Origin of the sequence: uncultured Umboniibacter sp., from assembly GCF_947497555.1 — a bacterium.
In the GTDB taxonomy this organism is placed as follows: domain Bacteria; phylum Pseudomonadota; class Gammaproteobacteria; order Pseudomonadales; family DSM-25080; genus Umboniibacter.
Genome location: NZ_CANMGY010000002.1, coordinates 1 through 57,671 on the forward strand (window position 1 = coordinate 1; position 57,671 = coordinate 57,671).

Genomic DNA, 57,671 nt, shown 5'->3' on the forward strand with positions numbered 1-57,671 from the left:
TGGAGAGACTCGAACTCTCACGCCTCGCGGCACCAGAACCTAAATCTGGCGTGTATACCAATTTCACCACATCCCCAGCGCAAAATGTTCCACTACGCTTTCGATGTTAACGAGGCGGAATTATAAGGATAAATTCGCTTTTGCCAAGCAATTTTTTCATTATTTTCAATGGCTTGTTCAATTGCTATGTTTTCAAGCACCTAATAAAAAAAACCGGGACTTAGTCCCGGTAAAGCAGCATAAAAACTAGAATGGTACTAAACGCGTTCGATCACCGTCGCAATACCTTGGCCAAGACCAATACACATGGTGGAAACACCAATGGTTGCATCCTTCTGTTCCATTACATTCAGCAAGGTTCCCGTAATACGAGCGCCTGAACAGCCAAACGGGTGACCCAGCGCAATAGCACCACCATTCAAATTGACCTTCTCATCCATTTTATCAAGCAAGTTCAGGTCTTTGAGGACAGGTAGAGCCTGGGCCGCGAACGCTTCATTAAGTTCAACCACGTCTACATCATCAATAGTTAAACCAGCGCGCTTAAGCGCCTTCTGAGTTGCTGGTACTGGACCGTAACCCATAATTGAAGGGTCAACACCAGCAAGTCCTAGCTGACGTACCTTAGCCCGAATCGGCAACCCAAGCGCTTTAGCCTTAGCAGCAGACATGACTAACATCGCCGATGCGCCATCAGTGATCTGTGACGAGGTACCCGCCGTGACGGTTCCGCCGCGTGGATTAAACGCTGGCTTTAAACCGGCTAATGATTCAGCAGTAGTGTCAGGGCGAATAGTCTCATCATGCTTCATCATGTAAAGACCGCCGTTAGCATCGTGCGCTTCCATTGCCAAGATTTCATTATCGAAACGCCCAGCGAGGGTGGCTTCATGAGCCAAGCGATGTGAACGAGCGCCAAACTCATCCTGCTGCTCACGGCCAATACCATGCATCAGAGCGAGATACTCAGCCGTCATCCCCATCATGCCCGCGGCCTTTGCCGCTTTAATTGACACCGATGGGTTTGGATCAACACCATGATCCATAGGTAGGTGACCCATATGCTCAACCCCACCGATGAGGTAGACATCGCCTACATCCGCCTGAATATTCGCTACCGCGGTATGCAATGCCGACATTGACGAACCACACAGACGACTTACAGTCTGTGCTGGCACCGTAAACGGAACTGAACTCAACAACTGAGCGAAGCGAGCTACGTTCCAGCCCTGCTCTTTCGTCTGGTTAACACAACCCCAGATGATGTCATCAATTAGAGCCGGATCCATTGCCGCGTTGCGGGCAACAATACCGTCCATTAGTCGAGCAGATAACGTATCCGCTCGAAGGTTGCGAAAGGATCCGTTCTTTGAACGCCCCATTGGGGTACGGATAAAATCAACAATTACTGCATCTCTTGCATTTAAACTCATTTTTTAACGCTCCCAATTATCCGTAGTACGACTCGCCATTGGCGGCCATTTCGCGCATTTTATCTGTGACTTCGTACGGTACACCCAAGTGTTTAAGCGAATCCGCCATCGTTACGAAGTTTGCCATTCCCATCTCATCAACGTAGCGGAATACGCCGCCGCGGAAAGGAGGGAAACCAACGCCGTAGACCAACGCCATATCAGCTTCAGCGGCGGAGGCAATAATACCCTCCTCGAGGCAACGCTGAACTTCGATGACCATTGGCACCATCATACGAGCGATGACCTCATCGGCTTCGAACTCAGTACGCTCGGCACAGTGAGGTGCGATGAGCTCGTAACTCTCGGTGGTAGCAACCTTTTGGACTTTACCGCGCTTGTCAGCTTCATAGTTGTAGAAGCCCTTGCCATTCTTCTGACCATAACGCTCTGCTTTGAATAGCACGTTAGTTGCCAAGCCTTCAAACTGAGCCATACGGTCAGGGAATCCGGCTTCAAGCACATCAGCGGCGTGCGCCGCCGTATCGAGACCAACCACATCACTCAAGTAGGCGGGACCCATTGGCCACCCCCAACGCTCCATCACCTTATCTACCGCTGCGAAATCTGCACCGTCACGGAGTAACAACGCAAACCCGCCGAAGTACGGGAAAAGGACACGGTTGACGAAGAAGCCAGGGCAATCGTTAACCACAATTGCCTTTTTACCTAACGCGTTGGCGTAAGCTACTGTCTTAGCGACTGCCGTATCTGAGGTTTTAGCGCCGCGAATAACTTCCACTAGCGGCATCAACGGAACCGGATTAAAGAAGTGCATGCCACAGAAGTTTTCTGGACGCTCTAGCGCTTCGGCTAGGTAATCAATAGAGATAGTTGAAGTATTTGACGTAATAATGGTATCCGCTGCGACTTTTGTCTCAACTTCCTTGAGGACCGCATGCTTAACCTTAGGATTCTCGACCACTGCCTCAACGATCATGTCCACATCACTCAGCTCTTCATAGCTAAGCGCCGGATTGATACGGCTGAGTACTTCAGCCATTTTATCGGCCGTCATTCTGCCGCGCTTAACGCGCTTAGACAGTAGTTTACTTGCCTCAGAAAGACCAAGATCGATACCCGCTTGATTAATATCCTTCATCACAATCGGCGTACCTTTTAACGCCGACTGATAAGCGATACCGCCGCCCATGATGCCCGCGCCCAGCACTGCAGCTTTCTGAACATCTGCTGCACCCTTCGCAATCGTCTTGGCTTTCTTACTAACTAGCTGATCATTGAGGAAGATACCAATTAACGCTTTAGACTGAAAAGTTCGCGCCATACGGATGAAGTGCTGAGTCTCAATCTTCAAGGCATCGTCACGACCAAGCTTAGCACTTTGCTCCATGGCTTCAATCGCTGCAACGGGTGACGGGTAATTACGACCTGCCTGTTGCTGGACCATTGCTTTGCAGGTGAAGAACGACATCAACATCTCGATATCATTAAGCTGCAGTGGAGCTTTCTTCTGCTCACGGCGGGCCTTGTAAGCGATCTCTCCTGAGACGAGCTGTTTCAGCAAATTCAAACTTGATTCACGGAGGTTTTCTGGTGCCACAACGGCATCTACCACACCCGTAGCGAGTGCTGCATCGGCGCGATATTCCTTACCGCCAGCAATCCACTCAATAGCGTTATCTGCGCCAACCAGGCGTGGCATACGAACCGTACCACCGAAACCTGGAAAAATACCCAGCTTAGTTTCGGGTAAGCCCACTTTCGCGGCGGTACTCATGACACGGAAGTCACAGGCGAGAGTCACTTCGAGACCACCGCCTAACGCAAAGCCATTAATGGCACATACGGTAGGCATTGGTAAGTCTTCAAGTTGGTTGAAACAGGCGTTTGCGCCGCCAATATTGGCCGTAAACGCCGCATCATCGAGGGCGAAATTCCCTTTGAATTCAGTGATATCTGCACCCACTACGAAGACGGGTTTCCCACTGGTTACAATGAGTCCCTTTGCGTCGGAGTCTTTGAGTAGAGCACCAGCTTCAGCTAGCTCGGTGATCGTTGCAGCGTCGAATTTATTGACGGAGTCGGATTGATTATCGAAACAAAGCTCGTAGAGGCCCGGTTCAATAGCGCTTACGGTTAGCGTATTACCTTTATACATACCTACTTATCCCTCATTATTATCGCTAGAGAATCGCATTCCTAGCGGTGATTGTCGCATCAGTCTATATAATTCAAACACCTGTTTGAATTACTTTATGCTATTTTTTGTGACCCTCTGGTCACTGAACGATTTTCTTAACCCTAAAATAAGTTCGTAGCAAAACATAAACGGATGTTGTGTATCGCACAAACAGTGTTTTAAATATTGAACAGTCTGGTCATCTCAGTTAATGTACAGGCCTTAAAACACTGAAACTTAGTAGGCGATAGCTCATCATGCAATTGTTACCTGAATTAAATGCCTTTCTAGAGGCTAATCCTGATGTTAATCAGTTTGATGTTATTCTAGTTGACCTTAATGGTATTCTCCGCGGCAAACGCCTAGACCGCAATGCCATCACCAAACTCTATAAGTCTGGCATTCTAATGCCCCGCTCTACCTTTGCGAGCGATATCGAAGGGGATACCACTGATGGAACTGATCTCGGTATTCGCACGGGAGATATTGACTGCCCTTGCCTTCCCGTGGCGGGCTCTCTGAAGATAGTACCTTGGGCAGACGAACCTGCAGCACAAGTACTTGCCTACATGGTAGACGAAGAAGGCTGTGCCCTGAGCTACACTTCGCATGGTGTTCTGCAAAAGGTTATTGACCAATTCAAAGAATTAAAGTTAACGCCAATTATCGCACCTGAACTTGAATTCTTCTTACTGGATCGAAAGCGCGATGAGGACGGCCGTCCGTTGCCACCTATCTCCCCTGTTACAGGCGCTCGTGATAAAAACACTCAAGTGTACGGCATTGCCGAACTTGATGACTATGCGGCGTTCTTACGAGATGTGAAGGTTGCGGCGGTCGCACAGAATATTCCTGCCGATACAGCCATTGCAGAGTATGCACCCGGTCAATTCGAGATTAATCTTCATCACAGTGACGATCTAATTCAAGCCTGTAATCACGCAATAGAATTAAAGCGTCTCATCAAGGCCGTAGCACTTCAGCATGATTTCGATGCGACGTTCATGCCAAAACCTTTCGCGGACCTCTCCGGTAACGGTTTCCACATGCACATCAGTCTTTATGACGAAGCTGGGAACAATGTATTCGCCAACGGCCAGGATCTAGGTAACGAAATGCTTCGCCACGCCATCGGTGGCCTATCGGCTACGATGGAGGAAGGAATGCTTCTTGCTGCGCCTGGCGCAAACAGTTACCGCAGATTTAGCCCGGAATGCTACACACCTCTGCATCCAAGCTGGGGATTCAACAACCGGACGGTCGCCATGCGCATCCCTGCTGGGCCAGATTCAGCCAAGCGTGTAGAGTGCCGAGTAGCGGGCGCTGATGCGAATCCTTATATTTACCTAGCCAGCCTATTATCGGGTATTTATCTTGGTATCACTCAGCAACTCGAACCCGGTCCCGTTACCCAGGTAAATGCCTATAAAGAATTCGAGCCGACTCTACCACTTACCTGGGATGCTGCCATTCAGCGCTTCGAGGAAGCGGAGTTATTACCCAAGATACTGGGAAGCGAATTCTGTCATGTATTCTTGCAGATTAAACTTGCTGAACGTCAAAAGTTCCACGAGTTCATCACCATGCAAGAATATGACTGGTATCTTCGTCACGCCTAATTAGCGCTGTCGTAAACCGCTACAAAAATGGCCAACCGATTAATCGATTGGCCATTTTTTTGTGTTTGACTAGGGACCACCTATTAAACCGCGGAAAGGCCTTTAGAAACTCGGCGGATTGTTAGCAGAAACCACTTTACAGGGTTTATCACTCGGGTTGCGAAAGCGATGCGGAAGGCGGCTATCAAAGTAATAACCGTCACCGGGTTTCAGTACTCTCGTGTTGCCATCTACCGTCAGCTCCATTTCACCTTCAACCACAATGCCACCCTCTTCACCGTTGTGTGAGATCATCTCATCACCCGTATCAGCCTCGGGTGGGTAAGTTTCGAACATCACCTGCATAGACCGACCTTCAATGGAGGCACCCAGCAGCCGGTAGCTAATATCACCAGAGCCTACTTCAGTCATTTCATCGGCAGCAAAGAACACTTTATCGCCATCATTTGACTCAACTGAGAAGAACTCGGCGAGCGACATTGGCAAGCCATCGAGCACCTTCTTCAAAGAGGCGATTGACGGACTAACTCGTCCCTGCTCGATTAAAGAAATGGTACTATTCGTTACTTTTGCGCGTTTAGCGAGCTCTCTTTGGGACCAACCTCGCTGCTGGCGAATTAATCGTAATCGTTTACCAACTTCTTCAGACACTTCACGCTCCATGTTTTATTATTTGGAATAATAATCTAACAAGTGTTCGATATTTTTTACAGTATTTATTTTAAATGAGCGAGAAATCGCCCAAAAGAACGGAAGAGGTAGCGTTTAGCTCGATGAGATCGAGCTAAACTGTGTAGAAAATAATCATCAAAGGATGACTTAGTAGGGATTTTCTATCTCCAGCGAAACAGCTGAAGCATAGGAATCAATCGAGAGGCTCAACGACGAAATCTCGACCGCTTCATCCATTACAACATGCTCTCCAAATGAATATTGCGTGACGTCTTCGCCGGCAAGAATCTGCTGTTTATACGCTTCACTCTTCGCGGCGACAGCTTGGTTCTTCGATCGCCACTGCGACAACTTCTCGGCACCGTAACGCGACTCGAGCAACGCCATCGTTTTAGCGGGAGACACCACAACTCCACTCGCATTGTTGCCACCAAACCCCTTGGCATTTAGGAAGGCAACGTCAATGCCTTCCACGCCAACATTTCGATGAGCAATAACGTAGTCAAGATTCTCCTGATATACGTCGTCAGCGATCTCGCTGACATTGTTAATTCGCGGAATAATACCATCAGCCCAAACGCCAAGCGTGGCCATCAGCTGATCACCTGAAGCAACACCTAAAGAGTGGCCTAGATACGACTTCATGGCCGTGATCGGCCAGTTAGCTATGCCAAAGGCCTTTGCAACGCGTTCGAAGATAATTGATTCGGTTACGCGGTTGGCAGGCGTGCTAGAGCCATGAGCTTGAACAAAGGAACGTTGTTCAACGGATTCCTGCCCCAATAGCGAACGCGCAAATGCAACGGACTTAGCTAATGTCAGGTAGTTACCAATGCCTGGAGCGGAAATAGATTTTTTAAAACCATCAGCATTCACATACACCGCTGGCGTTGAAGCATGAATATTCGCCCCGAGTTCAAGCGCGAGGGAATCAGCCATTAACACGGCGTACTGTGCTCCTTCAGCAATCGTAAAACCACAGTTATCGGCAAACGGACGAGAAGCTCGGCGGTGATTAGGCTCTGATGAGCTGTCTAGCTTACAGAGATTATCATCAGTTGCCAGCGCACTCATGGCCGCATAGCCTTCAATAACCTCTGGATTAACGGGCGCCTCGGCATTGCCAACGAAAGCGACTTTAGCCCGGCCTTCTTTAATATCTTCAATTGCCAAGTTTAGGTTGTAGAGAAAACTCGCACAGGCGCCGACAGCTGCACCGGTTGAGCCAACCGATCCTAAGAGATAGGCATTAACGAAGTCCGCAGGCATTTCTATTAAACCCAATGGACACTGCTTAGAGGAGGCTCTGTCGCCCTGCCAACGCGACTTAAGCAGCCCCCCGGCACCCGCATCATCTAGCTGCGCCATTGCTGATCCGGAATAGACCGAGACTTGATCGGGATTGATATGGCTCATGATCTCAGACCAGGCGATACCTACCGACTGTAACGCATCCGATGCTGCAAACATGTTGAGCTGTAAACCGCGAGGATGGTGGCGAGAACTGTATCGCGTCGCCGGATCAAAGCCACTAGGCACCGTTCCCGCTGTTGAAACTGCCATCTTGCGTGAAGTGGGTAGGAGCGCATTGAGGTCACTGGCACTCAGGCGAACACCCTCTTTGTCCTCACCTATTACCGTCCAACTTGCGGGAAGCTGAGCCGGAAGATCGCGCTTTTTCATGGTGAATTCAATAGCTTGCTTAGCAGTACAAAGCTTTACGCGCTTCATGCCCGGCGCGCTATCGACATCGAAATGTTCCGCACCAATTTTTCGAATCAGCGAGTTTTCAAGCACGGCTGATTCAAACGCTTCGGCTGACGGGTAAGCGTCAGACGACATACCACTAAGTGCCGCCAGCGCGGTAATCATCTCACTGCGCTTATCAGCTGGCAGCGCCTCTTCCACCAATCGACGATAACCTAAATGAAAAGTCGATCTACCTGCGGCATTCACACCTCCGAATCCCACAACAACTGGCATCGCTTTCATATTATTCTCCAGAACTAATCAGTCATAAAATATATGCTGCTAGTTTAGAAAAATTTACGATACAATAATATGGCATTACAGACACCGATAGGGGCAAAAAGGTCAAAATGAACGACATTGTGCTATTAGCAACTCAGAATGCCCTAAGTTCTTCTATTAGCCTTCCCAGTGAAATGCTGACGGCCGCTAACGATTTCGCCAAAGCCCATGGTCGGAAGCAACTCAAAGTGACGACAGCCACCCCATTGGGACGACCAGTAACCAGTCAAGCCGGGTTCATGATCGACGGCCCAGCACTAGAAACTTTAGACCGACCACAACTCGTGTATGTCCCGTCTACTTGGCGCAGCCCCTTACCAATGCTGAAGGAGCTAGCCCCGTTGCGCGAGTGTATTACCCAATGGTATTTAGCGGGCACACGCTTTTGCTCGGTCTCAACGGGAACCTATTTACTCGCTGAATTCGGTTTGTTGGATCACCAACCTGCTACCACCCACTGGCACTACTTCGATCACTTCGCTAGTCGCTACCCCCATGTTGATCTCAAGCGTGATTATTTCGTCACGGTTGCTAAGCAGAGCTATTGCGCGGGCTCCGTAAATTCACTAGCAGATCTAACTGTCCACTTGATATCTGAACTCTATGATGCCGAGACAGCACATTGGGTGCAACGTAATTTCAGCCACGAAATTCGCCGCCCCTTTCAGGAGATCGCCTTCATTCAGGGGGACTCAGCCCATAAAGACGAAGAGGTTGCATTAGCACAGCATTGGATTAGGGAAAATTTACAGCATCCAGAAATTTTGACCGCTATCGTGCAACGATTAGAGATGAGTCCACGAACGTTTTCACGTCGGTTTAGGAATGCGGTACAGATGACGCCCAACCAGTTTGTACAAAAGTGCCGTATTGAACAGGCTAAGCAATTGCTGAGACACTCCAACCTAGCTATCGGTGACGTCTCATTTAACGTTGGCTATCAGGATGTGAGCTTCTTTGCTCAGTTGTTTCGGAGACAGCTTGGACTGTCCCCGAGTGAATACCGGCGTACTGTTCGAGCAAAGCTCTTCGTAGCACGCTAGCTAAGCGGCTAGTCGCAGGCCCTAAAATTCGGTGCTCGACGCTCAAAGAAAGCCGTAAACGCTTCCTTTCCTGCCGCAGAATTCAATCCTACAGAGAAGTGAGCGGACTCTTCAGCCATCGTCTTTAAAAGTGCTTCTGGGGCTGGGCGCAATAGCTTCCTTGACGCTCTTAGCGCAGTTTTTGGCTTATCCGCTACGCGCTGAGCTAACTTCATAGCCTCGGCAGAAAGTTCAGAGTCGGCGACAACCTCATGCGCTAAGCCGAAGGCTAGCGCCTGCTGAGCATCCAGAATATCACCCAATAGAGCAATTTTAGCGGCGCGCTGATAACCCACGATCAAAGGTAAAAGTAACGAAGATCCAGCTTCGGGAACCAAGCCTAGATCCGTAAACGGCATCTTTAGACGAGCGCTCTCACCGAGCATATTGAAATCGCAGTGAAGAAGTAGCGTTGAACCAATCCCCACTGCTAGCCCAGGAACTGCGCTAACCATCGGCACCGTACCCTCTGCCAACGAGCGGAGAAACACACTCACGGGCGCCTGCTCATCCATACTTGGATTGGCAATGAAATCTGCCAGATCATTACCAGAACTAAAGTTGTCACTTGTGGAAGACCAAAGAATCACACGGACTTGAGGATCCGCTTCGGCTCGGTGCATGGCGTCGGACATCGCGCGATACATGTCAGCGGTAATTGCATTCTTCTTTTCAGCTCGATTGAAGTTAATGGTTAGAACACCGTCTTCAAGCGCAGTGGTAATATGACTCGTCATTCCCTACCCCAGTTATTGTTAGGTGAGCTCACGCTCAATACTTATTATCACTTAGTAAGTTTAGTCGTATTACACCCATCACAACAATGACGTGTCCTACCTAGACAAAAAAAGGGCATCTAAATACTTAGATGCCCTGCTTAAACCTAACCAACAATGTTGAGCTGTTAGTCGTGGCTAACTTCCCACTTTCGAGTCTTATAACCAATCAACAGGATCACGACACCAAAGACCAAGCTAATCTGCGCTACGTTCATAAACAATGCTGGCAGCTCCTGAACGTTTTCAGGATCAAAACCACCGGCTAGCAAGCCTGCAATGATGTTACCAATTGAATAGGTCAGTACAAATACACCCATCATTTGACCCGCGAAACGCTTCGGCGATAAACGTGATACCGCTGCAAGGGCAATAGGGCTCAAGCAAAGCTCACCAACCGTGTGCAAGAAGTAGGTAGCAACCAGCCAATATGGCGCAACACGGAGTTCTGCCGCCGCAAGTTGCGCCGCGAAGTACATCACGATGAAACCAGAGGCCATGATCAAGATGCCGGCACCGGTCTTTAGACCAAACCCAGGCGTTGTCATCCGCTTACCGAGATTAATCCAAAGTGCTGCAAAAAATGGACTCAAGATAATAATAAAGAACGGGTTAACAAACTGGAACCAAGCGGTTGGAATTTCAAATGACCCAAGCTGACGATCAACAATCTGCTGCGCAAAGAGGTTGAGCGACGAACCCGCTTGCTCAAACCCAGACCAAAAACAGGCTGAGGCAACACAGACTAACAGAAGCGCAAGCATGCTTTTCTTTTCCAGCGCGTTCAACTTACCGAAAAAGAACACCTTCCCGAAGAAGCCGATGAACAGCAGGGTAAAAATAATTGCTGAGGCTTGAGCAATGGGCGTAGGATCAAGGGTAATCATACCAGTGAGCGCAAGAACCGTTACCACCGCAATCGTTAATAACAAAAGGCTAATAACCGTCCACGCGGTTTGACGTCCTTTCTCGGTCAACGGAGAAATTGGCTTTAAACCTACTTCACCCAAATTAGTGCGAGTGAACTTGAACTGTAATAGGCCTATTGCCATCCCGATAGCCGCGGCGCCAAATGCCCAGTGAGGACCAAAGGAATCAGCTTCGTACAACCAGCCACAAATTATATACCCACCAATGGAACCTAGGTTGATGCCCATGTAGTAAAGCGCATAACCGCTTTCCATACGCGGATCATTTGACTTGTAAAGCTGGCCAACTGCGGCGGTGATATTTGGCTTCAATAGCCCAGTACCTAGCACCACAAGAATTAGACCGAGAAAGAAAGTCGTATCACCCGGAATCGCCAAACTGATGTGGCCGAACATAATAATAATGCCGCCATACCAGATTGCATTCTGGCCGCCGATTAGACGATCGGCAATCCACCCACCGGGTAAACCGGCCAAATAGACAAAACCGGTATATAGACCGTAAATGGCAGTAGCCATTGCGACAGTGATACCCAGACCACCCTCCTGGAGAGAAAGGGTCATAAAGAGAACGAGGAGCGCGCGCATACCGTAGTAACTCATGCGCTCCCACATCTCAGTGAAGAATAATGTTTTTAGCCCCTTGGGATGGCCAAAGAAAGCGTCATTAGACGAATCTGTTGAATTCATGAAGACTCCGTTAAGTCAGTTCCAAAATATTTGGATTGGGCAGTGCCCTTATTATGGTTTTTTGAAGTAGCAGCTTACTGATCAAGCAAACTCAGCTACCGTTTTCGCTATGATTTCTATTCCAGCTAGTACCTTATCGCTATTTTGCGAATAAGTCACACGGATACAACGATCAGAATGCGGTCCTGGTTCATTTGTTCCAAAGAAAAAGTAGTGTCCGCTCACTACTAACACTTCCCGTTCACGGAGTATTTCATAGAGTGCCTGTGAACTAATTCGTAACGAAGGAAAGTGGATCCAGAGGAACATGGCGCCATCTGCTTCGTGTATTTCATAGTCAACATCGTGCACCTGAAAATACTTATCTGCCGCTGCGAGTAGCGCATTTCGCTTGGCGAGGTAGTGTGGCCGAACATGCTTATCGCATAACTCGTCGAGCTTTCCGTCCTGGAGCAGTGGGCTAACCAGAGTTTGACCCAGACTAGCTGGCGCGAGACTCATAATTGCATTCATTGTAGCAAGTCGCTTGGCTATAGCCTTGGGAGCTACCACAATTCCCGTACGGACTGCTGGAAGTCCCAACTTAGACAGACTGAGCGTTAGAATCGTATTCTCGCTAAAATATACCTTGCTCTCGCGGTAGATTAAGTTTGGAAACGGAAGCCCGTAAGCACCATCGATAATAAGAGGAACGCCCCAAGATTTAGCATAATCATCAAGTTGTTCTAGATCTGGCGTCGAAATAATATTCCCCGTGGGGTTACCTGGCCGAGAAACGCAGACGGCGCCAATGTCGTCCAAAATCGAGAGTTCATCAAAGTCGGGACGATAACGAAACCGGTGTGCCCCAGCGGACTCAACCTTCGGTGCCAGTGCGTGGAATAGCGCTGACTCAATCCCGGTATCCGCGTAACCAATGTATTCGGGCAACATCGGTAAAAGTACCTTACGATTAACGTTGTCCTCTCCAGGACCTGCAAACAGATTAAATAACATGAACAACGAAGTCTGAGTGCCATTGGTGACTACAATTTGGTCACTCTCAATCACCGTCCCCAATTTATTCGACAAATAGGTCGCGAGCTTCTCACGAAATGCGTGATCACCCGCTGGTTGATCATAAACTCCTACTGTTGCGTGAGTTAACGCGGCATCGTTGGCAACGTTTTGAAGAAGCTGTTGGATACAATCACTGACCTCAGGAATATGACCGGGGTTACCCCCACCCATCATAATCATCTCAGGTTTATTCGCTAACGCATCACCCAAATCATTCATTAGATCGCTGATACCCGATTGACCGGTAATACGTGCGCCAAAGCGTGACAATTTCATAAACTCTATGCTCGCCAAAAAGTAAGAAAATACCTATTTCGGCGAAGTGTAGCGTAAAAGGCGTTGATTTTGAAAAAATACCAAAAATCATGCTCATAACCGAGAAAATCACTATATATAGTGTCGTTTGCGATCAAAATAACACTACAACAATTATCGTATGCCAATAGCTATCAATCTATGAAATAGTAACTGTCCCTAACGGGAATCTCGAGTTAGAAAAGTGTGATCTGATTGCCGCCGCAAAGGTGAGCTAGCTGACGATTTTATCGTCCTCCAAAGCAATTATTTTTAGATCATACTCGGGATAGCAGATGCAGTAGGTAATGCCAAAATTAGTACAACATTCATTACTCTACGGCGCTTTTTTGCTTCACACATAATAGAAATTTGTATGGATACAAATCAGGTTCGGTCCAAGCCTTTATCGGACGTTTACTAATTCAAAAGGATATCATTATGCGCGCCCTTGCTATCGAAAGTCCGCTTCCAACAGAGCAATTAGCTTCACTCGCTCAAGTCTCAGTCAACCTTAAGATTCTTCGTCAGCGTCTCTACGATGACATTCAATTACGACAGGTTTTAGAACAATCTATTGAAACGATTCGCGATATCACGACTCAACCTTCAGACTGCGATAGCGATAGTGACAAACATACTAATGTCATATCGATTGCTGGACTCACACAGCGTGAAATAGAAGTCTTAGAGTGCTTACTTCAAGGAGATCGCCCTGCCCTAATCGCAAGTCGACTTCAGGTAGCATTGAACACGGTAAGAAGACACCTTTCCGCGATTTATAGAAAGCTCAATGTGACTTCTCAAGTCGAGTGTATCAGGAAGTTTCGCTACTAAGTGAGCCTTGGAGAGTAGTCTAAAAGTCGTGAGTCCTTATTCGCGACTGCTCCTGCATACTGAAATAACAGTTGATCTTTAGGCCTACCAATCCCCTCAGCCTACGAACAATGGCCGCCCCCTAGGAACTGCCAATCGTACTCATAAGTTTTAAACAACATTTCAATGAGTACGATTCGAGAATTGGTGTAGTTGATTCAATCTCGCCATCCTATTGGGGTCATAGATTCTTCTAAGGATAGGCAATCGAGGGATCGCCACCAGAGTTATTAAACTCAACAGGCTGGCGAAAAGAATGGACTCAAATGGTTTGTCGAAGTCCAGCATCCCTGCAAGTTCAAAGAAGAACGTCATTATTAGCGCTGAGATGAAAAGACTGGTAAAGAAAATCAGTCCGTAGTGAATCGTTTCTGAGAAAGTCGGATGTTGAGCGTTCACTTCGTCTAGATTATTAAGACGGATATTATAGGTCTCTTGAGCAGAGATGGATTGCTCGATTCTTTTCTCGCCCTCGGCGTAGATACGAACAAGCAAGGTTCCCTCTTGAATCACGGCACCAACCTCAACGGTTATTTGATGACCTGAAATCTCAAAGTCTCTTAGACATGGCCGATGTGCGAGTTTTGATATCCGCTGACTAGATAAAACATCTCCATCCATGGAGAGCGACATAGAACCGAGGCCACGGTGCCATTTGACTACCAGTTGATGAGTACCAATTTGACAGCTTAGCTTTGAAACCCAGTCCTTTTCCATCGCAAGTATCCTTACAGCAAGAGCATTAACGCGTTAGCTAGAGTAGTTTTTAGCGGCTTCAGTTAGAAAACACTGATTGCTTACTCTATTTAGGAGACACTAACCTCCACTAATCAGCTCGGGTTACCTAGGAGTAACCCATTGATCATGGACCATCTTGTCCTTCATCAATAAGTGAAAGATAGTCAATTTTAGAGTGTTAACTTACAGCTAAGACAAGAAATGAGAGGTTCATCACATTTAACAGGAAGATATAAGACGAGAGGGCAAATTGGCCTATCAGTGGTCAACTGCTTTATTTTCAATCAACAAAAGATTAGGATGCGCTCATATCGACACGGAGACTCCCATGGAACTATTTAAAGAATTCACCTTCGAAGCGGCTCACCGCCTCCCTAACGTACCAGAGGGACATAAATGTGCACGCTTGCATGGCCATTCGTTTATGGTTCGGATCGTGGTAGAAGGTCCTGTAGACCCTGTAATGGGATGGGTGATTGATTTCGGTGATATTAAAAAAGCGTTCAAGCCAATTTATGACCAGTTAGACCACTACTATCTGAATGACATTCCTGGTTTGGAGAATCCAACCAGTGAAGTGTTAGCAGAGTGGATTTGGGAAAAACTCCAACCCACCCTACCGTTGCTTAGCCGCGTTGAGATTAAAGAAACTTGTACCTCTGGCTGTCGCTATTTGGGGCCGAACACCTAGTTGCTATTCAATGTCATCTAGCAGGCTATCAATCTGGTCTGCTAGATCCATTGGCTCTATTTCTACACCTTCTAAATCTTCGGTCCAGTTGATACCTACTAAGAATTCATCTTCATGCATACCTTCAAGCCACTCTTCTACGAAGCCTTCTAGCGCGATCTCCACAACTTCGAATGATTCCCAGTCATCGCTCAGCACTGCCTCGACAAATGATTTCTCACTCCAAAAAGGGATGACCTCACCATCTGGAAATCGTTCAGATCCCACAACGGCGAAGCCCTCGTCATTTTTAAGCGTCCATACCGATCCAGTCGAAACGACCTGCTGAAGAAAGATTTCAAAATTATCGTGACTGTTATCAGTTAGCACCGGCTGAGCTCCAAGGTAATTAATGGCGAGTTAAATGAACATCTCCACTACCGCGAATAGACTGACGCGCAATGGAGTTAGCATTTAACCATACATCGCCAGAACCGAAAATAGTAACTTCTGTATCACCTACTTCTAAAAAGCGGCCGTCGAAGTCACCTGAACCATAGATTTCAATAACGGTACCGTCAACTGCACCGGCCAACTTGATATCGCCCGAACCGCGAATAACACTATCGATAGTCAAAGCGTTGATCTCAGAAATCTTTACATCGCCAGACCCCGATACTTTAATTCGAGCATCTTCCGCACCAACTGCCGCGAGCTTGATATCCCCAGAGCCGTTAACCGCTACATCCAAATTCGTGGCGACGATGGCCGAAACTACGATATCACCGCTTCCATCAATACGTAATTCAAGATCATCCGCCTCAATCGTCTCGGCATAGACCTCTCCCGAGCCTTGAATGAAGACTTCCTCTATCTGAGGCATAGCGACGTAGACTTCGACATCATGATCGTCACCGAAAAATCCCGTTGGGCGCCTTGGATCCATACGTAGTGTCAATGTATCGCCATCTACCTCAACCATGACCCACTGCTGCCAATCGTCTTCCGTTTCGACGATGACGGAATATTCATCGGCTTGAGTCACACTCACATCGATGTTGCCCTTGAGGTTTATGACATCAAAATCATCAAGATCAACATGACGCTCGGTTACGTCTGCAAAGGTGACCGTTGCTGCAAAGAGTGTCAGTGCACTAACTAGCTTACGCATAATAAGAATTCCCTTAAAGATTAACGTTCTATTCCCTTAAATAGACGGACGCCAGCGGCAAATGGATGCAGCTGGCGTCGATGTTTTTTATTATTTCAATTAGTGTGAATGAGTTCGTGTATTCGTTGGTGATGCAACCGCACCTTCTCTGCGGTGCCAAACGGTTGGCGCGCTCTCACCGTCCTGTAACAGATTGGATAAATCATTGACCTGACGAAGCTCTCCGTTGATTACCACCATCGACATTGAGTCGGAATGACGAATATCTTCTAGCGGATTATCTTCAAGAATGACCAAGTCTGCTAATTTACCCGTCTCAACACTACCAATGTGAGCGTCTAAGCCTAAATATTCTGCACCAGATAAGGTGGCGCTGTGAATGATATCAAGCGGTGTCATTCCACCTAGACCCAAGTTCCACATCTCCCAATGCATAGCTAAACCCTGCATTTGACCGTGGCCACCTACCTGTACTGAAACACCCGTAGATTTAATACGATTGACAGCTTCCGAGACCTGAACGTGATAATAATCAAACTCAGGCGTCTTCTGACGACGGAGGGATCTAGCATCTAACCAATCATTAGGGACAAACTGGCGTAATGGTTCAGCATCAAAGACATCATCATGTTGATACCAGTAAAACTCGCCGCTCATGCCACCGTAACTTACCACTAGCGTGGGGGTATAACCCACATTGGTGTTCTGCCAAAGCACTTCCATGTCTCGGTAAAGCGGTGCTACCGGAATGTTGTGTTCGATACCGGTAGCTCCATCAAGAATCATTGAAAGGTTATGGTAGAAAGTCGATCCACCTTCCATTACCACTAACAGACCAAGTTCACGAGCAGCCTGATTCACCTGCTGACGCTGATCACGACGCGGTTGGTTATAACTTTTAACTGAGGTAGCACCCACTGCTTTCAGGCGTGATAGATGAGTTCTTGCATCGGCAAGCGAATTGATTTCGGCTTTAAAGTCGCCATCTGCACCATATAAAATTGAACCAGTTGAATAGACGCGAGGACCTAACATCGATCCACTGCGAACCATCTCCGCCTGACCAAAGACGAATTCAGTACTCGCTGAAGGGTCCTGTATAGTGGTAACACCGTAGGCTAAATTCGCTAGATAAGCCCAATTGGACTGCGGCGAAACACCGCCGTAGAAATGTTGCGCATGAGCATGTGCATCAACTAAGCCAGGAATAATAGTTTTGCCGGTAACATCAATACGCTGATAATCAGACGGGATATCTGCTTCCGCAACAACTCCAGCAATTTTATTGCCATCGATAAGTACCGTAGCCTCTTCTAGCACTTCACCTTGACGACCAGTGATGACACGTGCTCCCACTAAAGCATATTGCTTAGTTGGGGCTGCTACCTCCATGGTAGCGGACAAGGTCAGCTGAGAGGGTTCGGCGTCCCCATCGTCTAGTAATGTACTCAGCGCTGCACTGTGGTATGAATTACCCGTCATCCAATGAAGCTGCTCGCCAGAGCGGCTCCAATGTAATGAACTGCCGCTATTCTCAGCCACTTGATCAACGGGAATAGCCGTTGTATTTCGGCTTAGTTGAATCGCCTTACCAATAGACGGTAGCGGAGCAACATAAGCTGTGAATAACTCCGTAAACGCTACAAAATCACGTGCAGGGCTTAGTTTGATATCATTAACATATTTAAGATCGAAGATATTACGCTCTTCACCACCTTGAAGACTCCGCCACATGAACTGCTTCTGTAAACCATACCCATCTAGGAAGTAGATACCGCTTCCGCTGGCATCGAATTGTGGCCGGCGGCCATGGGTACTCACTTTAAAAGCTTCATCACCGTCATCTTCAGCGATATAGATTCCCGTATCCACACCGTGAACATAACCAAGCAGATCATTGCCCGATGTTCGCTCGTAGGCAATAAAATCACCATCTAGTGAATAAGTTGGGTTAGCGTAGTAGCCGGGGCGTTGAGTCAAGGTTTTCATAGAGCGGCCACGAAGATTGACGCTTCGAACTGCTCCTAGATCTTCGTCGTTCCAGGCTACGAAGATGACACGATCGCCGTCCGGAGAGAAGCTAGGTTGATATTCGAAATCGGTAGAACGAGTCAAACGCTTTGCCTCGCCGCTATCCGCATCACTAATCCAGAGAAATCCTGCAGCGTGAAATACCACCTTAGAACCGTCAGGTGAAGTCGTGACATCGCGAATCATCTCTGCGTCAAACTGCCCTTCTGGGATGGCAAACTGGTGTTCGACAGCACTCACTATGGGCATATCCACATCAACCGAGAAAGGAACCTCGGCGACATCGCCCGAAGCTACTTCTAGACGCTTAATCTTGCCTCCAGCCCAAAATAGAAGCGATTCAGCGTCCGGAGTCCAGCTAATATTCGGGTACACACCGAAGATAGCCCAAGCCTCCTGTTGATCATGCTCTAACTCACCGTATACCTCAAACTGCCTACCGGACTCGCGCTCGTATAGCCAGAGTTGAGTATCGCCGCGGTGACGACGAACGAAGGCAATATATTTACCGTCTGGTGATGGACTTGGTCGCGCAGAACCACCATAACCACTTATCAGAGTAGCCAATTCTCCCGTTTCCATATCGAGCTGTTGGATCTGATAAATCTCACCATTCGCATCTTTGTTATACTGGAAATAGGGGCCACGAGTAGTATCTTCGGAGAAGTACACATAACGGCCATCCGGGGAAAATGCCGGCTCTCCGGAATCCTGCTGTTCGTTTCTCCGTTCGGTAAGCTGGATGCCATCGCCACCATTCACATGGTAGAGCCACATTTCACCAGCCCCCAGCGAACGGGTTCCAGTAAAGTGCTTACGCGCTACTAGGTAATCACCCTCTGGGTGCCACCAGGCGTTATTGAGAAGGCGAAAGTCTTCATTGGAAATAGCGCGCGCGTCACTTCCATCAGTTCTCATTATCCAAATATTATCCGCACCGTTCCTATCAGACGTAAAGCTCACCCATTCACCGTCTGGCGAAAACCGCGGTTGAATGTCAAGCGCCCTGCCTTGAGTTAAGGCTGTCGCCTTGCCGCCACTAATCGGCATGACGTAAATATCACCCAATAGGTCGAACACAACTAAGTCGCCCTGGGGTGAAACATCTACGTTCATCCAAGTTCCTTCATCAGTGGTAAACTGAATTCGACTTAGCTCACCTCCATTGTCGCCCTCGATATCCCAAGATTCATCTGCGGACTCTTCAGCAAATGAGTAGGAAGACAGGGCAACGAGAATGGCGATAAATGCATAACTTAACTTATTCATCAGGACGTCCTCAAATTAACGGTAGCGAGCATCAGCTACAAACGGGTTAGTAGCGCGCTCAGCGCCGAAGGTAGAAGTTGGGCCATGGCCCGGAATAAACTGGGTAGCATCGTCAAGCTTAAATAGCTTTTCGCGAATACTATCAATGAGTGCTTGATGGTCACTTTGGGGGAAGTCAGTTCGCCCAATTGAACCTTTAAAAATAACGTCACCAACCCAGGCTAGCTGGTTGGGTTGGGAGTGAAAAACAACATGGCCGGGGGTATGCCCAGGGCAATGGTATACGTCTAAAGTGAGATTTCCGACCGTAACTTGGTCTCGATCTTCAAGATATCGATCCGGGCGGAAAACCGTTACCGCTGGAAAACCCGCTTGGGCACACTGCAAAGGTAATTGGTCAATCCAGAATTGATCCGCCTTATGGGGCCCTTCAATTTCCACCTGGAAGTGATCCGCCACATTACGCGCTGCAGAACAGTGATCGAGATGACCATGTGTGAGTAAAACCTTTTCTATGTTTACGCCTTCCTTCTCGACCGCAGCATAGAGTTTGTTGACGTCACCGCCGGGATCCACTAACGCTGCTTTGTTAGTTTCCGTGCAGATGAGCAAGCTACAATTTTGCTGGTAGAGCGTAACGGGAATCACTACTACGCGAAGATTCATATTGTTCCTTAAATCGGACTAGCTGATTATTGTGCCAACACTATAGCGCAATGGTACGGCAAAACAACTAGGTGAGATCACCCAATTAATGCTACTCAACATCGCTTTCTGGGTTAGAATAGCTTTCAAACACAACCCAGTTTATCCAAGAGGATTAAATCGTGCGGACATTAGCTCTATTCCTTCTTTTAACCATCCCAATCGCGAGCACGGTCATCGCTGATGAGGATGTAGAGATCAAAGTGCCCTCTACCATCATGCAGCAATATTTAGCTGCGCAGCGCGACTACTTGAAGGCAGAGATTTCTGCCGCGGGTACTTGGCTAAATGGCAACGAATATGATTTAAAGACCTTTCAACGGCTTTACGATGAGGATCGAATTGATTCTACCGATCGTCGGCTGATGCAAGCAATTGGTATCTATATGGGTGATCTACTTCAGGAAGCCACCTATAACAATTTTCGCTGGGCCTCCTATGAGGACGACAAAGGTAAGAGTCGAGCATTATGCCAGCGTGAACAGACACCCTGTGTCTTCCCGTCTACACTCATCTCTCGGCGTGCTGAAGGTGGTGCGGATGTCGACTTCTACGAAATTTACCAGCGAACCCTCGAACAGCTTCAGCAGGTTCCTATCCGCTAATTAATCCAAAGAAGGCCAATATGAGCTTGTACAACGATCATTTCAAAATCATCGAGCAGCGCTTGAGTAATGCGCTCAACGCCACCCAATACGACGGAGTTGTGATTCATTCAGGATCACCTCAGAAAATCTATCTCGACGATCAAAGTTATCCCTATAAAGTCAATCCTCATTTTGCCTATTGGGTACCGATGACCGATTGCCCAGATAGCTTTGTGGCCTTTAAGCCCGGTAAGAAGCCGCTATTGATTGTCCTGCAAGCCGACGACTTTTGGCATACTCAACCACAGTTAAGCCAAGGCCCATGGCTGGAGCTATTCGAGACCACCTCAGTGCCGAACTTAGCGCAGGCCGAACAGTTACTGGCCGACTACAAACAGTGCGCATGGCTTGGCGATACTCCGCATATGCCAATCCAGTGGGGGTTTGAAACCACTAACCCCGATGATTTATTGGCCTACTTGCACTATGACCGCGCAGAAAAAACTGCTTGGGAGATAGAACTGCTCACCACCGCCAACGAAATTGCCGCCAAATCTCACTTAGCCGCGCGCGATGCATTCTTAGCCGGCGCGTCAGAGATCGATATTCACAATCAATATTTATTAGCAATGGGAGGCCCTGAATCATCCCTCCCCTACAGTAGTATTGTGGCCCTCAATAATCATGGCGCAGTGTTGCATTACGACAAATACGAAACCACTGCACCGGAACAGTCAATCGCCTTCTTGATTGACGCTGGGGCGCGTCACCATGGTTACGTCGCAGATATCACACGAACCTGGTCTGCACCGGGGCACAGTGAGTTTCAACAATTCATTGATAGGATCGATAGCGAACAGCTCGCGCTGATCGATTCACTCGCCGTCGGGCAGGCTTACGCCGACTATCACTACGATATGCATATTCGCCTTGCTAACGTTTTAGAGGATTTTAAGCTCATTAACTGCTCGGCGGATGAAGCGGTGGCTAACGGCGTCACTAAAGCCTTCTTCCCCCACGGCTTAGGACACTTGATAGGACTTCAAACTCACGATGTTGCTGGTCATCAGATAGATCATCACGGCACGAAAGCGGATACCTCAGATGGCCACCCTTTCCTTCGTTTACGTCGAGACATCACCGAAGGAATGGTGTTCACTATCGAGCCCGGCTGCTACGTCATTGACCAACTCCTCGCCCAGCACGGCGAAGCAAACGTGATCAACCAAGAACGTGTTGAATGGCTACGGCCGTATGGTGGTGTTCGCATAGAAGACACCGTCGTTATGAAAGATAACAAGCCTGTAAACCTTACTCGACCTGGTTTTGCCAAATTAGCTTAGGCCTTGCGCCTATGAATGCTGCGCCAACCAATGGTTGGCGTGGTACTTTGGCGACGTGTTGCCGATACCTATCACGATCAAGCTGCGTTAGCATAGGTCTCTTGTCCCTGGCGTATTCGCTAGGCCAAACTGATCGAAAATTCAGCACTAAAGATAACGGTATAAATAAAGATGCCAGACTATATAGCTCAACATAAAGCCCGGCTTAATCATATGCCTTGGCTCTACTACCGCCTAAAGCCTAAACACCTAATTTGGGCTAAGCCCTGGCAGGATGAAATCCAACGTACATTGGCTGAAGTCGAAACGGTACGCTTTTCCGAGCAATGCTTCATTGCAGATACCGCTAATCTTTTCGCGGAACCAGGCCGTGACATTTCTATCTCGGCAAATAGCCACATCGGCGCCGACTGCTTTCTTCACGGACCTATTACTATCGGCCGAAATGTTGGCATCAATCACGCCTGCTCTCTTGATGGAGGCGCTGGAGGGATTCGCATTGGAGACAATACCCGTATTGCTAACAACTGCTCAATTTACGCCTTTAATCACGGTATCGCTGCAGAGCGTCTAGTCCGAGATCAGCCAGTTTCGTCGATAGGGATCACGATAGGCAAAGACGTATGGATCGGCGCGCAGGTAGGCATTGTTGATGGTGTAACCATTGGCGATGGCGCCGTAGTGGCGATGCATAGCGTCATCACGAAAGATGTCCCACCCTATACCGTAGTGGGAGGAAATCCGGCTGAATATATTAAACGGCGTAGTTAAACAGAATACCAAGCATTAATAACCCTTATCACTTCATCCAAACCGACGATGACTTAGGCATAATCCGCAAGGGAAAAGGTACTGAGAGCTCTATAACATTAGCCTTTAAAATTTTTTATTGGTGAGTTCGTGACTAGCGTTAAGTCCCTTGTTTTTTGGTTGATCATTGCCTGTTCCGCATTCGGCACCTCCGCCCATGCCGAGAGCGAATGTGGGATACTGGACCAAAATGTTCGTCTACTCGCCTCGGACGACGTCCGTAATCTCTGTCACGATTACCCTGCGAAACTCTACTTAATCGTTAATACCGCCTCAGAATGCGCGTTCACGCCTCAATACGAGGAACTCGAATCCCTGTATCAGGACTATGCCAGTCGCGGGTTGATGATTTTTGGCTTTCCGTCTAACGATTTCTTAAATCAGGAGCCAGCGGATGAAGACGAGATTCAGAGCTTTTGTACCACAAATTTTAACGTCACCTTTCCGATGTTCGAAAAGACCATAGTGACCGGGCCAAATCCTTCTCCCCTTTATGCGGATCTCGCAGTAGAGTTCGGAGAGCCAAGATGGAATTTTTACAAGTACCTAGTCAACGCGGATGGGGTGGTTATCAAACGCTTCACAAGCATTGCGCGTCCTGAAAATAGCCGTTTTCGAGCAACAATTGATGAGATTCTTCGCTTAATCGAAGAGGACGAGAAAATGAAGCAGGATGCTGCGAACGAAGATTCCATGTAAACTGAGCTATCGGATAACTTAACCTCGCTACTACCCTGACAATTTAAACGTCTCGCTCCCATAGCTCCAAGGCAGATTCGACTACCATTGCATGGCGAATACTTAACGCCTCTCGATCATCGTCATAGCCACCACCAATCACCGTCGCGATAGGCACCTCCCCATATAACGCCCCTAAGACGTTGCGCTCACGCTGTCGAAGCCCCTCTGCCGTGATATTTAACCTTCCTAGCGGATCGTCAACAAATACATCGACTCCCGCGTCGTAAATGACTAAATCTGGCTGAAAGGAGTTCATCGCCATCTGCAGTGTACTATCGACCATAGCAAGATACTCTTCATCGCCAAGCCCTACCGGCAAACCGATGTCGATAGAAGAGGATTGCTTCCGCACCGGAAAATTCTTCTCGCAGTGAATGCTAACGGTATGAATATTTGGACAATCATGAAGAATCGCCGCAGTACCGTCGCCCTGGTGGACATCGAGGTCGAAGATTAGCACCGATTCTACTCCCCAATTCTCCACAGCTTTTAGTGCCGCGATAGCCATATCATTAAAGATACAGAAACCCGAGGCAAAGTTTCGGTGAGCATGGTGGGTGCCGCCTGCCAAGTGACAGGACACACCGTGCTCAAGCGCCAACTCCACCGTACGTATCGTTCCAGCTGGCGAAAGTAGTGTGCGATTTAGCAGCCCCTCGCTCCAGGGAACTCCTAAGCGTCTTAGGGCTTTCTTATCCAAGCGATTATGGATAAATGCTTCAACATATTCACAATCGTGGGCTCGAAGTAGGTCACTCATCAAAACACGATCGGGCTGATGCAGCTGCATTTTGTGTAATGTTTCTGATGACTCAAGATAACGGTATAACAATTGAAACTTACTCATTGGAAAGCGATGCTTCGATGAGAACTCAAAACTATAATCCGGGTGCCATACTGCCGGTAAGCGGTAGTTTTCTATTAATTTCAATCACATCCCCTCTGTTACTATTTGGTGAAATCCGCTATGAAAAAGATCAAGTGCTCGTGCATAATAGCCACCAATAGAAATTTAGTGTAGGTATTAACGTGGCTAAATCCTGGAGTGCCGATAGCTGGCGCCAATACCCTGCTCAGCAGCAGGCAACATACCCTGACCCTAACGCCTTGGCGAACACTGCTGCTCAACTGGCAGCGGCTCCGGCGTTAGTTAGCTATGAAGAATGCCAGCAGTTAAAGGGACAACTTGCAAAAGCCTGTAATGGCCAAGCCTTTCTTCTCCAGGGTGGTGATTGCGCCGAGACCTTTGATGCCTTTTCCCAGCAAGGTATCCTTTCTACGTTCAAAATTCTTCTGCAGATGGCAATCGTGCTAACTCAAGGCACCGGTAAACCCGTGGTTAAAGTCGGTCGAATTGCCGGACAGTTTGCGAAACCAAGATCGCGTGACACCGAAACCATCAATGGTGTCTCCCTTCCCTCATTTCGCGGTGACATGATCAATGGCCTAGCGTTCGATAAACAGAGTAGAGAACCCGATCCAAAGCGACTTACCGAATGCTATTTCCAATCGGCGGCAACGTTAAACCTCCTGCGAAGCCAAGCATCAAGTGGTACCGCGTCATTAGACCATGTTCAGCAATGGAACGAAGGCTTCATCGAACGCTCTGCTTTGGCCAAACAGTACAGTGTTATCGCTGCCCAAGTGAAGGCGAGCCTGGACTTTATGGCGGCCTGTGGAATCCGGGCCCACGATGATTCAGCACTTAGTCGGATTGATTTCTTTACCTCCCACGAAGCTTTGCACTTGGAATACGAAAATTCGCTCATGCGCCAACACAATGATCGTCACTTTATTAGTAGTGGTCATATGCTCTGGATTGGCGACCGAACCCGACAGCTGGCTGGTGCTCATGTAGAAATGCTATCCGGCGTCGATAATCCCATTGGCTTGAAAGTCGGCCCCTCGATGACGCCCGATGAGCTCATTCAACTGATTGATAAGCTCAACCCTCAAAATGAGCCAGGGAAATTAACGCTGATAACAAGAATGGGGGCTGATAACATCGGGACGATACTCCCACCGCTCGTTGAGCGTGTTACTCAAGCTGGAGCTAAGGTGCTTTGGAGTTCAGACCCTATGCACGGTAACACTCATAGTTCTTCAACCGGTCTCAAAACGCGCTCTTTTGATCGTATTCTCTCTGAAGTTAGACAGTTTTTGGCCATCCATAAAGCCGCAGGCACTCATGCCGGAGGCATTCATTTAGAGATGACCGGACAACACGTCACCGAGTGTATTGGTGGTTTATCCGACCTTCGTGATGAGGACCTTCCGAATCGCTATCAAACCGCCTGTGACCCGCGTCTTAACGCCGACCAAGTGCTAGAAATGGCGTTTATCCTGGCCGATGAGTTAACCGCATAGTCCACTAGTCAAGGCTAAACTTTTAGGTGGTTGCGGACGGATAACGCTACTACCTAAGATGCCCACTCAATTTTTCTCTAGAGTGAGCATCATGGTTCAATTTTCATATTTTCAGCACCGGTTATCTAAGTTTCAATCAGTTCAAGAGGCGGCCGTAATTTTTCAGGACTACTGCTTAGCTCAAGGCTTTGAACATTGTATTTTTCAGCCGCAAATCGGTGATCTCAGTCCCCTGCGAAACACTTATCAGACGCTAATGGCTAGCTTTGGGTGGCATGAATTTGATACTCAACAGTGGAATCGCTTCGGGTTTGATCAACAGGCCGACTTAATCCAACATCTATCCACCAGTCGCCAACCCTTTGCTTTTAATGTCGATGGGATTCAAAGCTATTGGCATAAGCGTCGTGACTTTGATCTTATTCGTGCAATATTTCGGCGCTATGAAATCAAACAGGGAGTGGTTGTTCCGCTGCACCAACCGCTGAACTCATTGGGCTACGTGGTGCTTTTTACCCAGCGCAGTTTAGACTTACAACCGTTCGTAGAACAGCATCGTTCGGAACTTTCAATTATCAGTCATTGCTTCTTAGAAAAGCTAATTGAACTAAGCCAGATGGATGAACAACAGGTTGAGCTCTGTGGTCTCTCGCAGAAAGAATGGGAATGCCTCCACTTAGCTGCACAGGGAATGACCGAAAAGGAAATGGCCGGTAGACTGGCTCGTTCAGCGGATACAATCAAGTTCCACCTTCGCAATGCTGCCCGAAAGCTCGCCGCTAAAAATCGAACTCAAGCTGTCGCAAAAGCTTTAAAGTTTGGCATCATCCGTCCGTAACAATTTATCTTCGCGTTGAATCGAGCATGGTTGATTTATCAAATCAGCGATGCGCGCCAAACAGGCTTCACAGACACAAATCTGTGCAACCGATGGCTCAACGCTTTCAAGCAACGCTCGCTCTAAACGCGCGGAATCAACGGTGTAGTTCATACACCAACAACGTGATTGGTCAACTCCACATAGATTAGCACTCTGGCAAAGAGGACAATTAGCAGAGCCAACCGACGTCATCTTACGAGAAGAACTTCGTCAACACGGTATTAACGAAGATAACCGCCAGAACCAATGGTATGAAGCCACTTAAGGCAAAATTCATGTATCGGTCATACCAAGACATTGCTCGATCCGCAGCCCCTTCATGAAGCGCCTTCTGAAAATTCGCCTTCTTCCACTTGTACATCACGAACAGACATACGAGCAGGCCGTTCAACGGCAGAATAGTGTCGTAGAAAATGTCGTAAATGACGTCAAATAGTGACTTATCAGCACCGGAGTAAAATACGAATTGCGTAAAGAAGTCACTCAGGCCAAATGACATCGAAGCTGCCGCACCGAAAGCCCCAAGTAACAATACCATGAAGGCGATTGAGCGCTTACGATTCATGGCTCGGCGCTCACTCATCGCTGAAAGAGGCACCTCAATAATGGAAACCAAACTAGTAATCGCTGCTACGAGGACGAGTAAGAAGAATACGCAGGCAATGGTACTTGCCCAGAAAACACCTACATCAGCCTGTAATGCGACAAAAATCTTCGGCAGGAAACTAAACATCAACGACACCGATGACTCCGATAGCTCTGCGGTATTAATCTGCGGATCAAAAGAGAAAATGGCAGGTAGAATGAGTAAACCCGCACTGAATGCTACCAAAGTATCTGTCAACGCCACCAGCTTAGCACTTTGCTTTATATCAGTATTACGATCCATATAAGAACCATAGGTAATTAAGATACCCATACCCAGACTCAACGAGAAAAAAGCCTGGCTAAGTGCACCACTAATCACTGACGGCGTGATCTTACTCACGTCCGGAATCAGATAGAAGCTAACACCGGCCATTGCATTAGGAAGCGATAAGGTATAGATCACCATCGCTATGAGCATGACGAACAGTGCCGGCATTAATAGTTTCGCGGCGCGTTCAATTCCGTCCTTTACCCCACCCGCAAGAATCGCAAAAACAATGACACCTACGACTGCTAGATAACCAAACACCGCCTCACTAGAAATAAACGAGCCAAAATAGGCAGGGTCCGCAAGCGATTCTAAGTCGCCGCCAATAATTGCGGTGAAATACCCCAAAATCCAGACGGTAATCACTGAGTAGAACACGGCAATCATGAACGGCGTTAATACACCAATAACGCCAGCGAAGCCCCACACCGGGCCCGAACCACCTAGCGAGGAATAAGCTTGGCTGGGATCTTTTTGACTGGTTCTACCCATGGTTAATTCTGCCATCATAATTGGCAGACAAATGAACGCGACAAAGATCGCATAGACCAACAGAAATGCACCGCCGCCGTTCTTAGCTGCAGCCACTGGGAAGCCGACCAAATTACCAATACCAACGGCTGAACCTGCCGCTGCTAGGACGAACCCTAGGCGTGAACCAAAGTGCTCTCGAGAAACTGTCATGTAAAAACCTTTCTTATAATTGTAATTGCAACATGCTTAACACTAACTCTAACACGCACTTTCTTAGCAGTGTAGTGCCAGTGTTTGATTAGCCTTCCGATGTTGACTCGTCGCCCACCACTAGTGAATTACCATCCCACGAATGAGTTGGGTCCGGCATAAATGTCAAACCACCAGCACTAGACGGATTAGGGTTAAACGCAACTAGCCAACCGCCTGGTACCGCAGCGCGTGACAAGCCGTGTGGACCACCGTCACTTCGCAATGGATTCCACGCTACCGTGCCCTCATAATCTGGTTTGGTATTAAATCCCATAATAACTCCTAAAATCGCAAGCTAAGGCAGCTTAGACCGCCATCAATTTTTCTAAATTCGGAGGTATCGACACGAACCACTGGGTAACCGAGCTGCTCCACCAATTTTGCCGTCTTATCGAAACCCGAGGGGACAATTACCGTACCATTAATCCACAGTGAATTCGCCGCGTATTCTTCACCGATCGGTATTTCAAAACACTCATATTGAGAAAAGGCCGGGTGATTAACGAACTCGCCGCAGACTAGCATTTGGTTATTGCTCAGGTAGTTAACACCGGTTTTTAGATGCAGCATCTCCGCCATCTCAACACTAATTACCTCTACACCATACGGGGCGAAGATTGCGCTTAACTGCGCCACACCTGCTTCATTGGTTCGCGCTGAAAGCCCTACATAGAGTTTACGCTCAACACGCATAATATCGCCTGCCTCAAGCGTGCCGGGAGCGACAATGGTGTGCACTTCGCTAAAGAGCTGATTAATTGTGTCTTTCATGAAGGCGACTTCAGGTTCGCGACTCGCTGCACCGGGCCGAGTTAGGACGGCTACGTCATCAACCAGTAATGCCACATCTTCTACGAAGGTGGCATCGGCTAGTTCATTCAGCGCAGGGAGTTGAGTTACCGATAGACCTAAAGCATTTAGGGTGCTGACGTATGCTTGGTGTTGCACTACCGCGTTATCGTAGTTCGGCGTACCGAGACTTGCGCCCGTTAAACCTTCACTAATTGAACGAGAAGGTTTACGAACGATGGCTTGTTTAAACATCTTGATATTCTCTATTTTTGTTTGCCAAATTTTAACGCAAAATAGAGTGGCATCCCAGCCAGCAACAACAATGCCCCCAAATACACGGTTTCTGCACCCGACCCCACTACCGCAAAGATTGCATAGGCCAATGCAAGGACAGCGACAAGCACCTTTAAGGGCTTCATTGTGCCATTACGACGTTGAAGAACTAAGTCAGCTAACGCGCAAACTGCATAGGGCAGAATGACCATCAGTGTTGATAATTTAATAATCCAGGTAAACGCGCTGACTAAGTCATCGCTATAGTTCATTGCTACGAACACTGCAGCGAGCACCGATGCCGTCAATAAACCCGTAGTCGGCACACCGCGTTGGTTGAGGCTTGCAAAGCTTTTCGGGAATATACCATCCTTAGCTAAAGCAAGCGTCATCTGCCCGCTAAAAAGAATAAGCGCGTTGAGGGCACCCGCAATGGCCACCAGTGCACCCAGACCAATTAGCCAAGCGCCGATAGGCCCAAATAGGATAAGCGCGGCATCGGTGAACGGCGAGGTGGAAACCGCTAACTGCTCTGCAGGAATCAGCAACTGAACACCGTAAGTGGCTAAGATATACACGGCTGTCGCGGTCAAAGTACCGACTACTAAGGCAATTGGAATAGTACGTTGAGGGTTAACGGTATCCTCGGCTGGAATCGTGGCAGACTCCACGCCAATAAACGCCCACATAATAAGCAAAGCCATGGAGGATAGCATCGCGACCGAAGACTGATTGTCCGGGTTAAGCGGTTCTACTGCTTCCCAATCCCCTGCGCTAAAGCCCACAAATCCAACTAAGACAAGTGGTACTAATTTCAGTAAGGTTGTGACTAATTGCACCACACTAGCGGATTCAACACCTCGGCAATTTACAAAGCAGAGAATAGCAATGATTCCCAGCGCCACGGCAAGCTGCCCAACGGCTCCCAGATTTCCACCCATCAGCGTATCGGTATACCCCGCGAACGCGATCGCAACTGCTGAGACACCGCTCCAAAGTGATATCCAATAGCCAAAGGCAATGAGAAAACCAACAAAGGGACCAAAGGCCTCACGGGTAAAGGCGTAAGGTCCGCCGACCTTTGGATAGCGACTCGCCAGCGATGCTAGCGACAAAGCGATGAAAAGCGTACCGGTCCCGGCAAACATCCAACCCCATAGACTATTCGCGCCATAGGGGGCTAGCACTGCGGGAAGCAGAAACACACCCGAACCGACCATCGTACCTACTACCAGCGCCCACGAACGCCAGACTCCTACCGATTTAGTCATCTACCCTTTCCCTTAATAAATAGTTATTAGCTGCGATTATAGAGCCATTTTAGAAAATATCATCTACGCTGTGTTAACCAATAGCAACACAACGTTAGTAGGACATTTGTATGCGCAAGGTAACTCTTAATTTCATCGGGGATCGTTCCGAGAACATGGCCGAAGCTTTTTACACTTGGCTGCTAGATGGTGGGCTTGAAGATACACTCATAGAGGGGCTCTCCACGGAAGACGTAGAACTCGACGGTGTTATAGACTTTGATAACCAGAATTTAGAAGTGGTGCTAGCCAGTTATCTCGTCGAAGACCCTGCGGATGAAAATGAGCCCACTGAGGAAAACTAGCGCTACAAAAAAGGCCGCTCATCTCTGAGCGGCCCCTGGGTATCTGCGCTAGCGTAATGAATTAGAACTTATAGTCAACGCCTACTGTGAACGAGCGAGGCATGTTAGCTCTAGCGCCGTAGGGGCTGCGAGAGACAATGGCGCGTTCGTCCAGCAGATTGTCGATATTCATATACAAGTCCGCTCTGTCAGTCATTGCGTAGTGCGCGGAAGCGTCAAGAGAAAACTGATCATCGAGCCGTGAAAACTCATCACCAATTCGGTTGCAACCAGTCTCCACACAAGCGCCTTCAACGTATGAAGCGCGAAGGTAACCCGATATCCCCGTCGCTCCATCCACCAGCCCAACCGTTGCCGACAACTGATTTGCAGGGATATAGGCCCATTCATCACCACTCACATCCGTGGAACCATTCACACCTTCCGTTACTTCGGCCTGAGTATAGGTATAGGCAACGCCTATCGGCATGGCGAGACGATTAAACTGCGCCGTTGTATCAGCTCGGAACTCGACACCAACAACTTCTGATTCACCCAAGCTTAAGGAACCTTGAGTATCGCCATTGTCACACGGATAAGCGTTCGAGCAGTACTGCACGGTATTGGCGTAATCACTGTAGAAGCCAATCATTGAGACTTCGGTATCTGCCGCTGCCCAGCGTGCACCAAATTCATAGTTAGTTGAGGTCTCCGGTGCATCCGGCTTAGTGGAGCCACCTGAAATAGGTGTCATGCCCTGCTGAACACCACCAAGGACTGTCCAAGCGTCACTCAACTTATAGCTCGCTGACGTACCAAATAACCACTCGTTAGCATCGTTGCTTGTTCGGGCCGGATCGTTGACTCGATCATTATCGCTAAAGGTTCGTCGACTCACTTCCATATCTTCGTTACGAATCGAAACATTAACGTTTAGCGCCTCAGTCACTTGAATATCATCAATGAGCCACATTGCTAGCGCGTCGGCAGTTTCAATACGATTATTCGAACCTGTTACACTACCCGCAGTAGAATCGACAAAGACGAGCTCACCATTAATCTGCGCGTAGCTCTCAACAGGCTGAAAACGATCCATTTCGTCGCTATGATCGCGAACACCAAAACGAACGTCGTGATGCATTCCACCTAGCTCGAACATGCCATTGACTACTAACTGGACGCCCTCTGAAAGATAAGCACGATTATTATGTTTGATATCAATATCGGCGATATCAGCCGTTCCATCCAACCAAGAGCGGTAGAGCGCTGCGTCCGCACTATTCGAGTTAATCGCGCCCATAATCGAGCTACCTGACACCCCATTGATCTTATCTACTTTGAACCAATCGCGTTGGAATTCATTACGATAAGCCAGTGCGCTCACATTAAATCCAGGGGTTAGTCGAATTTGGTAGTTTACTGAGTAACTATCACGGCTGTTATCCATTTCGTCTAATTCAGTCAGACCGTAGCGGCGATTCGGATCTTCGTCGAAATCACTATCTGTCAAACCGAAGTATGACATGTTCGAAGTCTCTTCAGCGTATTGGTACTTAACATCAAGCTGATGATAAACCTTGCCCGGAATATTATCGCTGTGCACTCGGAACTTAGCCGTTACATCATTCTTATCGAAGCCCGTGTCTTGATCGCTGCGATCGATGTCTTGGAAACCACCCGATTGGTAGTTTTGCGCTTCAAGCATCCAACCTACATTAGCACCGTGACCGCCCACGTTAGCTAACGCACGGTAGGTATCAAAGGAACCCGCTTCAACATTAGCGCGGGCCTCAAAACCCGCTTCAGGAATTTGTGCCGAAACGAGGTTCAGTACGCCGCCAATAGTCGCTGGGCCATACTCTAGAATTGGCGAACCCTTCAGAACCTCAACCCCAACCATGCGGCTGGTCGTTGGAAAGTAATAAGCCTCGGGATTCGAATATGGCGCGGGAGCGACTAACACACCATCTTCAAGGATGGTTACCTTGCTGCTACGCGACGTACCGGTACCACGAATACCAATGTTAGGACGAAGGCCCCACCCTTCCTCAGCCGCCGCGTAAACCCCGGGCGCATCTAAAAGAATCTTGTTAATATCTCTGCTATGGAAAATTTCCAAAGCTGCTTCATCCAGTACAATTGCTGAGGAAGAAGTGTCCTTAGTACGGTTTTCTTGACCAATAACGGTGGTTTCTTCTAAATACAGGTTAGCGCTTTGAAGGTCGGGTGCAGCATGAACCAAGCCGACTGTTGTAAATAAACTAATCGCTAAGCTCAGTTGATTACGTACTAACATAAAGACTGTTTTCTCCAATGGGTGGTGATGTGAATTTCTTAAACTTTCCAAATGATAATGATTATCAACAACATAAGCAAGTGATAATAATTATCATTCGTAGATTTAGTGTAGCACTCCTACTCACGCTCGTTGCAGGATGTACTGAAAAATCGTCGAGAGAAAGTGATTGGGATAGCTATATTGAACAATTAACATCTATCACTAACAAAAATAAGGAAAATAAATTAATAATCATCCCACCTAATACCTGGGTGGTAGCACACATAGAACCGATGGCTGAGAATAGTCCCAGTATGAGCCTGATCGAATTTTGGCAACTCAAGGCCTGCGAGCTCCATCAGACCATCGCGGAACGAAACTCTGGCCTCGGAAGGTTTCAGCAATCGTCGCAGAAACTACTTTATGAATTAGCCGTTATTGACCAAATCCCTCGCTGCGTACTCATCATTCAAGCGGAGTTTCCTGAGTTAGCAGCTGAACTAAAACTGCTTAGAGCTAATAAGCTAAAAGCATTACCAGCAAGCATCTATCAGGCAACGATTAATGGGCCTGAGTGGGCCCGACTCCACAGTAACTTGCAAACTGAGGCGCTCAATATTGCCTCGGCCCTGAGCGCGCTTCGACAACTAGCAGGGTTTTCTGAACAGTGGATTCGCGGTGACTTCTCTCAGTCAACCAGTAACGTTGAAGTGCTGCTAGGGCAAATTTATCACTCCAATGCTGCCAGCTATCTCTTACGATTTGCTCAACGAGAATTGGCCTACTATCAACTTGCCAACCAGACCTTTATCAGCCAGCTTGCTGCGGCGCCGCTTTGTCTTCAACCTTCTCCCACGCGCAAGGCTCGGCGGTTTCACGGGCTTGTTACCCACTATTTCAACCACAACATCCAGCAAACTGGGAGCACAACACTACAAACTTGGCGTGAGCTTAATGAAGTCCTTACTCGTATCGAGACGTCCCTTCCGGGATTAATATCAAGCCAACAGCAAGCCTACATTGACCATCGTCACAACGTACAAACTTCGCTCGTTGCAGCCCAGAGGGACCACGCAAGAATGGCTACTGAGCTATTAGCGCAATGTGGCTTGGCGGTCAATTCCGGGTAGCGCTATCCACAAGTGCGCCAAGGAAGACGTTTACGACTCGCTCTAGTTAGCGTGACTTTGACTTGCGACCGAGCGATTGAAACGTTATGATTTCGCCGTTGATTGCGAGATCAATCAACTACCTAAGGGGTGGCTCAGCCTGAGATGTCTATGACAAACCCTTTGAACCTGATCCGGGTGATACCGGCGTAGGAATAGGTCTCTTTGCTTGCATTGTCCTGCTATACGTCTATCCGGGTTTTCTGTCTGCTATTTTTGGAGAAAACCATGAAGTCTGCTCGAACTAATTTCGTTGTCGCGATACTTTCACTCGCCGCGGCCCCCTCCCTTCTCGCCCAAGCTATTGAAGAAATCGTGGTCACCGCGAACCATTCTGACCGCCTACTTAGCAACACCGAAGCATCAACCTCTGTGGTGGGTGCCGATGAGATTAATCAGCGCCAAGCTACTAACTTGGCTGAAGCCCTTGGCAGTTTAGCTAACGTTAACTTTGCCTCAGGCGGCTCTAATCCTCGCTTCTTTCAAATTCGCGGTATCGGTGCCCGTTCCCAGTTTGTAGAACCGCTTAACCCATCCGTAGGATTAGTAGTTGATGGTATTGAGATGAGTGGTTTAGCGGCTGGTGCCAACCTAATCGACACCCAGCAGATTGAAGTACTTCGCGGGCCTCAAGGTACCTTTCATGGCGCGAATGCACTAGCCGGCCTAGTCTACGTCGCGGGTAACCGCGCGCAGCAGGAATCGTCATTCGCCCTTGAGTTAGGCGCATCACGGTTCAATACACGGGAGATCGGCTTAACTGCTAATACCGCATTGACCGAAGAGTTGGCCGTTCGTGTCGCAGCCAAAAAGCTAACTAGCGACGGTTACTATTACAATTATTATACAGACGATGATACTCAAAATCGTGACGAGCAAAGTCTTCGCCTAGCCGTTGATTACTCTCCTACGGCAACTTCCGAGTATCGATTCACAGCCTACTATCTTGATATGGATAACGGCTACGACGCCTTTAACTTCGATAACGACTATGCAACTCAATCGGACCAGCCGGGCGTAGATCAACAACAAACTAGCGCCGCATCGCTGGCGGCTACCCATAACGGTTTTTCAAGTGTAAATGTTGAATGGAATATCGCCGCTCAACAATCGGACCTTCTTTATGCCTATGACGAAGACTGGTCTTACGTTGGTTTCCACCCTTGGGAGTACTCCAGCTATGATGCCTACGCTAGAGACTCAGACTCCTATAATGGTACGCTGCGAATTCGTTCGAAGGACGACGCCCCACTCGATTGGACCGTGGGCATTTATACCGCTCAGCGTGGCACGGATTTGCGCCGCGAATACACTTACCTAGCAGCTCCGTTCTCATCCAGCTTTGATGCCACCACTCGCGCGCTATTCGGTGAAACGACCTTCGCCTTGAACGACTACTCTCGTCTCCTTGTGGGTGCCCGAGTTGAGCAGTGGGATGCGGATTATAGTGATTCAGACGGCATCTCCAGTGCACCATCAGAGACGATGTGGGGCGGTAAGCTCTCCTATGAATGGCTACTATCGGACGACAATCGCTTCTATGCCCTCGTATCGCGTGGTTATAAAGCTGGCGGCTTCAATAGCAGCACCGAGCTTCCCGAAGCCCTTCGCAGCTACGAAACCGAGACGCTCTGGAACACTGAGTTAGGTCTTATCGGTAACGGAGCGCAACTCGACTATCGCGTCGGCATCTTCCGCCAGGATCGCGAAGCTGTGCAGATTAAAGCTTCTCGCTTGATTCTTCGCCCTGACGGCAGTACTCAGTTTGTGGATTACACGGATAACTCAGCCGAAGGGATCAGCTACGGCATCGAGGCCGATACCCAGTGGCGGATTAACCCTTCATTAGAATTACTTGCCAATATCGGCCTGCTTCACACCGAACTTGACGATGTATCATCCGGTTTACGCAACCGTGAATCTGCACACGCACCAAGCTATAGTGCCTCCGTAGATTTGGACTATCAGCTATCCGCGTCAATCAGTGGACGTATCGGTCTAGAAGCTAAGGACTCATTCTACTTTTCAACCCGCCATGAGGCGCAGTCGGAAAGCTATGTGCTCTTAAATGCCAGTTTGAATTGGTCATTACGCAATTGGGATATTCGACTTTGGGCGAAGAATTTGACGGATGAGGAAACGCAAACGCGTGGCTTCGGAAGCTTTGGTAATAATCCAGCTAATGGCTATATCACTGAGACCTACGTGCAACTCGGTGCACCGCGTCAGATTGGTGTCAGTGCAAAGGCTGAGTGGTAGTTAAGTTAAGCTAAACTAAACTAACGAGTGCTCCTGCGCTCGTTAGTTTGCCGCTAAGCCCGAATTCGACGCTTTGGCCTAATTTAATGAGTAAGATCATTGAACGAAAGTGCGAAGAGAAAGCGTTGCCAAACTGAGCATCCTATAAAGAATGCACTGATCCAGCCTGTTAATCAATCGTCGCGATTGTCCGCTTTGGTAAAGATAGTGCCGAATTTTTGATAACATTGGAAACTCGTCAACGCGACGAATACCTGACCTAACGATGAATAGAAGTAATGGCTGCTTGGGATTCCGTTGATCAACAACTGCACCGCATACATCGCTACTACTGTACCCAAAACCCAGTAACTCACTTCGTTACGCCACGCTGAATTAAACGGCTCCAAGGCCAGGATTTTTGCCTTGCAATGCGGGCAGACTAAGCGCTTTTGATTGCCCTTCCGCTCGTGATTGAGTGCCACACCGTCTAAACGGAAATGGGTGGTACATGCTCCACACAAATAACGCATGAGATCCTCTATTAAGCGAAATCCAGTTAATTTAACTATAACGCAGCGTCGTTGGCTTTTCTCAACTTTTTAATGCGAGAAAACACCTAGTCAATCCATTCAATATGTTCATTGTGCGGCAGCCAGGCAGGTCGTCGATCATTATAGATTGCAGCAGAAGGCTGCCAGAGCTCAGTTTGGTCAATAACACCCAGTGGGATAATCACTTGGTCTACCAGCGCTGAGTGCCTGTACTTAATGGTACTTCCGCACGCAGGGCAAAAATCAAAAATTATTTCTGCTCCGTCTTCCGAGCAACGACGATAGGAATGAGTACTACCTTCAAAGGTAACGTCTGAACACAAAAACCGTGCTTGGGTAGACAAAACTGAGCCAGTTCGCTTTCTGCAGCTCATGCAATAGCAAACCGAAACACGTTGTGGCTCAGCAATGATTTCACCACAGCATGCTCCACAACTGCAGCTCAGTCCAATACTAGACATCGATAAAACTAACGCACCCAGTCTCCAGCGAATACTCAGCTCCCACAATAGTTAGCCGACCATCTGCTAGTAGCTGCTTGATGATATCTGAGCCATTCTTAAGGTTTTGTACTGATGCTAAAATGTTCGCTCTAACTGCTTCCTCTAAGCGATCCTCGGGAGCTAGGCTATGATCGCAACCAATCACTGCAGGACGGATACGTTCAACAATAGACTTCAGATTATCGCTCCGCCCTGACGAGGGGTCATCCAAGGCTTGTAAGGTTGCCTCAACAGCACCACAGTTAGAATGCCCCATCACAACTACTAGCGGTGTGCCAAACATTTCGGCCGCATACTCGATGCTACCAATCTGAGACGGGGCTACAATATTACCCGCAACACGGATAACGAATAGATCGCCCAAACCCTGGTTAAAGATAATTTCCGCCGGAACTCGTGAGTCCGAACAGCCTAAAATAATGGCGAAGGGAAATTGTCCAGCTATCAGCTCCAATCTTCGTTCGATACTTACTTTACCTACGGAACGACGTTCCGTAACGAATGAAGTGTTGCCGGCTTTTAGACGATCAAGGCCCTGTTTGGCTGTTATCATAGTCTTTCAGTACTCCAAATTCTGTTCTATCTATATGGCGCGCTAGCTGTCCAAGGGAAGCATGACCAATTAGTCACAATACTACCACAGCTTTTAAATCCATGGACACTATAAGTTTTTTTAGAAGGCTAATATTACAGAATTTACGAAGAGATTAGTGACAATCAAAGAAATTAGCTGAACTTATTACCTATCGACTTCTATCAGCTTACTAGCGAGCGTCGCTCAATAATCCACCGACCGCGCACACCAAATAATGGTAGCATCGCGGCCAACGCCCCGCACAGCAGTGCCGCCCACCAAACAACTAGGCCACTTGCGAAACCTATCGCAGTCAACATGCTAAGTAGCATAACCAGTAGAAGACGACGAAAGAGTACGCGCTTAAGTGGTATAAAACTCAAATCAAAGCCATCTACCTCAACTTCATCTACGACCAATGCCACCGTGATGGCATTACTGCGATCAGCGCAAACCGATGTACGAATGAGAAGTGCTATCCCATCTACGACAAAACTGAGAGTACGAGGTTGTTCACTGAGGACTCGGTGCGCAACAATCTGATTATTAACGCGAATCACTTCGGCACCCGAAAGTGCCGTCGCTGAATAGACAATGTGGTTGCTTAGGTACTGAAATACAATACTCATGCCCTTCCATGGCGAGATAGAAACAGCATTCTCAGGCATGCTTATTTACCAAATAGATTCTTAAGGTTAGCGATGACCAAGGCAACAACATAAACGGCGATTAATTGGAGACCCAGACGCTCCCAATCAATGTGATCATAGGCGTGGATCCCTGCCGAATTTTCCCAGATAAAGTAATAGCTTTCAATTCCTAAGGCCGAAACCGGAACATATACGAAGCATGCAATGGTACCGACCAATGCGATTAAACGAGCAAGCTGTGACATAGATTTAACCTCTTCAGTAACAATCGTCATAAAAATTAACGTAGCTGCTAGCGCTTTGACCAATGGTACCGAGTATAAGGTACCCTAGTGCGACTATAGCTAGTCCCCAACCTTGCTTCGGGAATCTAGGGTACTCGTTGAGTTCAATTGATTCCTACTCGAAACCGTTCCAGAACGCATCACTCTGGTCGTTTTCAACGCTGCTCGGCTACTGTCTAGCTAACTAGAGTATATCTAAGAAGTAGAGATTGGCTCATCTAAGGCAGAATTAACCCGAAACTAGCTTAATCAGTTCTTTTTTCTTCTCAACGCGGCACTCAGTTCCCGATCCAAAGAATTAGCAAACTCACGAGTATCAGCCGCGCTGAATGCCTTTGGACCACCAGTATCTACGCCACTAGAACGAAGCTCATCCATAAAGTTTCTCATTGAGAGCCTTGCACTGATATTCGCCTTAGTCAGCTTTTCTCCGCGGAAATTCAACACCATAGCGCCCGCTTCGATAGCGTCGGCGGAAAGTGGGATATCGTTGGTAATAACGATGTCTCCCTGAGTGCAACGGGCTACAATTTCGTTATCCGCCTCATCAAAACCACTCGCTACCAGCAGTCGTTCAATAAAGGGGGAACGAGGGATCTCAAAGGCGTGATTGGACACAACAGTTAAGTGCAATTCAACTCGCTGTACGGCACGATATAGTGTTTCCTTCACCGGTCTCGGTGAAGCATCAGCATCTAACCAAATTTTCATTGTTATCCCAACTCTCGTGTGTAAGCCCGATAGACAGTATCGAGTTCATAACCACGTCGCTCGTATAGCTCTATCGCCGTTTTATTCGCATGATTGGTCTCTAATTGGATCCTACATGCTCCTTGATTTTTAGCGAACTGCTCGGCAGCAGTCATTAACGCCGAACCGACTCCAAGTCGACGAGCACGCTCGGTCACATAAAGATCGTAGAGAATATAGATTGGCTTGAGAGCCAGAGAACAATAGCTAGCATAGAGCAGAGTAAAGCCCACTGCCTTACCCTGGTGTTCAGCTAGAAAAACGCGGCACTCATCGGCCTCTAATCGGTTTTGTAGGTAGCTCTCTGCAGCCGCTATATCACTATCGCACTCATAGAATTGGCGATAGCTATTAAACAATGGCGCTATCTTGGCCACATCCTCTTTACCGGCAGAATATACTCGCACCTGAATCCTCATACTCACTAATGATTTAGGGGATAACTGCTTGCAGAAACCCCCATTAGTTAAGCATCATACCTAAAAAAGGCGTGGTCACGAAACTCTGCGAGCGGAGCGACGACGCCTTAGCGTATTAGTCATTGAAAAGCGTCGCGGTCAAACGCAACGTCTAGGATAAGAGAATTTTAGGAGAGCTTGCCGAGTTCCATTAACTTATCGGCAATCACCGCAAATTCGGGCTTATTTGCTCGAATCTCGTCCGCTGAGAGGCCATCAATCTCATGCGGGAACACTAACCACTCATTTGACTCATGAATATAATAGTCAGGGGTTCGTTCAGTTTGATTATTAGCGGGTTTAAAGTAAGGGGTCGCAATTCGAATCTCCGGCGTATTCTTTTTACAGGCCCTTTGGAGGTCAATGATTGTTTGCTGGATACTTAAACCCGAATCGTAAACATCGTCAACAATTAGCAGTGAGTCTTCGGACTCTAAGCGCTTGATAAGGTAAGTTAGACCGTGCACCTTTACAGTACGGCTACGCTCACCTATGCCGGTATAGGATGAGGTACGAATTGCGATATGATCTGATTCTACCCCCAAAACATCCAACACCTCTTGGACCATAATTCCCACCGGCGCACCACCGCGCCATACACCAACAATGTAATCGGGGCGGAAACCGCTCTCAAAAATTTGTAAGGCTAGCTTAGCTGAATCTTCGAGGAGTTCTTGCGCTGAAATGTATACTTTTTCCATTGAGATGCCCTGTGGGTACTGTTTCGAATACGATAAGTGTATCAGAGGGGCAACGCTTCGATGAATAAATTTCAGTTATTCAAAGCTCAACGGCTGATGCCCTCTTTCCATTACCAGTATAACTTCACCCAGTGTAAGGCCAAACTTAGAAATTTCACTTACGTTAATGACGCGATCACGATCGATGGCGTAGATCCAATCATCAAAACGAACCTCGTAATTAGAACCTCCCACCTCAAGTGAGATGTCGTAACTCAACGTCAACTCAGGCCCTGAAATACTAAGTACTGCAGTACTTAAGGTATCATTAGCGGTACCTGTATAATTGCCTTCACCATCGTCAACGAACGTCCACACGCGCTGTGCTCGTTCTCCGTCGTCATAGAGAAATTGCTCGTCTAGCGTACCGACGCCGTCCTTCCAAGAGCCAACAAGATTCACCTTGAAACGACGCATTAGTTCTCCACCGCGGCTTCGAACGATACCGTAGGCGTGAAGTTCACCATTGAAGAATCCCTGTAAATCAAAACGAGGTTCTAGGTGCTCATAGCTCGCTTTACTGCATGACCCCAAGGTGAGTCCTACCACAACAACTAGCGAAAGACGTAATAATAAAGCTTTCATTACGGGGTTACCTCGCCGCGTAACTCTGCACCCAGAGCAGGATACTGAGCCTCTTCCGCTAACCAAATTGCAGCGAATTTTTTACTAAATTCTTGATCCATTAATCTTCCCGTAAATTGCTCATTGTGATGAAAGTTCGCATAGCCATTTTCATCAATGGTAAGTTCGAAAATATCTCCGTCGCGAATGTCCCGATAAACCAATTTCAGCTTATCCAGCCATTCGGCGCGTTTTTCGGGGCTGACGCCAAGGTGTTCCCAAGAATCGTCAGTGGCTGCTAATAAGTCGCTCTTCGAGATATCAATGAGATAATTAAGTCGAAGGCACAGTGGTTCGCCACTACGGTAGGTCCCCTCTGGCGTTCTAAGTTCTGCCCGATAGATATCAAACCATAGTTTAGTGAGTTCTGTTTCGCCGACCTTTTCCCAATTACGACAGGCGGCTTCCGAAACGAACGGAACAAGGAAAAAAATGAGTGCTACCAGTTTAATTGATTTCATGATCTAACCTGCTTGCTGTCATGCTTTAATAATCGGGGAAAGAGCCAACCAAAAAGTGCCCAAACGATAACTAGTACCGTCATACTAATTGCGAGGCTATGCGGCAACGCATACGCTCCTGCTTTAAACGCCACCCAGTAGGAGAAAGGGCCTGAAATACCAAATGCCGCCATGGTAACCACCGGCGGCTTCTGAACTAACCATGCTAGGCTGCTGTGAAGCGTTGCTGAGAAGCATAGCCAAAGGGCTACTAACCAATAGGGAATCGTGGGAACTGCGCTAGGTTGGGCGCTCTGAAAGTTGAAGAAGCCAATAGCCGTCAAAATTTGGTCAATCGAACACCCTATTAACGCAATGACGAACACCGATCGGAGTTGGCTTCTTATCTTACTGAACATCACCCCCATCATAACAAGCACCGGGCCCAGCCACGGCATTACTTGGTGGCCGAATACTAAACTCGCCCACGCAGCGTTAAACCAAACTAACTCGGCTAGCCAAACTATACGCGTATTTGCAACGAACGTTGGTGATGTCATAGTAGAGCCCTAGTGAATGATCGCTTGTGCCCTACTACGTTAAATTCGCCCAGTTGGATTGCTTTTCAGTGGAATAAATACCGAAGTACCTCAGGTCATAATCCGGCATGATTTTTACTACCTCAATCTGCTTGCACACCCCAGTATCTGATCAACTAGCTCATCCTGACAACCACTAGGCAGCAACGTTAACACCGCTAAGAGAACGAACCATTTAATCGTTTTACAGCGGTTCCTTAGGGACCCATATATAGCCATCCTTAAGCGAACCAAAACAGTGGTGTGGCGTCTGGTAGTGATAGCAGCCCGCTATTAAGCCACAGATCACGGCATCTAAGGCGTCTTCATTGACCTTTAACGAATTTCCCCTTAGCGATGCAATACGCGAGGGTTCAAAAAGGTACTCCACTGACTCATCTACAATGAGTTTACCCTTGGCGATCCATTGCCGTAGAAATTTCACAAGTCGCCGTTGCCCTTCTTTGCGTTGATCTACCGAGCCACGCTTATAGGCGATCCGCAAGTCAAGTTGAAACCACTCGATTAGCGCTGGATGCGGATAGCACTCAATTTGCCAGTAGTCGGTTACTAAATGATGATATCCCTGGCGTTGAAGTTGCTCACTGAGTAGGCTGATTTCCCGCTGGGGGTAGAGAGTAAGATTTGTGGGATGACAACCCGCATATTTGGCTCGATAAACTTGATTTAACGCCTGCTCGCAAGCTCGCATACCTTGATCATTATTCACCACTAAGGGAGCATCAATAGCGATTCCACTTGGCTGCCAGTCGATAATTCTAGCTAGCACCTCCGACGCGCCAACGATAGCGGGCACCACCGAGCGCAGATAGAGGACACCCTGCTGCGCTTCAACTAATGACAGAGCACTGTTATTCCGCTCTAATCGCCACGCCAAGTCCGCGCCCACGAGCAAAGTCATTAGCCTAATTTGGCTCCATTTTGAACGGGCTTATCGGGCACTGCTAACACCACCTCGCCATCTTGATCATAAAGACCAGTAACTAAACACTCGCTGCGGATAGGTCCTATTTGTTTAGGCGGAAAGTTCACTACCGCTAATACTTGTTTACCGATGAGAGCGTCCACCTCATAGTGAGCCGTAATCTGAGCGCTAGACTTTTTAACCCCCAGCTCCTCACCAAAATCGACCCACAATAGGTAGGCAGGATTTCGCGCCTGTTCGAAGACCTTCGCGTCAATAATCGTGCCCACGCGAAATTCAATTTTACTGAAGTCTTCCCAGCTAATCGTCACAATTTATCCTCCGGGTGGATGTTGCCACATTGCCAACAGGCACCAAATGCGAAACCGTTTTGCTCGCCGCAATGGTCGCAGTTCCAATCCTCTCCAGTCTGCTTCAACTCTTGATCCACGAAACGCGTCGCGCGCTGAAAATCAATTTCATCAACGAACAACTGAGGCCATGAATCAATAAACGACAACTCGCCAGTGGCACCGGCGGCAAATTGATTGCGAACTTCCGACGGGACTTGCCGCAACTCAAGAATGTTGGCCATTTGCTGGACCATTGCGAGGTTGGGATGAGTATATACCTGTTTCATTCCGTCCTATTGGTTCACTATTAGGTGCATCAATTTTTCTTCGACTCAGTGTGACATGCTATGCGGCCCACATCGACCCTACTAGACCTAGCATAAAGCCAAGTACGGCACCCATCGGTGGTAACCAATGAGTCTCCAAACGTACCTTCGGAGCAATATCTTGGAATACCGAATAGAGAATACCGCCAGAGGCCACTAACATAACTCCCGATACCCACTGTGGATAGTCCGTGAGATATATATAGCCTACCGTACCCGCGATAGGACCTAAAAGCGACATGGCCATAAAGATCAGAATAATCCTGCTACCACGAAACACACCATCGCCCTTGAGTTCTAGGTAGGCATTGAAACCCTCCGGTAGATTTTGCAAACCAATGAGAATAGCCAGTAAGAACGCGCTCTCTGACCCTGTAGCAAACGCCGCACCCAAGGCTAGCGATTCTGGAATGAAGTCAGCCAGCATCGCTGCCAACTGGCTTGCAGGGGTATTAGAACGCGCCAGCCAGATATCCAAAGCCATAAAAAGTAGCCCACCCAACACCAGCAAAGCAGCGGCAGTCAACGGCTGAAAGCCAACGATCCCTTCAGGCACTAGAACAAGCGCAATAGCCGAGAGCAGTGCTCCGCCACCAAATGCCATGACCGTATGTCGCAACTCATTTTTTGAGCTAATAGCTGAGAACGAACTAACCAATGCGCCCAGCGGCATTGCGATCCCCGCAAGTAACGTTGAAAGTATGACAAGTAGCAGGTTTTCGGTCATGTCCTCACTCCATTAAGCTGTTTGCTATCCCATGACAAAATGTGTTCACAGTGTCCACAATACCCTATATTCTAAATCAGTAGTGGATCAATCAGCAGTATTAAATTTACCTGCCAAAGTGAGCCAGTTATGAACCGTGATCGAGTAGCCTACACATCGCTAGAGCGAATCTATCCGCAAAGGATGGATCCTAGTAAGAACGCCGATAAAGACGCTATCGAGTTACACCAAAGCCGCTATCGCTTTGCATCCCAGCAGTTAATAGGCGACCGAATTCTAGATTTAGCCTGCGGCTGCGGCTACGGTACCGCGTTAATGGCGGAAGCGCATCCTGATAAAACCTTTGTCGGCGTGGATATCGATGAGACGGCCATTCTCTATGCCAGGCAGCATTATCAACGTCCTAATCTCAGTTATCTCAGCGGTGACGCCACTAAGTTTGCATCAAATCAGTACTTCGACACCCTTGTCAGTCTAGAGACTATCGAGCATCTGCCCTCGGTTCATGCGCTGCTGGAAAACTTTTCCAAATTACTTCGCGTCAATGGCAAACTGATTGCTTCGGTCCCCACTACTCCCACCTGTGACGGAAACCCTCATCATCTTCACGACTTTAGTGAGCGAAGCTTTAAACACCTGTTGCGACAGTTTGATTTTCAATTCCACACTGGCTTTGAACAGGTTCAAGAATGGGTGTATGACGATTTAATGGCCAATGAGCTAACGGAATCAACAAGTCGAGCTAAGGGTGTGGGTCGTAACTTGTTAAAATTCTATTTACGAAGACCTTGGGCTCTCATTACCCGATTCCATGCGCTGCTAGTGCATGGTCGCTGTAATAAATATCTAACTGGTGTGTTTATTCGACATGCCTCACAGATACATTAACATCGCCGATTATTACAGCTAAGACTGCCCAGCTGTTGTGATCGGCCCACAAAATTGCTCTACAAACAAATGGGCAGTCTTCTTATGGTATTCAATCTAGCTTCAAGCCGTGGCGTGTGGTCTTCCACTTGAGCTACCTAGTTGAGAAAGCTGTCGATCATGCCACCGAGCTAAGACGATAATGGAACAAATCGCACCAACTAAGGCAAGCGCCATATCCGACTGAGTATCCCAGACATAGCCTTGAGTTCCTAAGAACGCCTCAGCGTCTTCGCCACTGATCAACGCTACACGCCACTCAATCAATTCATAGAACGCACTAAATGCCAAGCAAACTGAGATAATGAACACATTCGTCCAGGCAATACTTTTGACCACCTCACGGCGAATCAAAATTTCCCTCGCCAGCAAAGCGGGTATAAATCCCTGCGCAAAGTGACCAACTTTGTCGTAATTGTTGCGCTCCATGTCAAAGGTATCTCGTAACCAATCAAACGCCGGCACCTCCGCATAGGTATAATGGCCGCCAACCATCAATATCCAACAGTGCAGTAGGATAAAACCATAGAGCATTGGCGTCAGCGGGAATCGTTTATAGGTTGCGCCTAGCAGTGCCAGACCAATCAGCGTAGGAAGTACCTCGAGGAACCAGGTAAACTGATCCTTTGGATTAATTCCCGACCAAACTAATACCACGGTAAAACCAATAAGCCACAATACTTTCATCTTAGGTACTCCCGTTGTTAAAGTCATTGGATAGCAGTCCAAAAATGGCACTATCAATCCAACGTCGCTGTTTTTGTCGACATTCACGCATTGTCCCTTCATGCACAAAACCGCAACGTCTTAGGAGCGCAATTGAGGCCACATTTTCAGTGTCGACTATGGCATTGATACGGTGCACGCCTCGTTCTTTCAGCAGGTAATCTATCAGCCTACAACAACTTTCCTTGGCAAGGCCCTCACCCCAAAAGTCAGGATGAAAGGCATAACCTATTTCAACTGAGCGATGCTTGTCATCCAAATTAAACACCACTAATCTGCCTATAAGCTGATCAAACTTTTGATGTATCACGGCGAGATGAATGGCAGCTTTTGATTCATGATATTGCTGAACCTGCTGAACGAACTCAGAGGCTTGGGAGGCATCTAGCCAAGTTTCATAGGGAAGGAAATCATTAACGACGTTATGCTTGTGCAAGGCGAAAAGCGGTTGCTGATGCGCGCTTTCAATAGGCGTTAAGCAACAACGTTCTGAAAATAAAACGGGTAAATTGGTTGGAAACAAAGTCCTAGGCGAGCTCATCTCTTTAATCATAGGCACCCTATTAACTGAACGATATTTATTAAATTGCTCAGTCAACAGGGTAGCGCGAGTCACCGTAAAAGCAAATATTTAGTTACGTCGCATAGCTGTATTAGTCATAGGTGCTAGCAGTTTGAATTAGCTTAATAGGGTAGTTCTGAGTCATTATCCCCGAAGTGAGTAGCTGGCCAATTTTCATGACATTAGTAAGGGTAGACTCATCGCGCCGTAGCGAGGCTTAGCCTTAATAAGGTATTCGCGTCTTAATCACCTCAGCAGCGATGCCTAATCGTTGCCCAGCGTTATTCAACAGACTATAGTGGATAGCTTTCCAGTATATCGAGGCTAACATGCTCAAACTACTAAGTGTCATCATTTCACTCGTCCTATTCGTCTCAGGCTGCAGTAACTCAAGCGCTAATGTCACAGCCGAAGAAGTGTATATCGACCGCGAAGGCTACTATCATCTTTGTGGTATTGGTGAGGGCCTAACCCCATGTGACAAGGAGTACGACACAGCAGAGAGCAATGAGGATATCGATGCTCAGGCGGAAGACATTCGTGAGGAAGAAATAGAGAACTTTGAGGAAACTATAAAGCGTTTGGAGAACGAGAAAGAGGTAAATTAACGCATTTCTCTTACTGGCTACTCCCTCTTGGGACAACCAATCTACCAGACTTCGCCATCTTACCTATCTCGATGGCTTAGTATCTCAATACCACCAAATACGACGGACAACGTTAGGGTAAGACTGGAAATTCCACATAACCAGCGATTTCAGGTCCGGTAAAGACGCTATTTTCCGCAATAACTCCACTCACCTCATCATAATTATTTCCCCCGGTGTTAAGGTTTCGCTCAATTCGGGGGTAATTTGAGGAGCTGATCTCAACGCGAATTTGATGCCCCTTAAGAAAGGTATTAGCCGTGGTGTGGAGGTCAATTTCAATCTGATAGCGTTCGCCGGGCTTCATCAAAGTGGCTTCGGTTAAGCTATCCCGATAGCGCATTCTCAGCATTCCCTCCTGGATATTAAATGCCTCACCGGTTGGGTAAACATCCACAAGCTTCACGCTGAAATCCGTATCCACTGCCGAGGACGACACGGTTAATACAGCCCGAATACGCCCCGCCATCTCAACATTATGATCTAACACCTCGCTGGTGTAGACCAGCACATCTTCGCGCTGTTCAATCGCTCGTTGATCATAGCCTCCAGCTTCAGTATCGGTTCCTGTGCAACAGGTATGACCTCCCAATGAGGGTACAGGATCCGCAGGGTCATAACTAAACTCGTCTACCGACATGTTTTCAGGGGGCGCACTCAGCAGAACACCATCCCCATCTAAACTATTTGCTCCGCGAGAGCTACTAAGGTACCAGCGCTGGTACTCGGACCCCTCAGGCGGCCAGGTTTCTGTTGATCGCCATTCATTCGTGCCTAACTGATAATACTGAATTCGGGGGCGATCAAGCACGGCGTTACGCTCACCCTTGAGCCAGAAATTGTACCAATCCCGCTGCAACTGAGCATAATCAAAACGAGCATCGCCGACTTCCCTTGTACCAACTCGAGTGTCTTCCTTTACATCGTCATAGTTACAGTGAGTGCCTGGACCAATTACTAGAAACTGATGTTCCTTCGCTTGCTCAGTTTGTGCATTGCGCTCGAATGTTTCCATCATGGCTAAGGTTTCTGTTGCCCCATAGTCGTACCAAGAGTCCATGAATAACATAGGGATGCTAGTCGAATCCTCAGCGGTAACTAAATCGAGATTTCTAAAATAATCACCATCGGGATGTGACTCACGCCAGCGCCTAAAGTCATTGTCGGGAACGCCCGCTCTATCTAGCACGTCTATCACGGGTAGCGAAGCGAGCGCGTCGAGATAACGCGAGAAGTCAATTGGAGGAGTCATTTCAATTGGCTCAACTAAGCTCTGAAAGTACTCGCCTCGCGCCGTCCCAGGGGGAGGTTGAGTATAAACCTTTGAACCACTTCCGGCGAACCAGCCAGCAGTCTGACCTAACTCAAAGGCTCCGCCACTAAACGCCTGCCAAGCCCTTCCCGGCTCGTAATAGCCTGACGCCGCTGACATCGGAATCGCGGTGACTAAACTAGGGTGGTTAGTAGCAGCCAGCACGACTTGTGTCTCACCTAAATAACTGCAACCGGCTAGTGCTACCTTACCATTTGACCAAGGTTGTTCTATTAGCCAATCAAGGGTGTCTATGCCATCTGTTCTGCGCCCCGCTGCGATAGCATATTCACCACCTGACTCAAAGCGTCCTCGAATATCCTGAATGACAATAGCATAGCCCTGTTCAACCAGTTCGGCCCAAACTGGATTCCATTCAAAAGTATTATTTTTGTTGTAGACCGTACGAATTAGCACGGCAGGAAGATTGACTTGGTGGGTGGTAGAGAGATAGATATCGGTAGACAACTCTACGCCGTCGCGCATTGGCACCATCTGGCTCTTTAAACGCTGAAGTTCGGCAGCAGAACTTTGGTTAATAAGTAGCAGAGTAAGGCCAAGAAATTGAGATAGATAACGAAGATAAAACGAACTCAACGAAGCGAACTTATCAAGCCATAAAACACTGCCATGGTTGTTCAAGCTGTTCCAAGAAGGCGACTCTAATTTATTTCGTAGTGGCATGATTCCTTCCCAAGCTGGGCTAAAAAACCATCTTCCCCTCGAATTACCTAAGTCATCAAGCTAAGTATTTTCATCTCTACTTGAATTCCTTTGGTAGTTCATAAGTCGCTAGAGAAAATTGCGCCCTAATAAAGCGCAAAAAAGGGAGTTTTCAGTCGGCGCTTTGACGGCATACCATGGAAATCTGACGAGCTCCTATAGCCATCGCTTCCAACGAAAATATAATATCATCAGTATTGTTAGCCCCACACAACTAATGCTAACCCACCAAAACGCTTGGTCGTTTTCTACGCCTGGCATTCCGCCAACATTAATGCCCATTAATCCGGTGAAGAATCCTAGCGGAAGAAACAGGGCGGCAACGATAGTCAGCAAGTAACTTCGTTGATTGAGCTGTTCGGCCGATCGAGCAGCTAACTCCTCGAGTGCCATGGCAGTTCTCTCGCGAACTAAATCTAAATCCTCAACATGACGAACCTGACGATCTGAAATACTGCGTAACCTCAGCCGGTCTGAGTCATCTAACCAAGTTAATGGTTCACTTTCCAGACGATGCAGTGCTTCACGCTGAGGCGTTAGATAGCGTTTTAGACTAATTACTCTGCGTCTCAACTTCATTAAATCCGTTCGTAAAGACTGGTCATCATCATCCAGCAATCGCTGTTCATTGTTAAGCAGTTCATCTTCTAACGCATCCACGGTGTTAGTCATCCGGCCAACAATCGCCTCAATCCAATCTACCAACAACTGTCCGATGGACACTGGGCCCTCTTGCTCATTGAGTTTCGCCAACACATCTTGAGTAGATAATAAATGCCTTCGTCGTGTTGAAATCATTCGCTGCCCATCGGTCCATATTCGCACGGCAACCATGTCCTCTGGTTCCGCACCTTCATTAAGGTTAACGCCGCGTAGGATGAGCAGTAAATTGTCATTGCGACGTAGGAAGTTGGGGCGAGTATCCTCGGATAACAACTCTTCAATAGCGAGCTCATTGAGGTGACTCTCATCTTGGATCCATGAGGTTGCCTGGGGATCTTCAAAGTCAAAGTGAAGCCAAATATTATTGCCATTAGCCCAAGAGGAATCATCCCATGTTAAGGTTGATACACCGCCTTTGCCATCTAATTCCAGTGCGTGAACTAGCCCGCTAGGTGCACTAATCTTCGCCATGATATTTGGCCTCTAGAAAAAAATTGTTTTGCACCACTGCTGTGGTGAACTAACACTCTGTGTTCAATATTTAGCAATCTTTTAATGCTAGTTCTTATATTGGGCTAGTCAATTTCGAGCAATAGACCACCGTCATTCGCCGCTTTTCTAGCTCAACGCTTATACCCTCGCAACCCCTAGGTTCAACCGCTAATTTCCTCGCTGAATTTACGTCTCATTAGCCTTTGGTAAACCCGAGGAAACAACCAATACAGAACTTTTGCAAAGCTCGTAAAGATATCGAAATAAAGACGTTCGTCACGACGATGAATGGCACGCATAATTTTTGTTACCACACTGTCCAGGGTCTGAACATTACCTGCAGTTGATCGAGGTTTATTCGTCATACCTCCGGCTCCATCAAGCGCATTATGCTCTATAGGCGTTGCTACGAAAGTTGGGTAAACCATTAGAATGGACAGCCCTAAATGACTACTTTCGGCGCGAAGTGTTTCAAAATACTGAGTTAGGGCTGACTTTGCTGCACAGTAGCCCGCCCTGCCCGCCACCGGCATCCAACCCGCCATAGAACCTAAGTTAACAATGAGTGTGGCATCCTGATTCAAGCGTTCAAAAAGCCCAGAAACGAGTTGCACGGGCGCGAAATAATCCACCTGCATCACTCGCTTAACAACCTCCAGTTCCGTTTCACAGGCCAGCGACCGATGAGTGATTCCTGCGCTGTTGATTAATAGCGCTAAGTTTCCGGTCAATAAATTTAGCTTGTTAAGCAATGCCTCGATTTCGCTGGTGCTCGTCAGATCTGCCACTAAGGCTTCACTCCCCGCTAAACGTGTGGAGAGCGCCGAGAGGGCTTCGCGATTGATATCCACGAGAATTAATCGGTGGCTACTCACAAGCTGCTCGGCTAATGCCTCACCAATACCTGAAGCGGCGCCGGTGATTACGGCTATGGGTTTAGTCATCTTTCGCTCGCTGTGCAGCTAAATAAAAATCAAAGGTCTCTCGTGAGCTTTTACTCGGAGTGTAAGGAAACTTTTCAATTAACTTTTTATTATCTAATACTGGACGATAGCGTAAAAAGTCGAGTTGCTCGGGACCGTAGGGAGTGAGTCGAAGTATGCGTCCGATTGACAGTAAAAAACGCAGCACGCCGGCGGGTATATCAAGCAACGGCTTACCCAATATTTTCGCCACCTCGCGTATCGATACGGCACCCGTTCCCGCAACGTTGAACACCCCCGAGATATCCCCTTCGATACCGTGAATAATGATATTGACGAGATCCTCATCCCAAATAAACACAAAGGGCGAACTCGAACCGCGCACGGCCAAAATGCGGGAGCGCTGAAATAACCGCGTTATTAAGTTATCAGTGGCCTCGCCGAGTACCGTGCCCGGGCGAAGTATTAGCTGCTGTAGTTCAGGGTTCGAATTTCTGAAGCCGGAAAGTAACTCTTCGACTAATCGCTTATGGCGTGAGTAGGAGAAGCTGTCATTACCGCGAAGCGGGTCTGTTTCAGATAACCACTCTGGGTTATCAGCATGGTAGCCATACGCAGCACCACTGCTGGTGACCGTAAAATGAGCAACCCCACCAATCAACGCACATTCGACCAGGTTTCTGGTGCCATTAACATCGATGTCATAGTCTCTAGCCTCATCCGCAGACGGACTGACGATACTGGCCAAATGAATAATATGGGTAATTCCCCAAGTTTTTAGTCGCTCAGCGAGTTGCTCAGAACGAATATCCATTTGTTGGTAGTGATAGTTGTGGCTTGCGTCAGGAGCTAAATCGATACCAAAAACGTCATAGTCTTTGCTTAGTCGAGCAACCAGACGCTTGCCGACGTAGCCCTCCGAGCCGGTAATAAGAATTCGCTTTATCATCTCCCTGCCTTGAGCAACTCAATGTTTGTCCGTCTTGCCCACCAGCTACTCAGCGCCAAACCACTGGTTAAATGCCAAATACTCCAGGCTCCTGCAATGATGGCCATCTCGCCATAACCTGGGAAAAAGCTAAAGATAATGCCCAACCCCAAACCGGAGTTCTGAATACCTGTTTCCAGCGTCACCGCTCGACGATCCGCGCTATCGAGGCGCGCCAAGGTTGCCATGCCAAAACCCATACTCAAGGCCACGAGGTTGTGCAGAATCACCAATAGCGCGTAGCCCGTTACACCTGCCGCAAATTGCTCCCAATGCGAACCCAATGCAATCAGCGCAAAGCTGAGCAGCAGTACGAGGGAGAAGCGGCGAAAGGGTGTTTCAAATCTGGCGGCGAGTGCCGGCCAACGATGACGAACTAATAAACCAAGTATCAACGGTACGATTAACACCCCGAACACAAAGCTCACAATACCCACAACGCCCACATCAATAGCCGTAACTAAGCCAGCCGTCTCGGGATTCAGTGAGGCATAAAGTAGGAAGTTTGCCGGTGTCGCGAACGCCGCCACTGAGCTCGAAACAGCGGTCATCGACACCGACAAAGCCGCGTTACCTCGTGCTAGATAGGTCATGATGTTGGAGAAGGTTCCGCCTGGGCAGCAGCCAACAAGAAGCAGGCCTAGCGCCACTTCGGCTGGCACCTTAAAAGCAATCGTAATAACGTAGCTGACGAAGGGTAAGAGAATAAACTGACAGACCAACCCTACTGCTGCAGCCTTCGGCATAACCGCCACACGTTTAAAGTCTGCTGGGGTTAGGCTCAGCGCGATGCCGAACATCATACAGCCCAACACCAAATTTAGCGCAATCATAAAGCCAGGTGACATATTAGCGCTCCAACTGCTTTTCAGTTTTCCTGAGCGCGTCGAGGTAAGCCTGTTTATTCACGTAGAATGACATTCTCTCTAATTTCAGGTAATTGAAGCCAGCATTCAGCGGCTCATAAACGCGTGAGCGAATTTTATCCCAGAGTTTATTGGCGCCCGCTCTGTTCTTCGCCCTACCCTTAATGAAGCGCGCAATAATTCGAGCTTGGTCATCTCTTGGCTGCCAACCCAAACCCGCTGCTTCAACCATCCCCACGCAGAACAGGTTATCGTGCTCGGGGGTGAACATTTTGAGGTAGAGATCCGGAGCTTCCCGCTGCCAGTTAAGATGTTTAGGATCAATAAATGGGAAATGCAGTACATAGCCGGTTGCTTCCAAAATAAGATCGTATTCAGCTAGCTTACCATCATCAAAATGTACCGCGTTGCCACTAACTTCGGTGATATTGCGCCTGACGCTAATGTCACCATGACCAATATGATGTAGAAACATCGAATTAATAACTGGGTGAGACTCATACATCTTGTAATCTGGGTCAGGCAGACCGAATTGGCTGGGTTTACCCGATATCAATCTGACCAATAGGCCATCCAATAGCTGCTTGATCTGTCCTGGCATTTTAATCAGTCCACCCAGTGTATCCGTGGGCTTACCCATGACAAATTTGGGCAGGAAGTAATAGCCGCGTCGAACCACCATATCAACCGACTTAGCGCGGTGAACCGCATCCACCGCAATATCACAGCCACTGTTACCGCAGCCGACGATAAGTACGCGTTTACCAGCAAAAATAGCCGGATCACGATACTCACTACTGTGTAGTTGTTCACCACTAAAGTCACCCGGTAGCTTCAGGCGTTTTGGCTCGTGTAGCGTCCCGTTGGCTAATACCACACCTGCCACGTCCAATTCCTCCGTTACGCCATTTGCAACGAGGCTGATTTTCCATCCGCCATCCACGGGTTCCATCCAACTGACATAAGTATTGAAACGGTAATGTTTTTTGAGGTCGAAGTGATCCGCAAACTCGCTGAAATAGGCTTGCAACTCGGTGTGCTTTGGGTAGGTGGCAACGTCATCTCGCATGGGGAAGTCATTGAACTGTGTCATCGACTTAGAGGAGATGAGATGGGCGCTGTCATACATGGTACTGGTGGAACTATTAATATCCCAAAGACCTCCCACATCGGCATGCGTTTCAACGCCAACAACGGGAATTTCCTGCTCAACTAATCTTCGTACCGCGGCCAATCCAGACGGACCCGCACCAATGACAACGTAGGGCTTCACGTACTTTCTCCTTGAACGCTAGCGCTCTGAGCTAATCATCAAACCCTAACGCTGTTCACCACCTGGACGATAAGCCTGAACAGGGGAAGCAATCCGGTTCGAAAGAACTCACTGAAGAGCACGCACGCTGAATATTATTGTTATAAAACCCAGTGTGCGCAGAGGGAAAAATTATTGCAAGTACTGGGCAGCTTCCCGCTAATCGTCCATCACTCAGATTTAACGATGAGGTACCGTTTTAGTCCTAATCAAAAGATCCAATAATTAAAGGAACGATCCACCTCATCAACGATATTAGCAAAGGCTTGAACTGTAAGTTAAACCACTACATTAATTTGAGCGCGATATAAGGAACCAGCGAGGTACAAACTAGGAATATTTTGTAGTTCGCTAGGTAGTTAAAATAGAGCTTGGGAAGTTCTGCCTCAGCGACGCCCGTCAAATTCGAATGCAGCCTAGTTATTAAGGGCCTAGCAACAATGAGTACCAGGCTTGAGATACTCAGTACAACAATATGAATGATCGACATCCAGCCTAACACTGTGGTGATCTCAGAATACCCCATGTTTGATTCCTCTAAAGACTTTCTCAATCTAATTACTGTGGATCCAGCGTGATAAAAAATTTGAACATTCAACGCGTTGGTTTAAGCAAATAAAAGGCGCTCACTGCTTTAATCGTTCTACGAAAGCCTTTAAGCCTCCTTCAAACAAGAGCCGCCAATCGTCTACGGGATCATAACCACTGACAGCACCGAATATTGCATCATGAATGGTGAGAATAACACCCGATGAAGACTTACTTAATACCAATCGTAATGAGGTGACTGCGGGACCTCCGAAAGGCGGAAGAAGATGCCCAGAAAGTAGCAACGATGACTCTTTCTCGATGGCGACCACATGGTACCAGAGCAGCCCTCCGTGCTCGCCATAATCCTCAAATAGTCTCCCCCCCGGAAAAGCTTCTAAGAGGATACCTTTGGACTTATCTGAAGTGAAAAACTCGGGCGGCCACCACAGTGCAATATCATCAACCAAAGATCTCCAGACCTCCGCGAGGGGCGCAGAAATTTCCACCGACAGTTCAAAACTTGCCGTCATTGTGGGTTCGTTAACAATTGCCATCTAATAGACTCCAATCTGTTGAACATTCAAGCTAACGGTTCAAAAAGTTTCAGAACCACCAGCGCAGCGTTATTTATCACCTTAGAGTAAATGCTCTGCCGAGGCAAAGCTACCACCTCAGTTGACGCTCACACTAACACGACTGACTCCGCTTAGATCGCAATCTCGCCGACCATTAATCCGTCAGGAATCCCCCGCTCTGACGCTGCCAAAGGGAGTAATAGAGTCCTTCCTTGGCGAGTAGTTCATGATGACTACCTACTTCAACAATGTGCCCTTGATCCATCACCACGAGTCTATCCATCGCGGCGATCGTTGAGAGTCGATGAGCAATGGCAATCACGGTCTTATCACTCATCAACTCGCTGAGACTTTCTGTGATCGCTTGCTCAATCTCTGAGTCTAAGGCCGACGTCGCTTCATCCATCACTAGGATTGGCGCGTCTTTAAGCAATACTCTGGCGATAGCAATCCGCTGACGCTGGCCGCCCGATAACTTAACGCCGCGCTCACCAACCTGGGCATCAAAGCCTGTATTACCTTGATCATCGACTAAGCCAATAATAAAATCATAGGCATGGGCCTGTTTCGCAGCGGCTATCAGTTGAGCTTCGGTCGCATCGGGTCTGCCGTAAAGAATGTTTTCGCGAATCGTTCTATGGAGCAGCGAGGTATCCTGAGTGATCATGCCAATATATTGGCGCAAGTCATCCTTAACAATATTAGCAATATCCTGATCATCTATTCGTATCGCCCCCCGCTTCAAATTGAAGAAACCCAGTAACAGGTTAACCAAAGTGGACTTCCCAGCACCCGAACGCCCCACTAAACCAATTTTTTCACCGCCCTTTATTCGCAACGAAATTTCTTCGATGACCGCGGCTTGCTCATCATAGGAAAAACCTACGCCGTCAAAGACAATTTCCCCATGATGGATGGCTAAGGGTTGCGGTTGCAGTGGTTCATCGGGAAGCGGTTCACAGAGCGTCGTCATGCCATCGGCGACGGTACCGATATTCTC

The 57,671-nt window shown here is 47.9% G+C and carries 60 protein-coding genes and 1 riboswitch (1 of these 61 running past the window's edge); of the genes, 15 read left to right on the top strand and 45 right to left on the bottom strand.

Features of this window, described 5'->3' with window-relative positions; all coding sequences use genetic code 11:
• Positions 1-257: 257 nt before the first annotated feature.
• Positions 258-1,433 carry an acetyl-CoA C-acyltransferase FadA gene (gene fadA / locus Q0698_RS02785; protein ID WP_298633519.1) on the bottom strand — a complete coding sequence of 392 codons (1,176 nt, stop codon included), beginning with the start codon at positions 1,431-1,433 and terminating at the stop codon, positions 258-260.
• Between the two features lie 16 nt (positions 1,434-1,449).
• Positions 1,450-3,591, bottom strand: coding sequence for a fatty acid oxidation complex subunit alpha FadB (gene fadB, locus Q0698_RS02790; RefSeq protein WP_298633521.1), 2,142 nt, complete (start codon positions 3,589-3,591; stop codon positions 1,450-1,452).
• A gap of 278 nt (positions 3,592-3,869) precedes the next feature.
• Here fadB and Q0698_RS02795 point away from each other — a divergent pair, with 278 nt between their 5' ends.
• Positions 3,870-5,231 carry a glutamine synthetase family protein gene (locus tag Q0698_RS02795; protein WP_298633522.1) on the top strand — a complete coding sequence of 454 codons (1,362 nt, stop codon included), beginning with the start codon at positions 3,870-3,872 and terminating at the stop codon, positions 5,229-5,231.
• A gap of 102 nt (positions 5,232-5,333) precedes the next feature.
• Here the strand turns inward: Q0698_RS02795 and Q0698_RS02800 are convergent, their stop codons facing one another.
• Both Q0698_RS02800 and Q0698_RS02805 read right to left on the bottom strand, forming a co-directional pair.
• Positions 5,334-5,882, bottom strand: coding sequence for a cupin domain-containing protein (locus tag Q0698_RS02800; protein ID WP_298633524.1), 549 nt, complete (start codon positions 5,880-5,882; stop codon positions 5,334-5,336).
• 168 nt (positions 5,883-6,050) lie between these two features.
• Positions 6,051-7,895, bottom strand: coding sequence for a beta-ketoacyl synthase (locus Q0698_RS02805; RefSeq protein WP_298633526.1), 1,845 nt, complete (start codon positions 7,893-7,895; stop codon positions 6,051-6,053).
• Between the two features lie 107 nt (positions 7,896-8,002).
• Here Q0698_RS02805 and Q0698_RS02810 point away from each other — a divergent pair, with 107 nt between their 5' ends.
• Entirely contained in the window at positions 8,003-8,977 is a 975-nt protein-coding gene (locus tag Q0698_RS02810; protein WP_298633528.1) for a helix-turn-helix domain-containing protein, read from the top strand.
• Positions 8,978-8,985: 8 nt separating this feature from the next.
• Here the strand turns inward: Q0698_RS02810 and Q0698_RS02815 are convergent, their stop codons facing one another.
• From Q0698_RS02815 to Q0698_RS02825, 3 genes are all read right to left on the bottom strand, one after another.
• Entirely contained in the window at positions 8,986-9,753 is a 768-nt protein-coding gene (locus Q0698_RS02815; RefSeq protein WP_298633530.1) for an enoyl-CoA hydratase, read from the bottom strand.
• 167 nt (positions 9,754-9,920) lie between these two features.
• Positions 9,921-11,411 carry a peptide MFS transporter gene (locus Q0698_RS02820; protein WP_298633532.1) on the bottom strand — a complete coding sequence of 497 codons (1,491 nt, stop codon included), beginning with the start codon at positions 11,409-11,411 and terminating at the stop codon, positions 9,921-9,923.
• Positions 11,412-11,492: 81 nt separating this feature from the next.
• Positions 11,493-12,746, bottom strand: coding sequence for a valine--pyruvate transaminase (locus Q0698_RS02825; protein ID WP_298633534.1), 1,254 nt, complete (start codon positions 12,744-12,746; stop codon positions 11,493-11,495).
• 459 nt (positions 12,747-13,205) lie between these two features.
• On the opposite strand from Q0698_RS02825, the gene Q0698_RS02830 reads away from it, so the two are divergent.
• On the top strand, positions 13,206-13,601 hold the full coding sequence (locus Q0698_RS02830) for a helix-turn-helix transcriptional regulator (protein ID WP_298633536.1): 396 nt from the start codon (positions 13,206-13,208) through the stop codon (positions 13,599-13,601).
• A 162-nt stretch (positions 13,602-13,763) separates the two neighbouring features.
• Here Q0698_RS02830 and Q0698_RS02835 read toward each other — a convergent pair whose 3' ends face one another.
• Entirely contained in the window at positions 13,764-14,357 is a 594-nt protein-coding gene (locus Q0698_RS02835) for a hypothetical protein (protein ID WP_298633538.1), read from the bottom strand.
• Positions 14,358-14,706: 349 nt separating this feature from the next.
• On the opposite strand from Q0698_RS02835, the gene queD reads away from it, so the two are divergent.
• Positions 14,707-15,069: a 6-carboxytetrahydropterin synthase QueD gene (gene queD, locus Q0698_RS02840; RefSeq protein ID WP_298633540.1), complete on the top strand. Its 363-nt coding sequence runs from the start codon at positions 14,707-14,709 to the stop codon at positions 15,067-15,069.
• Positions 15,070-15,072: 3 nt separating this feature from the next.
• On the opposite strand, the gene Q0698_RS02845 is transcribed toward queD, so the two are convergent.
• The 4 genes from Q0698_RS02845 to Q0698_RS02860 all read right to left on the bottom strand — a co-directional run bounded on the left by Q0698_RS02845 (position 15,073) and on the right by Q0698_RS02860 (position 20,185).
• Entirely contained in the window at positions 15,073-15,438 is a 366-nt protein-coding gene (locus tag Q0698_RS02845; protein ID WP_298633542.1) for a DUF2750 domain-containing protein, read from the bottom strand.
• A gap of 19 nt (positions 15,439-15,457) precedes the next feature.
• Positions 15,458-16,219: a DUF2807 domain-containing protein gene (locus Q0698_RS02850; RefSeq protein ID WP_298633544.1), complete on the bottom strand. Its 762-nt coding sequence runs from the start codon at positions 16,217-16,219 to the stop codon at positions 15,458-15,460.
• A 99-nt stretch (positions 16,220-16,318) separates the two neighbouring features.
• Positions 16,319-19,519, bottom strand: coding sequence for an amidohydrolase family protein (locus Q0698_RS02855; RefSeq protein ID WP_298633546.1), 3,201 nt, complete (start codon positions 19,517-19,519; stop codon positions 16,319-16,321).
• A 15-nt stretch (positions 19,520-19,534) separates the two neighbouring features.
• Positions 19,535-20,185 (bottom strand): MBL fold metallo-hydrolase, encoded by a 651-nt coding sequence (locus Q0698_RS02860; RefSeq protein WP_298633548.1) that lies wholly within the window; start codon positions 20,183-20,185, stop codon positions 19,535-19,537.
• Between the two features lie 161 nt (positions 20,186-20,346).
• On the opposite strand from Q0698_RS02860, the gene Q0698_RS02865 reads away from it, so the two are divergent.
• From Q0698_RS02865 to Q0698_RS02880, 4 genes are all read left to right on the top strand, one after another.
• Positions 20,347-20,829 carry a DUF3806 domain-containing protein gene (locus tag Q0698_RS02865; RefSeq protein WP_298633550.1) on the top strand — a complete coding sequence of 161 codons (483 nt, stop codon included), beginning with the start codon at positions 20,347-20,349 and terminating at the stop codon, positions 20,827-20,829.
• 20 nt (positions 20,830-20,849) lie between these two features.
• The gene (gene pepQ, locus Q0698_RS02870; RefSeq protein WP_298633552.1) at positions 20,850-22,154 is read left to right on the top strand and encodes a Xaa-Pro dipeptidase; all 1,305 of its coding nucleotides are present in this window, start codon (positions 20,850-20,852) and stop codon (positions 22,152-22,154) included.
• A 171-nt stretch (positions 22,155-22,325) separates the two neighbouring features.
• The gene (locus Q0698_RS02875; RefSeq protein ID WP_298633555.1) at positions 22,326-22,925 is read left to right on the top strand and encodes an acyltransferase; all 600 of its coding nucleotides are present in this window, start codon (positions 22,326-22,328) and stop codon (positions 22,923-22,925) included.
• A 129-nt stretch (positions 22,926-23,054) separates the two neighbouring features.
• Positions 23,055-23,663, top strand: a complete 609-nt coding sequence (locus tag Q0698_RS02880) for a glutathione peroxidase (RefSeq protein ID WP_298633557.1) — start codon at positions 23,055-23,057, stop codon at positions 23,661-23,663.
• A gap of 43 nt (positions 23,664-23,706) precedes the next feature.
• On the opposite strand, the gene Q0698_RS02885 is transcribed toward Q0698_RS02880, so the two are convergent.
• Positions 23,707-24,636, bottom strand: coding sequence for a histone deacetylase (locus Q0698_RS02885; protein WP_298633559.1), 930 nt, complete (start codon positions 24,634-24,636; stop codon positions 23,707-23,709).
• A 98-nt stretch (positions 24,637-24,734) separates the two neighbouring features.
• On the opposite strand from Q0698_RS02885, the gene Q0698_RS02890 reads away from it, so the two are divergent.
• Positions 24,735-26,072, top strand: a complete 1,338-nt coding sequence (locus Q0698_RS02890) for a class II 3-deoxy-7-phosphoheptulonate synthase (RefSeq protein WP_298633561.1) — start codon at positions 24,735-24,737, stop codon at positions 26,070-26,072.
• 91 nt (positions 26,073-26,163) lie between these two features.
• Complete coding sequence (locus Q0698_RS02895) at positions 26,164-26,910, top strand: helix-turn-helix transcriptional regulator (protein WP_298633563.1); 747 nt, start codon at positions 26,164-26,166, stop codon at positions 26,908-26,910.
• Here the strand turns inward: Q0698_RS02895 and Q0698_RS13325 are convergent.
• From Q0698_RS13325 to Q0698_RS02915, 5 genes are all read right to left on the bottom strand, one after another.
• Positions 26,884-27,144: a cysteine-rich CWC family protein gene (locus Q0698_RS13325; RefSeq protein ID WP_366140258.1), complete on the bottom strand. Its 261-nt coding sequence runs from the start codon at positions 27,142-27,144 to the stop codon at positions 26,884-26,886. The two genes, Q0698_RS02895 and Q0698_RS13325, sit on opposite strands and share 27 nt — an antisense overlap.
• Before the next feature lies 1 nt (position 27,145).
• Positions 27,146-28,552, bottom strand: coding sequence for a sodium-dependent transporter (locus Q0698_RS02900; protein ID WP_298633565.1), 1,407 nt, complete (start codon positions 28,550-28,552; stop codon positions 27,146-27,148).
• Between the two features lie 88 nt (positions 28,553-28,640).
• Positions 28,641-28,868, bottom strand: a complete 228-nt coding sequence (locus tag Q0698_RS02905; protein ID WP_298633567.1) for a hypothetical protein — start codon at positions 28,866-28,868, stop codon at positions 28,641-28,643.
• An 8-nt stretch (positions 28,869-28,876) separates the two neighbouring features.
• The gene (locus tag Q0698_RS02910; RefSeq protein ID WP_298633569.1) at positions 28,877-29,638 is read right to left on the bottom strand and encodes an arginine deiminase family protein; all 762 of its coding nucleotides are present in this window, start codon (positions 29,636-29,638) and stop codon (positions 28,877-28,879) included.
• A gap of 11 nt (positions 29,639-29,649) precedes the next feature.
• On the bottom strand, positions 29,650-30,930 hold the full coding sequence (locus tag Q0698_RS02915; RefSeq protein WP_298633571.1) for an amino acid permease: 1,281 nt from the start codon (positions 30,928-30,930) through the stop codon (positions 29,650-29,652).
• 110 nt (positions 30,931-31,040) lie between these two features.
• Here Q0698_RS02915 and Q0698_RS02920 point away from each other — a divergent pair, with 110 nt between their 5' ends.
• Positions 31,041-31,274 carry a hypothetical protein gene (locus Q0698_RS02920; RefSeq protein WP_298633573.1) on the top strand — a complete coding sequence of 78 codons (234 nt, stop codon included), beginning with the start codon at positions 31,041-31,043 and terminating at the stop codon, positions 31,272-31,274.
• A 61-nt stretch (positions 31,275-31,335) separates the two neighbouring features.
• Here the strand turns inward: Q0698_RS02920 and Q0698_RS02925 are convergent, their stop codons facing one another.
• Complete coding sequence (locus tag Q0698_RS02925; protein ID WP_298633574.1) at positions 31,336-33,549, bottom strand: TonB-dependent receptor; 2,214 nt, start codon at positions 33,547-33,549, stop codon at positions 31,336-31,338.
• Between the two features lie 296 nt (positions 33,550-33,845).
• Here Q0698_RS02925 and Q0698_RS02930 point away from each other — a divergent pair, with 296 nt between their 5' ends.
• Complete coding sequence (locus Q0698_RS02930) at positions 33,846-34,661, top strand: DUF3080 family protein (protein ID WP_298633576.1); 816 nt, start codon at positions 33,846-33,848, stop codon at positions 34,659-34,661.
• Positions 34,662-34,776: 115 nt separating this feature from the next.
• A riboswitch (TPP riboswitch) is annotated at positions 34,777-34,873 on the top strand.
• A gap of 55 nt (positions 34,874-34,928) precedes the next feature.
• Positions 34,929-36,959: a TonB-dependent receptor gene (locus Q0698_RS02935; protein WP_298633577.1), complete on the top strand. Its 2,031-nt coding sequence runs from the start codon at positions 34,929-34,931 to the stop codon at positions 36,957-36,959.
• 173 nt (positions 36,960-37,132) lie between these two features.
• Here Q0698_RS02935 and Q0698_RS02940 read toward each other — a convergent pair whose 3' ends face one another.
• The 15 genes from Q0698_RS02940 to Q0698_RS03010 form a co-directional block, all read right to left on the bottom strand.
• Positions 37,133-37,471 (bottom strand): hypothetical protein, encoded by a 339-nt coding sequence (locus Q0698_RS02940; protein ID WP_298633579.1) that lies wholly within the window; start codon positions 37,469-37,471, stop codon positions 37,133-37,135.
• An 86-nt stretch (positions 37,472-37,557) separates the two neighbouring features.
• A complete protein-coding gene (locus Q0698_RS02945; protein ID WP_298633581.1) occupies positions 37,558-37,866 on the bottom strand; it encodes a GFA family protein in 309 nt (102 codons plus the stop codon).
• A gap of 79 nt (positions 37,867-37,945) precedes the next feature.
• On the bottom strand, positions 37,946-38,548 hold the full coding sequence (locus tag Q0698_RS02950; RefSeq protein WP_298633583.1) for a carbonic anhydrase: 603 nt from the start codon (positions 38,546-38,548) through the stop codon (positions 37,946-37,948).
• A gap of 203 nt (positions 38,549-38,751) precedes the next feature.
• On the bottom strand, positions 38,752-39,198 hold the full coding sequence (locus Q0698_RS02955) for a hypothetical protein (RefSeq protein WP_298633585.1): 447 nt from the start codon (positions 39,196-39,198) through the stop codon (positions 38,752-38,754).
• 41 nt (positions 39,199-39,239) lie between these two features.
• Positions 39,240-39,494, bottom strand: a complete 255-nt coding sequence (locus Q0698_RS02960; RefSeq protein ID WP_298633586.1) for a hypothetical protein — start codon at positions 39,492-39,494, stop codon at positions 39,240-39,242.
• Between the two features lie 258 nt (positions 39,495-39,752).
• Complete coding sequence (locus Q0698_RS02965) at positions 39,753-40,214, bottom strand: YaiI/YqxD family protein (protein ID WP_298633588.1); 462 nt, start codon at positions 40,212-40,214, stop codon at positions 39,753-39,755.
• A 2-nt stretch (positions 40,215-40,216) separates the two neighbouring features.
• Positions 40,217-40,660: a GNAT family N-acetyltransferase gene (locus tag Q0698_RS02970; protein WP_298633589.1), complete on the bottom strand. Its 444-nt coding sequence runs from the start codon at positions 40,658-40,660 to the stop codon at positions 40,217-40,219.
• Positions 40,661-40,839: 179 nt separating this feature from the next.
• Entirely contained in the window at positions 40,840-41,412 is a 573-nt protein-coding gene (locus Q0698_RS02975; RefSeq protein WP_298633591.1) for a phosphoribosyltransferase family protein, read from the bottom strand.
• Positions 41,413-41,487: 75 nt separating this feature from the next.
• Complete coding sequence (locus Q0698_RS02980) at positions 41,488-42,036, bottom strand: DUF3833 family protein (protein ID WP_298633593.1); 549 nt, start codon at positions 42,034-42,036, stop codon at positions 41,488-41,490.
• Positions 42,036-42,536: a hypothetical protein gene (locus Q0698_RS02985; RefSeq protein ID WP_298633595.1), complete on the bottom strand. Its 501-nt coding sequence runs from the start codon at positions 42,534-42,536 to the stop codon at positions 42,036-42,038. The genes Q0698_RS02980 and Q0698_RS02985 overlap by 1 nt, the downstream gene beginning before the upstream one ends.
• Entirely contained in the window at positions 42,533-43,075 is a 543-nt protein-coding gene (locus Q0698_RS02990) for a DUF2878 domain-containing protein (protein WP_298633596.1), read from the bottom strand. The genes Q0698_RS02985 and Q0698_RS02990 overlap by 4 nt, the downstream gene beginning before the upstream one ends.
• A 223-nt stretch (positions 43,076-43,298) precedes the next feature.
• On the bottom strand, positions 43,299-44,015 hold the full coding sequence (locus Q0698_RS02995; protein ID WP_298633598.1) for a DUF429 domain-containing protein: 717 nt from the start codon (positions 44,013-44,015) through the stop codon (positions 43,299-43,301).
• On the bottom strand, positions 44,015-44,350 hold the full coding sequence (locus Q0698_RS03000) for a tRNA-binding protein (protein WP_366140259.1): 336 nt from the start codon (positions 44,348-44,350) through the stop codon (positions 44,015-44,017). Before Q0698_RS03000 ends, Q0698_RS02995 begins: the two co-directional genes overlap by 1 nt.
• Positions 44,347-44,658, bottom strand: coding sequence for a DUF2007 domain-containing protein (locus tag Q0698_RS03005; RefSeq protein ID WP_298633600.1), 312 nt, complete (start codon positions 44,656-44,658; stop codon positions 44,347-44,349). The genes Q0698_RS03000 and Q0698_RS03005 overlap by 4 nt, the downstream gene beginning before the upstream one ends.
• A 58-nt stretch (positions 44,659-44,716) precedes the next feature.
• Positions 44,717-45,424 carry a divalent cation transporter gene (locus tag Q0698_RS03010; protein ID WP_298633602.1) on the bottom strand — a complete coding sequence of 236 codons (708 nt, stop codon included), beginning with the start codon at positions 45,422-45,424 and terminating at the stop codon, positions 44,717-44,719.
• Between the two features lie 129 nt (positions 45,425-45,553).
• Between Q0698_RS03010 and Q0698_RS03015 the strand changes: the two genes are divergently transcribed.
• Positions 45,554-46,312: a class I SAM-dependent methyltransferase gene (locus tag Q0698_RS03015; RefSeq protein ID WP_298633603.1), complete on the top strand. Its 759-nt coding sequence runs from the start codon at positions 45,554-45,556 to the stop codon at positions 46,310-46,312.
• Positions 46,313-46,414: 102 nt separating this feature from the next.
• Here the strand turns inward: Q0698_RS03015 and Q0698_RS03020 are convergent, their stop codons facing one another.
• Together Q0698_RS03020 and Q0698_RS03025 are read right to left on the bottom strand one after the other, a co-directional pair.
• Positions 46,415-47,038, bottom strand: a complete 624-nt coding sequence (locus Q0698_RS03020) for a DUF2238 domain-containing protein (RefSeq protein WP_298633605.1) — start codon at positions 47,036-47,038, stop codon at positions 46,415-46,417.
• A 1-nt stretch (position 47,039) separates the two neighbouring features.
• A complete protein-coding gene (locus Q0698_RS03025) occupies positions 47,040-47,630 on the bottom strand; it encodes a GNAT family protein (RefSeq protein WP_298633607.1) in 591 nt (196 codons plus the stop codon).
• A gap of 338 nt (positions 47,631-47,968) precedes the next feature.
• On the opposite strand from Q0698_RS03025, the gene Q0698_RS03030 reads away from it, so the two are divergent.
• Complete coding sequence (locus Q0698_RS03030) at positions 47,969-48,247, top strand: hypothetical protein (protein WP_298633609.1); 279 nt, start codon at positions 47,969-47,971, stop codon at positions 48,245-48,247.
• 112 nt (positions 48,248-48,359) lie between these two features.
• Here the strand turns inward: Q0698_RS03030 and Q0698_RS03035 are convergent, their stop codons facing one another.
• The 9 genes from Q0698_RS03035 to Q0698_RS03070 form a co-directional block, all read right to left on the bottom strand.
• Positions 48,360-50,282 carry a CocE/NonD family hydrolase gene (locus Q0698_RS03035; RefSeq protein WP_298633611.1) on the bottom strand — a complete coding sequence of 641 codons (1,923 nt, stop codon included), beginning with the start codon at positions 50,280-50,282 and terminating at the stop codon, positions 48,360-48,362.
• A 195-nt stretch (positions 50,283-50,477) separates the two neighbouring features.
• Positions 50,478-51,455, bottom strand: a complete 978-nt coding sequence (locus Q0698_RS03040; RefSeq protein ID WP_298633613.1) for a zinc transporter ZntB — start codon at positions 51,453-51,455, stop codon at positions 50,478-50,480.
• Between the two features lie 182 nt (positions 51,456-51,637).
• Positions 51,638-52,420, bottom strand: coding sequence for an SDR family NAD(P)-dependent oxidoreductase (locus Q0698_RS03045; protein WP_298633615.1), 783 nt, complete (start codon positions 52,418-52,420; stop codon positions 51,638-51,640).
• Positions 52,413-53,348, bottom strand: coding sequence for an SDR family oxidoreductase (locus Q0698_RS03050; RefSeq protein ID WP_298633617.1), 936 nt, complete (start codon positions 53,346-53,348; stop codon positions 52,413-52,415). The genes Q0698_RS03045 and Q0698_RS03050 overlap by 8 nt, the downstream gene beginning before the upstream one ends.
• Positions 53,345-54,235: a bile acid:sodium symporter family protein gene (locus Q0698_RS03055; protein WP_298633618.1), complete on the bottom strand. Its 891-nt coding sequence runs from the start codon at positions 54,233-54,235 to the stop codon at positions 53,345-53,347. The genes Q0698_RS03050 and Q0698_RS03055 overlap by 4 nt, the downstream gene beginning before the upstream one ends.
• A 1-nt stretch (position 54,236) precedes the next feature.
• Positions 54,237-55,526, bottom strand: a complete 1,290-nt coding sequence (locus Q0698_RS03060) for an NAD(P)-binding domain-containing protein (protein ID WP_298633619.1) — start codon at positions 55,524-55,526, stop codon at positions 54,237-54,239.
• Between the two features lie 325 nt (positions 55,527-55,851).
• Positions 55,852-56,091, bottom strand: a complete 240-nt coding sequence (locus Q0698_RS13330) for a DUF6868 family protein (protein ID WP_366140260.1) — start codon at positions 56,089-56,091, stop codon at positions 55,852-55,854.
• A 100-nt stretch (positions 56,092-56,191) separates the two neighbouring features.
• On the bottom strand, positions 56,192-56,650 hold the full coding sequence (locus tag Q0698_RS03065) for a hypothetical protein (RefSeq protein WP_298633621.1): 459 nt from the start codon (positions 56,648-56,650) through the stop codon (positions 56,192-56,194).
• Positions 56,651-56,825: 175 nt separating this feature from the next.
• Positions 56,826-57,671, bottom strand: partial view of an ABC transporter ATP-binding protein gene (locus tag Q0698_RS03070; RefSeq protein ID WP_298633623.1) — the 3' end only. 987 nt of this gene lie beyond the right edge of the window; only the last 846 of its 1,833 coding nucleotides appear in the window; the start codon falls outside the window, past its right edge — the gene reads right to left on this strand; its stop codon occupies positions 56,826-56,828.

Bases quoted from the DNA above. Each gene is read 5' to 3' on its own strand.
- Q0698_RS02830 (WP_298633536.1), top strand. From the start codon at position 13,206: ATGCGCGCCCTTGCTATCGAAAGTCCGCTTCCAACAGAGCAATTAGCT.
- Q0698_RS03020 (WP_298633605.1), bottom strand. From the start codon at position 47,038: ATGAAAGTATTGTGGCTTATTGGTTTTACCGTGGTATTAGTTTGGTCG.
- Q0698_RS03055 (WP_298633618.1), bottom strand. From the start codon at position 54,235: ATGTCACCTGGCTTTATGATTGCGCTAAATTTGGTGTTGGGCTGTATG.
- Q0698_RS03040 (WP_298633613.1), bottom strand. From the start codon at position 51,455: ATGGCGAAGATTAGTGCACCTAGCGGGCTAGTTCACGCACTGGAATTA.
- Q0698_RS02825 (WP_298633534.1), bottom strand. From the start codon at position 12,746: ATGAAATTGTCACGCTTTGGCGCACGTATTACCGGTCAATCGGGTATC.
- Q0698_RS02920 (WP_298633573.1), top strand. From the start codon at position 31,041: ATGCGCAAGGTAACTCTTAATTTCATCGGGGATCGTTCCGAGAACATG.
- Q0698_RS02820 (WP_298633532.1), bottom strand. From the start codon at position 11,411: ATGAATTCAACAGATTCGTCTAATGACGCTTTCTTTGGCCATCCCAAG.
- fadA (WP_298633519.1), bottom strand. From the start codon at position 1,433: ATGAGTTTAAATGCAAGAGATGCAGTAATTGTTGATTTTATCCGTACC.
- pepQ (WP_298633552.1), top strand. From the start codon at position 20,850: ATGAGCTTGTACAACGATCATTTCAAAATCATCGAGCAGCGCTTGAGT.
- Q0698_RS02895 (WP_298633563.1), top strand. From the start codon at position 26,164: ATGGTTCAATTTTCATATTTTCAGCACCGGTTATCTAAGTTTCAATCA.
- Q0698_RS02875 (WP_298633555.1), top strand. From the start codon at position 22,326: ATGCCAGACTATATAGCTCAACATAAAGCCCGGCTTAATCATATGCCT.
- Q0698_RS13330 (WP_366140260.1), bottom strand. From the start codon at position 56,091: ATGGGGTATTCTGAGATCACCACAGTGTTAGGCTGGATGTCGATCATT.
- queD (WP_298633540.1), top strand. From the start codon at position 14,707: ATGGAACTATTTAAAGAATTCACCTTCGAAGCGGCTCACCGCCTCCCT.
- Q0698_RS02975 (WP_298633591.1), bottom strand. From the start codon at position 41,412: ATGGAAAAAGTATACATTTCAGCGCAAGAACTCCTCGAAGATTCAGCT.
- Q0698_RS02965 (WP_298633588.1), bottom strand. From the start codon at position 40,214: ATGAAAATTTGGTTAGATGCTGATGCTTCACCGAGACCGGTGAAGGAA.
- Q0698_RS03010 (WP_298633602.1), bottom strand. From the start codon at position 45,424: ATGACCGAAAACCTGCTACTTGTCATACTTTCAACGTTACTTGCGGGG.
- Q0698_RS02915 (WP_298633571.1), bottom strand. From the start codon at position 30,930: ATGACTAAATCGGTAGGAGTCTGGCGTTCGTGGGCGCTGGTAGTAGGT.
- Q0698_RS02935 (WP_298633577.1), top strand. From the start codon at position 34,929: ATGAAGTCTGCTCGAACTAATTTCGTTGTCGCGATACTTTCACTCGCC.
- Q0698_RS02850 (WP_298633544.1), bottom strand. From the start codon at position 16,219: ATGCGTAAGCTAGTTAGTGCACTGACACTCTTTGCAGCAACGGTCACC.
- Q0698_RS02860 (WP_298633548.1), bottom strand. From the start codon at position 20,185: ATGAATCTTCGCGTAGTAGTGATTCCCGTTACGCTCTACCAGCAAAAT.
- fadB (WP_298633521.1), bottom strand. From the start codon at position 3,591: ATGTATAAAGGTAATACGCTAACCGTAAGCGCTATTGAACCGGGCCTC.
- Q0698_RS03005 (WP_298633600.1), bottom strand. From the start codon at position 44,658: ATGAAACAGGTATATACTCATCCCAACCTCGCAATGGTCCAGCAAATG.
- Q0698_RS03065 (WP_298633621.1), bottom strand. From the start codon at position 56,650: ATGGCAATTGTTAACGAACCCACAATGACGGCAAGTTTTGAACTGTCG.
- Q0698_RS02855 (WP_298633546.1), bottom strand. From the start codon at position 19,519: ATGAATAAGTTAAGTTATGCATTTATCGCCATTCTCGTTGCCCTGTCT.
- Q0698_RS02960 (WP_298633586.1), bottom strand. From the start codon at position 39,494: ATGACGATTGTTACTGAAGAGGTTAAATCTATGTCACAGCTTGCTCGT.
- Q0698_RS02955 (WP_298633585.1), bottom strand. From the start codon at position 39,198: ATGAGTATTGTATTTCAGTACCTAAGCAACCACATTGTCTATTCAGCG.
- Q0698_RS02995 (WP_298633598.1), bottom strand. From the start codon at position 44,015: ATGACTTTGCTCGTGGGCGCGGACTTGGCGTGGCGATTAGAGCGGAAT.
- Q0698_RS03025 (WP_298633607.1), bottom strand. From the start codon at position 47,630: ATGATTAAAGAGATGAGCTCGCCTAGGACTTTGTTTCCAACCAATTTA.
- Q0698_RS02910 (WP_298633569.1), bottom strand. From the start codon at position 29,638: ATGTTTAAACAAGCCATCGTTCGTAAACCTTCTCGTTCAATTAGTGAA.
- Q0698_RS03015 (WP_298633603.1), top strand. From the start codon at position 45,554: ATGAACCGTGATCGAGTAGCCTACACATCGCTAGAGCGAATCTATCCG.
- Q0698_RS02940 (WP_298633579.1), bottom strand. From the start codon at position 37,471: ATGCGTTATTTGTGTGGAGCATGTACCACCCATTTCCGTTTAGACGGT.
- Q0698_RS03050 (WP_298633617.1), bottom strand. From the start codon at position 53,348: ATGATAAAGCGAATTCTTATTACCGGCTCGGAGGGCTACGTCGGCAAG.
- Q0698_RS03045 (WP_298633615.1), bottom strand. From the start codon at position 52,420: ATGACTAAACCCATAGCCGTAATCACCGGCGCCGCTTCAGGTATTGGT.
- Q0698_RS02990 (WP_298633596.1), bottom strand. From the start codon at position 43,075: ATGACATCACCAACGTTCGTTGCAAATACGCGTATAGTTTGGCTAGCC.
- Q0698_RS02930 (WP_298633576.1), top strand. From the start codon at position 33,846: ATGAGCCTGATCGAATTTTGGCAACTCAAGGCCTGCGAGCTCCATCAG.
- Q0698_RS03035 (WP_298633611.1), bottom strand. From the start codon at position 50,282: ATGCCACTACGAAATAAATTAGAGTCGCCTTCTTGGAACAGCTTGAAC.
- Q0698_RS02945 (WP_298633581.1), bottom strand. From the start codon at position 37,866: ATGAGCTGCAGAAAGCGAACTGGCTCAGTTTTGTCTACCCAAGCACGG.
- Q0698_RS02815 (WP_298633530.1), bottom strand. From the start codon at position 9,753: ATGACGAGTCATATTACCACTGCGCTTGAAGACGGTGTTCTAACCATT.
- Q0698_RS02980 (WP_298633593.1), bottom strand. From the start codon at position 42,036: ATGAAAGCTTTATTATTACGTCTTTCGCTAGTTGTTGTGGTAGGACTC.
- Q0698_RS02905 (WP_298633567.1), bottom strand. From the start codon at position 28,868: ATGGGATTTAATACCAAACCAGATTATGAGGGCACGGTAGCGTGGAAT.
- Q0698_RS03030 (WP_298633609.1), top strand. From the start codon at position 47,969: ATGCTCAAACTACTAAGTGTCATCATTTCACTCGTCCTATTCGTCTCA.
- Q0698_RS02835 (WP_298633538.1), bottom strand. From the start codon at position 14,357: ATGGAAAAGGACTGGGTTTCAAAGCTAAGCTGTCAAATTGGTACTCAT.
- Q0698_RS02900 (WP_298633565.1), bottom strand. From the start codon at position 28,552: ATGACAGTTTCTCGAGAGCACTTTGGTTCACGCCTAGGGTTCGTCCTA.
- Q0698_RS02810 (WP_298633528.1), top strand. From the start codon at position 8,003: ATGAACGACATTGTGCTATTAGCAACTCAGAATGCCCTAAGTTCTTCT.
- Q0698_RS02950 (WP_298633583.1), bottom strand. From the start codon at position 38,548: ATGATAACAGCCAAACAGGGCCTTGATCGTCTAAAAGCCGGCAACACT.
- Q0698_RS02795 (WP_298633522.1), top strand. From the start codon at position 3,870: ATGCAATTGTTACCTGAATTAAATGCCTTTCTAGAGGCTAATCCTGAT.
- Q0698_RS02985 (WP_298633595.1), bottom strand. From the start codon at position 42,536: ATGAAATCAATTAAACTGGTAGCACTCATTTTTTTCCTTGTTCCGTTC.
- Q0698_RS02925 (WP_298633574.1), bottom strand. From the start codon at position 33,549: ATGTTAGTACGTAATCAACTGAGCTTAGCGATTAGTTTATTTACAACA.
- Q0698_RS13325 (WP_366140258.1), bottom strand. From the start codon at position 27,144: ATGACGTCGGTTGGCTCTGCTAATTGTCCTCTTTGCCAGAGTGCTAAT.
- Q0698_RS02805 (WP_298633526.1), bottom strand. From the start codon at position 7,895: ATGAAAGCGATGCCAGTTGTTGTGGGATTCGGAGGTGTGAATGCCGCA.